Source organism: Acidobacteriota bacterium, from assembly GCA_016703965.1.
Lineage (GTDB): Bacteria > Acidobacteriota > Blastocatellia > Pyrinomonadales > Pyrinomonadaceae > OLB17.
Map to the genome: position 1 here is coordinate 459,630 of JADJBB010000004.1, position 57,671 is coordinate 517,300.

Sequence of the window (57,671 nt, forward strand, 5' to 3'; positions counted from 1 at the left end):
ATACCCGTCTTACGGCCCGCAACGTCTGCCTCCTCCAGTTTCTCGAGCTCCTCGCGTTTTCTCAGTTCCATTTCCCGCTTGACGTCAGCCGGCATCGGCGGCGGGCCGGGGAAAGCCTCGCGCGGCTTGTCCTTCATGAAGGGGATCATGAAGGCGTTAAAATAGGGCACAGCTCCGTGTCCGCCAGTCATACTGTTGCCGAGATTTTCTTTCCGCAGTGGATTTCCCATCCAGACGCCGGTCGTGTAAGTGGGCGTGTAACCGATGAACCAAACGTCCGTGTGATCGTTTACTGTTCCGGTCTTTCCGGCGATCGGATGGCCGCCGGCACTCGCAGCAGCTGCAGTTCCGCCGCCCGCTGTCACGCCGCGCATCATCTGAACCATGGTTAGTGCGACATACTCGCTCGTGACCTTTGAGCTTGCTCCATCGTATTCTTCCAGCAAGCTGCCGTCGCGGTTATAAACCTTGCGGATCAGGTGCGGGGTCATTCTGATACCTTTATTCGGGAATGAAGAATAGGCTGCCGTCATTTCAAGCAGCGAAGCCTCAGAAGCTCCAAGGGCCGAAGGCAAGCTCGGGGCCATCGGATTAGTGATACCAAAGCGGCGCACCATCTGCCCACCGGCCTGGATCCCAACCTGCTCAAGCAGATGAACCGCCGCGATATTATATGATTTCGCAAGAGCGATCTTCATCGGTACATTCCCGTGGCTCAGGCTGCCGTCGTAGTTGTGCGGCGTCCAGCCTCCTCGTTTGATCGGTGCTCCGCTAACGATCATGTCCGGAGTCATTCCGTCCTCGACCGCGGCGGTGTAAATAAATGGCTTATAAGCCGAGCCCGTCTGCCGCAGCCCCTGTGTCGCGTTGTTAAATTTGTTCGTCTGGAAATCGTAACCGCCGACCATACAGACGATCTCACCCGTGTGCGCATTGATCGAGACGATCGACGCCTGGACCTCAGGCACCTGTGAGAGCTCGACTTCGAGCGTCTGATTTTCCTTGTTTACCGACTTGATCTGGAATTCCGCCAGAAATCCTGGCTTCAATTCGTCCTTCGGCCGCTTCCCGCTTCGTCCCATATTACCGGCACGCACTACAGCCTTATATTTTCCAAATCTGACGGCAACCTCATCAGCGCCGGGATTTGCCTTCATAACGAGGCCTTTAATGTACTCGCCTTCCTTATAGTCGTCGCCGTACCAGTCCGGATGCTTGAACGATTCGAGGGTCTTGTTGATCTCTTTTTCGTCCGTCATCGGCTGATCGTTCTCATCGACCAGCAAATTCTTGTAGTCCGAACGCCACGAACGCGGGCGGTCATATTCACGCAGCCGCTGACGAATTGCCTGAGTTGCTATCTTCTGAGCGGCAACATTAATTGTCGAATAGACCTTCAGGCCGCCCTGAGCAACGCGGGTCGTGTATTTTTCTTCGAGATACTTGCGGATCTCCTCGACCGGGTAATCCCAGGCGGTTGATTTTGGCTGTGACTGATAGTAGGCAGTTCCCGCCAGGACGATCGGTTTTGCCTTTGCCGCATCGACCTCGGACTGAGAGTATTTCTCAGGAAAATACTTGGCCATCTGGTCAAGTACGATGTCGCGGCGGGTCCGGGCCTTTTCGAGATTTCGGGTCGGCGAATATTCGGGCGACTTAGGAATTGCCGCAAGCAGTGCCGCTTCCTCCAGGCTCAGATCCTTGACCGATTTTCCAAAATACGTTCTTGATCCTGCCTCGAAACCATAAGCTCCAGCTCCCAAAAAGACGTAATTCATGTACATCTCAAGGATCTGGTCCTTCGTATAAAGACGTTCGATCTGAAGGGCGACGGCCCATTCGTTGACCTTTCTGGAATAAGTCTGATCTTTATAAAGAAAGAGGTTTTTGGCGAGCTGTTGCGTAATAGTCGACGCACCTTCGGTCTTGCCGGTAGTGATATTTTTGAAAATAACACCGGCAATTCGATACGGGTCGATCCCGATGTGGTCGCGATATCGATAATCCTCAATTGCGAGCAGAGCGTCGGTAACGCGATCCGGAACGTCCTGGATCTTAAGGGGAATGCGCTTTTCGATAGCGAATTCGGCCAGGATCGTCTCGCCGTCATCAGCATAGATCGTCGTAACCTGCGGCGGCCGATAAGTGGCCAGAGCCGAAACCTCGACCGAATAACGCGAGTTATTCAAGTAATATGAAGCAAGTACGCCAGTCAACGCCCCGGCTGACAACGCTAAGATCAACGCCGTCAGCACAAACGTAAAACTCGAAAGCCAGCTCCTTTTTTTGGAACCGTTCGAGATCGCCTCAGTAGTTTTGAATTTCTTACTATCTACCGCCACTTTTCACAACCTCCCACCGAAAGCCAGAATAACGCTCAGGGCTTTCGATCCTAATTAACAAACCGTCGCAATTTTACACTAACCACAAACCCGATCGCTACAAACGTCGACAAAATGGCTGAAAGCCCCGCGCTCATCAGCGGCAGCGGAACGCCGATAACCGGCAAAATCCCGAGAGCCATGCCCACATTCATAAATATTTGAAACGCCATTCCGCAGACGATCGACATTATCACAAGCATTCCGGCGCGATCCGACGCATCTCGGGCGCCCGAGATCATTCCCGATAACAAGAGAGCATATGCGAGCAACAGTGAAATACAGCCGATGAAACCCGTATTCTCGGCAGTCACTGCGAAAATAAAGTCCGTTTGCGGCTCGGGCAAAAATTTCAGAACGCTCTGCGAGGTTTCCGTATCGCCCTGATTTCCGGCCAGTCCGCCCTTCCCGACCGTGATAGTTGATTGGATCGTATGATATCCATATCCCCGCGGGTCAACGCTGTCGGGATCGATGATCGCGTTTATACGCTCCTGCTGATATGTCTTGATCTTGCCGGATTTGACACCGATAATGTAGGCGGACGGAACAAAGATGGCAGCGGCAACAACAGCAAGCACCACATATCTGGCCTTGATCCCGGAAAGGAAAAACATAGCGGCCAGTATTGGAAAATAAGTTATCGCCTGTCCCGCATCAGGCTCGAGTAGGATCAACAGGATCGGTCCCGCAAAGATAGCTCCGCCGAGAAGCATCTCTCTCAGCTGCAGAGTTCCTCCCTTCCGGGCTCCAAAATACTTAGCGAGCATTAGGACTGTCGGTATTTTGGCGAATTCCGACGGTTGAAACTGGCCAACAAGGGGCAGCCTGACCCATGCTTTCTGGCCATTGACCTGAACACCAAGCGGGGTCAAGACAAGCAGCAGCATCACCAAAGCAATGACATAAAAAACCGGAGCCGAATCGATCAGTCGCCGATAATCGGTAAACGCGACAATTAGAAACGCGACAAACGCGATGACGATCCCGAATATCTGCTTGGTCCAGATGGATTCGGTCGGTGTCGCATTATGTATCTGCCAGACACCAAACGCAGCAATAGCTAATGCCAGCAACGTCGTCAGCCAGTCAAAATCCCTTAGATCGCGTTTTTCGATTATCGCTACCATTTGCCGGAAAAACTAATTCTTCGCCACCGTTTCCTTTGGGGTCTCTTTTGGGGCGGTGACCTGTCCGCGGGCGATCCTGTAGGATTCGTAAACACCTTTTACGGCCGGTGCCGCGTGGCTGCCGCCGAAACCGACATTCTCGATCAGGGCGATCACCGCGATCTCAGGCTTGTACGCAGGAGCGAAGCTAACGAACCATGCGTGGTCCTTTTTGTCGCCGACGTCTTTGCCCAACTCGGCAACCTGAGCCGTTCCTGTTTTGCCGGCGATCTCAAAATCAGGAATACGGATCGCACCGGCAGTACCGCCGCCATTGACTACGCCCCACATCCCCTTGATGACCATATCCCATTGGGCCGGCGTCGCTTCGATGATCCTTGGCTCCGGATGCTGGAACCCGAAAGCAGCACGCGGCGCAAAATAATCACTCTCGCCCTCCGTACCAACGGCGGCGATCGGCTGAAATGACTTTAAGAAATGCGGCGTGTACATCTTTCCGCGCATTCCGATGCTGGCGACTGTGCGTAGCATCGATATCGGCGTCACAACGACCGTATCCTGGCCGATTCCTGAATACACCGTTCTGATATCGCTCCAACCACCCTCGTTCTTTACGACCCACGGCATCCATGATTTTGGGGTCTGCGAAACCTTTTCGTTAGGCAGATCAATGCCAGAAGGCTTGTCATAACCAAACGTCTCGACCATCTGGATCACACCTTCGATCTTCATCTTAAGGGCTAGTCGGTAATAGTAGCCGTCGCATGATTTCGTTATCGCGTAGCTGAGCGGCGGCGATCCGTGGCTGCCCATGCAGCGCGTAAATTTAGAACCTATCTTTATCCCGCCGCCGCAAACCAAATTAGAATGCTCAACCGTTATGGCTCCCTGCTGCAGTCCTGCCAGTGATTCCGGAATTTTCCACGTAGACCCCGGGGGATAACGGCCCTGGATCGCCCGGTTAAAGAGCGGACGTGACTTTTCCTGCCAATACGCCGCAATAGCACGGCGGCCCTCGGGCGTCGCGCTGCCGCGAACAAAAATATTCGGATCGAACGACGGTGCCGACGCCATCGCTAGCATTTCGCCGTTGTTCGGATCCATTGCCGCGATCGTCCCGCGTTTTGTTACAGAATCGGCGAGTTGTTTCTCGGCTCTGAGCTGAACATCAAGATCAATGGTCGTGACCATGTCCTGACCGGCCTGCGGTTTTACGACGTCAAGTTCGCTTTGAACCCGCCCTTTGCTGTCGACAAGCACCTTTCGATAGCCCGGGCGTCCGCGCAAATACTCGTCGTAATACTGTTCAAGCCCGCCTTTGCCGACGATATCGCCGGGACGAAAACCTTTCTCTTGAAACTCTGGCTCCTTAAGCTGATTCGGGCTGATCTCGCCAACGTATCCAAGTACGTGTGCGAGCGTCGTTCCCAGCGGATAATATCGCTGCGGCTGTAACTCAACTCGGAGTTCGGGAAACTCAAGCGCGTGCGACTCGACCCAGGAGATGTCCTTCATGTCGACGTTCTCTTTGAGAACCATCGTTTCGAATTCATTTTGGGTTTTTATCAGATTAAGTCGCTCGACAACGAATTGATGTTCGAGGTTAAGGCCTCTCGAATATTCCTCGACCCGGTCCGCCACGTTGATCTTTTTCAGGGGCTCGTTCGAAAGCACTACGTTGTAGGTTGGACGCGAATCAACGAGTAATTTTCCATTTCGATCCAGAATTGCCCCGCGCGGAGCAGGAATAGGAATGAACCGAACGCGCTGATTCTCGGCCCGCTCGCTAAAATACTCGCCGCGAACGATCTGCAGGTAATACAAACGAGCACCAAGCAGGCCGAGCAAAACGAATGCTATGGCCTGGATGGTAACAACCCTGACACCTAGATTCTGCACCTGATCGCCGATCTTCATAAAAATTGATCTCCGCGTTATTTGTTAAGCCTGATGGGGTTACGCCGCCTGGTCTGGCGCCGTGGTTTGAACATATCGTTCTTTCGCCGCCTGACTTTATCGCCCGACATTGTTTGGAGCAAAAGATAAACTAGCGTTCCGGCGATCGTCGTGCCGATCACACGATAAGCGACCGTCACCAAAACGTCGCTCGGAGGAGCTTGGCTGAACAGCCGATGTACTCCAAAAAACAACAGATCGTTTACCAAACACGCGCCAGCTATGACGGGGATCCGAAGCAGAAGGTTGTCCAAATAGACACGTCTCGCCATCTCGAAAACCATATATGCCACAAGCGTTTTCGAGAATCCACTGGCGCCCAGCAGACCACCGCTCAAAGCATCAACCGCTACACCGGAAAGCGTGCCAAAAATGATCGCCCGGATCGAATTTCGCTGCAAGGCTGCATAAACGACGATGATCAAAGGAAAATCAATGTAGGCTAGTGGCTCAAAAACACTGCGCAGCGTCCATTGCAGGACAACCGCGATAATTAATGCAATTGTTAGCCTTACGCCTTCCATAAAAGAGTCGAAAGTCGAGAGTTGTGAGTGGAGTGCAATAGTCGGCTGGAACCTCTAAAACTCTCGACTCTTCACTCTCAACTATTTTGGTTTTACTGCATTTGGCAGTTTCTGCTCAAATACAGGTTTTTCAGCCGGTTTATACAACAGGATGCCGACTTCCTGCATCGAATCAAGCCTTGCCGCCGGGCGTATCTCGATAACGTGCGGCGTTGTCGCGGAACCGCTTACTACATTCACGATCTCACCTATCTTTAGTCCGGCTGGGAAAATATCATCCTGCCCAGTCGTAAAAACCGATTGCCCTAGTTTTACGTCGATGCTGCCTGATACGTATTTCATTTCAAGCAGGTCTTTCTTGCTGGTGCCACTAACCACACCGAGGGCGTTCGATTCGCCAATCTGGCCCACTATAGCACCGACGCCCGACGTCGAACGCGTTAACAGATCTACTTGCGACGTAAGGGGACTCACAGCCGTCACACGACCAACCAGTCCACCGTTGGTGACGACCGGCATGTATAAAGTGACGCCATCAAGGCTGCCGCGGTTAACAGTCGTCGCGTCAAACCAGACGGATGGGTCACGACCAATGATCCGGGCAGTCAGGACTTTGTATTTGCTCTGTTCACGCAGGTCGAGCATTTCACGGAACCTGGAATTTTCTGAAGCGAGTTCTTCCTTCTGCTTTAACTCGACCTCGAGTTCCTGGACTCGCTGTTTCAAAAGATCATTCTCACTTTGGGCCGAGCGAAGATTAGATATGGAGTAGAAGTAGTTTGCAATCGATGTAGTCACGGTGGTGACCGGCGACTGGACAAAGTCGGCTGCTGTGAGCGTCCATGCGCGTACGACTCTCTGCCCAGTCGATTTATCGCGGGCATCGAATGCCATCAGAATAAAATTCACCAAAAGAAGCGCGACCATCAACCACGGGGTCAACCGCCAAACTTCCTTTTGACTACGCTCTGCCATCTGAGTGGTCAGTAGTCAGTGGTCAGTGGTCAGTATCAGATATCTCTGACCACCGACCACCGACCACTGACCACAATTTAACTGCCTGTCATTAATGAATTATCCCATTTAACGCGTTTGAGGAGTTCGAAATCGGAGAGCATTTTGCCCGTTCCGAGTACGACCGACGAAAGAGGATCGTCGGCGATGACGACCGGCAAACCGGTTTCGATCATCAGACGTTTGTCGAGATTTTTGAGAAGTGCTCCACCGCCCGTGAGCACGATGCCGCGTTCAACAATGTCGGCGGAAAGCTCGGGCGGTGTGCGTTCAAGAGCAACGCGGACGGCATTGATGATCGTCGAGATCGCATCCGAAAGGGCTTCGCGGATCTCTTCGTCGGTCATCGTGATGGTCTTGGGGATACCCTCGATCAGGTTACGTCCACGGACGTCCATCGAGAGAGGTTCTTCGAGCGGGAATGCGCTGCCCAGGGCGATCTTGATCGCCTCGGCTGTGCGTTCGCCGATGAGGAGGTTGTATTTGCGTTTAATGTACTGCGTTATGGCTTCATCCATCTCGTTGCCTGCCACACGCACAGCACGCGAGTAAACGATGCCTGAGAGCGATATTACGGCAATGTCAGTCGTTCCGCCGCCGATATCAACGACCATGTTGCCGTGCGGCTCTGTGATCGGAAGTCCGGCACCGATCGCGGCAGCCATCGCTTCCTCGACGAGATAGACCTCAGAAGCTTTAGCACGGTAAGCTGAATCCTCGACCGCACGTCGCTCGACCTGTGTGATCTCCGACGGAATGCCGATAACAACACGCGGGCGAACCCACGATTTTCCGTTATGAGCCTTGCGGATAAAATGCTGAAGCATCTTTTCCGTCACTTCGAAATTAGCGATGACACCATCCTTCATTGGACGGATCGCAACGATGTTGCCCGGCGTACGGCCAAGCATTTCTTTCGCATCGCGGCCGACCGCCTCGACCTGGTTCGTAACTTTGTTGATAGCGACAATTGACGGCTCCGAAACGACGATTCCCCGGCCCTTTGCGTAGACTAGCGTGTTCGCGGTTCCAAGATCGATCGCGAGATCGCTGGAAAATAAACTAAATAAAGACTTAAATGCCATTTTGAATAAAAACCCTAACTAAAAGTATGCTCAGAGATCGTGAAAAACGGAGTGATAATCATTACCCAAATTCTCGATCTGGGACAGAAAATAGGACACCGTCGCCTACAACGTCTAACCTAATAGCATACACCTATTTATTAGCATTTTTCTAACCTAATTACAGCAATTATTTTGGTATCGAAGCAAATTAATTCACTCCTTGGGCTCGCCAAGCAGCAGCAGCGATCGCGCAGACAAAAAAAGGCGGCCCGAAGGCCGCCAAAGGGGGGTTAGTCAATCAATCAGACTCACTCCTGCCCGACGAAATCAACGTCGGTCAAAGTGTCCTGAACTTGCAAGATTCGTGAAGTGAATCTATATCTTCTTGCCGAAACTCCGACGGTATATGTTCCGCCAGCTTCGACATCAGCGAACTGATAGTAACCGAACGAACCGGTTGTAGCGGTTCTGCGGTTGCCCATCGAGTCGATGATCGTGACCGTGGCGTTTCTCAATCCGCGGCCGTCCGGCGTCAGGACACGGCCTGAGACCTCGACTCCTGCGGCCGTTGATGGCAGCAGTTCGATTCCCCAGCCGCCCTTGACCTCACCATTGACGACCTCAGGTGCGTCCGGCCTTGCGACGCCGTTGTCATCGCGGATGTAGAGGTTCCACGTGCCGTTCGCCGTCGATCCGCCGAAGTTGCCGAACAATGTCTGTGCATTCGTTCTCGCAACCACGCATCCCGGTTCGACATACGGCCCAGCTGGTGCCGGTGCCGGGAAGTTCGAGACAGGCGTCTCGCACGTCGTCGGCTTGAAGATACCCGTTGCCAGCGGACCTGAGTCAGGCAGCACTGCGTTCGGGTAGTCGGCCAGCGTCAGTGTGACCGCTCCGGTTTCCGTGATCGCGACAGGTCCGCCGACATCGCCGACCAGAGCATATTTCGCTCCGTTCGGGCCAACCAGCAGCACGTCCAGATTATCCGGCTTCGTCGAGTAGAAGTCATACAGCGTCACTCTGATACGGAACGCATTCGTCGTTGCTCCCGAAACCACGATCGGCGACGGATACAGCCCTGCGGCCGTGCCCTGAATGATCGAGATCGCCGCCGGGTTCTTGAACTGGTTCGCCGTGTCGTTGATCGTCAGTACCGCACTGTTCGAAGCTCCCGTCAGGGCACTCAGATTAGTGAGTGTCAGATTGACCGTCTCGTCCGTGTCCGCACTGATGTCGCCGCACAGCGGTATAGTAACCGTCTTGCTCGTCTCACCCGCTGCAAAGCTGACCGCCTGTGCCGTGTTCTGATAGTCAACACCCGTTGCACAGGTTGCCCCGCCAACTGCACGTCCACCCGAGGTCAGCGTGACCGTGGCGTTCGTTACGCCCGTCGTCACACCCGTTCGGTTGACCGTGACGGTTGCTGACTGCGACTCGTCTTCCTTGTAGGTAGTCGAGCTGAACGCAACAAATGTCGTCGGCACCGGTGTTGGTGTCGGCGTCGCCGTTGGTGCTGGCGTCGGTGTTGGTGTTGGTCCACCACCGGCACACGTGAAGACCAGCGAGAAGCGGTTGACCGTACCAGTGTCGGCTGCCGCATTATCGTTGACGTTCAACGTCCATGTTCCTACCGCACTCTGGCCGTCAAAAGCGGACAGCGGGTTATTCGGACTGAACGATCCAGTCGGGAAAGCTGCCGCCGAGCCAGCTGCATTACACTGGGCCTCGATCGATGGGAATCCGCCATCATCATCCAGGATGAGCTGGGCAAGGTTATTGTTATTACAGCCCGCCGCCGATGCCGGCACTCCCGGACGATCGTAGAAGGTAACGGCAGTTCCGGTAGGTGACGTCAGTTTGAAGACAAGATCGCCAACCCACGAGTGAGTTACTCCCACTCCAGTATCACCGACCGTTGCACTCTGAGTTCCATCAAATCGGAAGTTCAGATCCGTTATCGTACATGCCGTTCCTACTGCGACAGGTATGTTTACACCCGCCGGCAGATTGTCCGGAATCGTTACTGACGGTCCTGTGTAACTTACAGTGGTTCCTGCACCCGGTGTCGGAGTAGGAGTTGGAACCGGCGTTGGTGTCGCAACCGGCGTTGGCGTTGGCGTTGGAACCACGCCGCCTGACGTTCCTACGACGTCGAACGGCAGATCCTGAACAATATCAGCTGCCGCTGCCGGAGCGCCCGTATCTGCCACATCGGTCCAAAGTCCTGTCGAAACCGTCTGCTGACGTGCGTTGTCGCCTGCCGCTCCACGGGCTCCGGCGATCGTTTTCGCCGGTGCAAAGTGCGCTGCCGCACCTGTGACCGTAGTTGCCCAGTCGATCCAGTAAGTACCGGCTGGAAGGACAGCGTTTACGTTCAACGTATTACGCCAGATCTTTCGAGTCGTTCCAGGAGCGGAACCCGGTGCCGGAACTACCGAATTGAATAACCTGAAGTACGTTGTATCGACGGATGATGCAAGTCGATTGGTCGTCGTGTCACCAAAGACAACCGTCGCACCGGCATCTCCCGGCCTTCCATTCCATATTTGCAGAGTTCCTGCGGTAAATGGCGATGGAGTAGCTGCCGAGCCCGTCAGATATCCGTAAACCGCTATCGTGGAGATCGTACATGGCTGTGCGATCGTAAAGTTATCCGCCAGACGGAAGGTTCCCTGCGTTGATGTGAACCCAGCGCTGCCGTTACCTTCCGTAGTTACTCCGGTATTGTGCTGGAGTTCGCTGAAGAAGAAACCTGCCGGAGCTGCGACACCACTTTCGGAGGTGGCTCGCGGAAGCAATCCGCCATTCGAGAAGGTACATGCTCCAGGGGTCGGCGTTGGCGCCGGCGTTGGCGTCGGGGTCGGTACAACCGTTGGTGTCGGTGTTGGAGCAACAGCGCCGCAACACGATCTCGAGCTAACTGTAACGGTATCGACTCGCCATCCGGTTCCGGAGACACTGGAATCGGACGCCATACGGAAACGAAGTCGGATGGGCTGTCCGGCGGCCGCGGCTGGAAGATTAACGGTTGTCGTAACAAACGCCGCTTGTGTTCCAGTCCATGCCTGCCTTCCGGCGATCGGGCTAGCGAAAGAGGCACTTATCGGCCCTGTATAGCCGCCTGCCACAAAGCTGCCGCCCGCCGCTAGGATATCTGCAAAAGCACCACCGTTGATCGAGATCTCAAGTACACCGCCATCAAATCCACTTTCAAGCGTCCACGCATGGCGGAACGAAAGCTGCGAACCTGCAGCTGCGGTTAATGAAGGTGTATCGAGAACCTTGTCAGTAACGGATGCCGGATCATCGACAAATGCGACATTGGGAGCCGTGTGATTTGACCCCGTCGCGGTCACCCAGAGAGCGCCTGCTCCAGTCACATTGGTCGCAACCCAATCAGCCGGCAACGCCGGGACGGTCACAGAATCAAAATTCTGTGACAATGCTGACGATACAGCTCCGGTCGGTATTGTGTAGACGACATTTCCAAGACTGGATGCTCCATCCTGATGGGCGACAGTTGCAGTAATATTCGTACCGCATGAAAGGGACGGACTCGCGGTAAAAGTATAGTTCCTTGAGACAGCAGCCCCACCAGACGTGACAACGCCGTAGTTTTGTGCCGCACTCGGGGTCAAAACACCACCTGAAGCTGCGAGCGTTCCAACGTCGTTAACGGTGTTAGCTCCGCCTGTATTTAGAACCGGCAGCGAAACTGTAACAGTCTCACCCGGATCTACAGCTCCGTTAGCTGGAAGGCAGCTTTCAGAAACGATAGTCACGGTTCCTGGCGCCAGGACCGGAACTCCAGCTAGACAAAGGTTTACGTTTGTCGTCGCACCGCCCGCCACAACTACGCTGTTGTTGCTGGCTACGCTGAATCCACCCGATTTTGTTGCAGAAGCACTCGTGGTTCCGGGCGGGACGTTAATAATCGTGTATTGACCGCTTGCATTGGTCGTTGCAAGGAAGCCTCCCGCCAATGTGACAACAGCATTTGCGAGCGGTAACCCGCTGGCGCAGCTCGTGATCGTACCACTAACAGTACCGCGAGACGGTGCCGTACACGTCGGGAATTTGATGTTGCCAAGAACACGGGTGTTCCAAAGGAATGCATTGCCATTGTTGGCAGCTGAGCGATATTCCTGCGTGTACCAGAACGAACATTCGTCCGTCGGGTCAACGCTCATCGCACTATAATCGCCCCATCTGCTTCCAGCACCTGCCTGAAATCCGGTTCCGAGGAATCCATCAACCTGTGCCTGGAATGTGTTTGCCGGATCGGATGCCTGGCGCCCTGCGTACTTAAGGCTCGGGAAATCGGTAGCGACCGCCGAACCTGACGTGCTGTAGCCTAGCAGGATGTTTCCATCCTTATCCTGAGCAACGCTGCCCATCCAGGAGTTTGTTCCACCTGCCGGAGTGGCCGGGTTCGTCGCCTGGGTTCCCTGATTAGCAACGCTAAAGGCTCCATTTGCTCCTGCCCGGCGAATTTCGGCCCAGCGAATGCCTGCCTGGTAGGTCGCTGCCGACGCCGGTGTTGCTCCACCCACGTTTACAGTGAAGTTCATGACCCATGAATTCACCGGGCTGGCAACCGTACCAAGGTTGCGGTATGCAACCCGGAACATCAGGCGGTCAGCGATCGAATCGAGATTTGTTGCTGTACCCGGTTGTTCAACATCCGTTCGCCCCGTTGGCTGGCGAGCATCAAATGCGGCGAAGCCGAGATCGGGAGTAACCTGGGTAAAGGTTGATGATGCCGGCGTAGTAAAGTTAGGTTTGAACTCGAATATACGCAAGCCGTCGGCCGCATCGCCGAATTCGTCAGCGGTATATTCCATTATAAGGTTGCCCATTCCCGCTGGCGGTGTAATAGTTCCATCCAGGTCGGTTGGAAGCTGGCCACCGCAAGTGGGACAGATCGAGCCAAACTGATCGAAATAGACATACGACGCAGTCGGGTCACCCTGGAGCATCTTAACGCGGTCATAGGCAAACGCTCCGGCACCAAGGAAAGCGGTTCCAGCCTGGTTAAACTGGTTCACCGTCATGTAATAAGCATCCGGCCAGACACCTACGTGCGGATAATCAAAGAATGACCCGCTGGGATTGACGAAATCATAGACGTAATAAGAACCTGTTGGATCTGGCGTCGTAGAAACGGCAAACATCTGGTGTCCAGGAACCGGTCCAGGGCAAAACTGAGAAAGTATCCAGCGATTAGCGAGTGGATCATAGTTGACGATCGGATCGCCGTCGTCCATGTTGACGCACGGGCCGCCCACGACATTGGTAATACTGCTTAGAAGGAATGGAGCTGAGGCAGGTGTGCCGTTCTTATTAAATATACGAACAAGGGTGTTCGTCATCTGCACATAATGATTAGGGCCAACGTCGCCGACAGTGTCCGGCGGGGCGAAGGTCGTCCCAAAAGTCGTCTGGTTATCCTGGCTGCTCAAGCCCTCGAAGCTCACTCCCGGCGTCGGTAAAACGCTCGGCTGAGCAGGAGCATCCGGCAGGGCTTCATCTCGGAATGCATAGTTACTTCCCGCAACTCCGGCTCCCGGCACAATATTCTTGATCGTCTTCGCGTTGAACGGATTCTTGATCTTATCTTCCTGCTTTGCCCGTCGAGCCGCCGCTCTTGCCGCCCGTTCAGGATCAAGCTCCCAGTTTGGATCGGCCATTTCGGGCAGATCGCGGACTGCCTGCGAAATACCAAAAGCAACAGCCTGGCTGGCAACAGGTGCCTGCCCGCTCTGTACCACATCGTTAGTATCCGCTTTTTGGGAAGAAGCTTTCTCTGAATATCGCAGAAAAACACCTACTGCTAAACACAATACGAATAAAGACAGAAGGACTCGAAACCCACCGCCGGACAATTGTTTCCTCATTACCGATCTCCTTTAAATTAGTTGCCGGGTATAGTGCTTTGCAGAACAACCCATTGATGCTAAAACGCCGCTGGTCTATTTCGCCGCGACATCGAATTAATACCGATCCGACAAATCCCGATCGCTTCGCCGATATTCCGGGGGCTACTATCAGCCGCCGTACTCAGAAATACAACGAGAAATTGCAGAAAGCCTCAAAAAGAATCGTAAATTGTCGTTCGAAATAGTTGATTAAAACTAATTCAGCATCCGGGAAATGTCAAGATTGATTATAGTATTTTAAAAAGGCCTGGCAGAAAGATCTGGTTTTACGGGTATTTCGATAGGTTTGCGGTCAAGGCTTGCTATTGCTTAAGCCAAACCTGCCGCGATTTCTTTTTTGTGGTCGGGCGACCAGAAGGCTTCTGTTTCGAGGCGCTTTTCTCGGGAAGTGAACCGGCCTGGATCGGCCTTTTTACCTTCTTGATCGGAATGGTATTTTGGGGATTTATCTCGTGAGGGGGCTGCTTTGCCTTTAGTGTCGCCGGTGGAATCTCCCGAACCGGCACCGATACTCCGGACGAAGCCGCTTGACCCGAAACGGGCCCGGTTCCGGCTGCAGTCTTCGATCGGTTCTCGCTCATGGTCTTTATTTCAGGAGTTGGTGTCGGAGTAGCAACGCTCGTAGGGGCATCTACCCGGACGGAGGAGCGACCATTTCCGCACACCGCTAAAGTGACCGCTAAAATTGTTACGATCAGAAATGTCCGAGGCGTTTGTTTATTCATAGCGGACTCCCCGATGATGAGATGAAATGCCGGTAAGAACAGGTTGCTGAGCTTCCCCGGCAATGCCGCTATTGGATCATCCAGACAAAATGCTCGATCGCCTCGTGCGTTGTAAGAAGCAGTCGCTGGTCAGCTAAATGAAGTAATAGCAAACCGGTCAATGCCGCCGGCCAAAGCCACGAAGTAGAAAAGAGCCTTTTCTTCATCGGCTTTCCACTTTCATCAGCAAATTTTACTAATCGATGAACCCGCTCGGTTACATCCACACAATGAGCGTCAAAGAGGTACGAGCCGGCAAAAGTAATTCGAGTACGCCGGTGCGGTGCAATTCTTGCAAGCTTAACCAAAGCCGATGCAAGGTCAAGGGCAACGTGTGGTTTGCTGTACGCGGCGCATTCATCCGCGGCCGATTCCACATTTTCTGCCCAGGCACGATCAAGGTTCTTTCCAAACGGAACAATTACGAGATCCCTGCAGATCTGCAAGATCGTACGCTTAAGGTTGTCATGTGATCTCAAGTGCGCTTTTTCATGAGCGAGGGCCGCGTTTAGCTCGTTGGGCTCTAACGTTTCCAAAACCTGTGTGGCAACAAACATGCGAGGCCGCAAAATACCAATGACTGCCATGACCGGAAACGGATGGACTATCTTGAATACCGGAACATCGATACCGTCGATCTCGATTCGCAATGCACCATCCTGCCAGCTTGAGGCAACTTGTCTGGTTACATGCCATGTCCGGAGAACACGAAGAGCAGCAAGAATGAAGGCTATAGCGGATGCGATCGCCATTAATGCCAGTTTCCCACTAACGACCTCTCCGGAATTCTCAGGCTCATGAAGAAGGTAGGCCGGAACTACGAATGCGAGAACAAAGACAAGCGCTCCCGCTATGGGCCCGACTCGTAATCCGAAAATAATATGTGCACGGGTACTGGCAGAAACGCCTTTTATCAGGCCGGAAAATAGGCTCCAGATCGCAGAGGCAAGAACCGCCGCCCCCATGTTAACTATTAACAGGAACGCAAGCGTGAGAGAGATGCCGAGCAGGAAGTACACTCCCCTATTCCTCCTTACCGAGTTCCATCCTTTTTTCCTTTACGAGCCGCTCAAGCTCATCTAGAAGGAGCATGTCCCGTTCGCTGACAGAGTCGACTATACAGGCAAGTACAGGCTCAACTTTACCCGCACTTGTCTCAAAAAGACGGCCGATTATGTCCTCCGCCATTCCGCGTTCTAATTCTTCAACGGTATGTTTAGCTGTGTATAAGAAAGCACGTCCATCTTTACGGCGGTCAAGGAGGCCTTTTTTGTAGAGACGGTCGAGTGTCGTCATTACAGTCGTATACGCATAAGCGTCATGCATAGCATGATTGACGGACGTCACATTCGATTCACCTAGCCGGCGCACCTCGATCATCACCCGACGCTCAAGGTCACCCAGCGAATCAAGAACAACATCAGAAAGGCGCTGATTACCGCGAAGCCTGAATTTTGCAGAGAGCATGCCTGTTAGTATAAAAAAATCCTCGCCACTGTCAAGATTACCTTTCGACGATCCAAACTAATTTGCAAGAAAAATGGGGCAGCCCTAAAGCCGCCCCATTTATTAGTGTTCAATTTTAATACCCAAGAAAGTTATTCCTGAGCAACAAAATCGAGGTCTGACAGAGTATCGAATACCTGTATCACCCTTGTACCAAAGGAGTAACGGCGGGATTTAATACTCATTACAAGCGAGGAACCAACTTCAACGTCCTCAAAGCGGTAGAAACCGAATGAACCCGTGACGGCCGTCCTCTGTATGCCGTACTGATCGGTCATTATTACGGTCGCGTTTCTTACACCGCGGCCGTCAGACGTCGTAACACGGCCCGAGACCTCGACGCCTGCCGCCGTTGACGGCAGCAGTTCGATTCCCCAACCGCCTTTTACTTCGCCATTGACGACTTCCGGCGTAAGCGGCCGCGCTACACCATTGTCATCACGGACATAAAGGTTCCATACCCCGTTGGCTGTTGCACCCGCAAATGTGCCGTACAATGTCTGTCCGGCAGGACGCGTCGCAACGCAGCCTGGTTCAACATATGGCCCAACCGGAGCTGGAGCCGGGAAGTTAGAAACCGGTGTTTCACAAGTAGTTGGCTTGAATGCTCCTGTAACAAGCGGGCCTGCGTCAGGAAGTACACCAGCCGGGAAATCCGCGAGTGTCAGTGTGACCGCTCCTGACTCGGTGATAGCCGCCGGTCCGCCCACGTCGCCAACAACTACATATTTGGCACCCGTCGGGCTGACAAGAAGGACGTCAAGGTTGTCAGGATTCGCCGTGTAAAGATCATACAAAGTTACGCGTACTCTAAAGACATTCGTCGTTGCACCCGTTACATTGATCGGTGACGGATAAAGCCCGGCAGCAGTGCCCTGGATAATGGAGATCGCCGCATTATTACGGAACTGGTTAGCCGTGTCGTTTATCGTAAGCACGGCAGTTGTCGGAGCGATGATGCCCGTTCCGTTGCTAGCATTGGTCAGCGACAGATTCACCGTCTCATTAACATCTACAAGCAGGTCTCCGCACAACGGTACCGAAACGGTAGCCGATGCCGCATTAGCAGCAAAAGTAACTACCTGACTGGTCGTCTGATAGTCGGCACCGGTGACGCAGGTCGCTCCCGCGGTCGCAGTTCCACCTGCCACGGTACTGAAGGTTACCGTCGAAGTACCGGTTGTAACACCCGTTCGGTTGATCGTGATAACCGCGGACTGCGATTCATCGTCACGGTAAGTAGCCGAACTGAAAGCAACGAAAGTTGTCGGCGTCGGCGTCGGCGTCGGCGTTGGTGTCGGCGTCGCCGTAGGTGCTGGCGTCGGCGTCGGCGTCGGCGTCGCGGTCGGAGCCGGTGTCGGTGTCGGTGTCGGCGTTGGTGTCGGCGTCGGGGTTGGTGCCGGGGTTGGGGTTGGCGTCGGAGTTGGCGCCGGGGTTGGTGTCGGGGTTGGCGTTGGAACTCCCGCTACCGTGTTCGTATCCGTCGCCGAATTATTTCCCGGGGTCGGATCCGTCACGCCCGCAGGTGCCGCAACGGTTGCCGTATTTACTACCGTACCGGTGGCATTCGCAGCGATCGTCGCGACGACGCTAAAAGTAACTGAACCTCCCGAAGGCAGATTCACCGAAGCACTAATATTTCCTGTTCCATTAGCTGCAGGACATGAACCGCCTCCCGCCGCGACACATGTCCATGTAGCTCCGGAGATTCCCGCAGGAAAAGTATCAGTAACGGTGGCCCCAACAACCGGGTCTGGGCCCGCATTCGATGCAACGATCGTGTAGGTTGTTGTTGCTCCAGGGGCTACCGAGGCAACACCGTCTGTTTTCGTGATACCAAGATTGGCTGAACCGCCCGTTGCACTGAACGGGATCGCTAGTCCATCGATTCCAAGTGTTCCGTCACCGACCACACCAAGTAGCGTTGCCGCTCCGGTTGCAAGGTTGATCCTGTAAAGAGTCGGAGTACTGTCAACAAAAAGAGATGCGTAAGCAAGATCGGTACCCTGCTGGATATCAAATCCGCCGAATGCCGTCGGATTGACACCTAACGGTCCAATAGTCGTTACCTGGCCAGTGTTTGGAGAAGGTGTGCCGTTAGGGCCACCGATCCGAACAAGCGTGTTCCGGTCTGAGTCAATACCGTACAAGGTCGTTGTCGTGGCCGTCGAGGTATTATTCGTGTAAGCCACATGAACAATATTTGGGCTTGCTCCAAATCCAGGGTCGCCGGCGACATACGCAAGCGTCGTGTCGGTACCGGCAAGCGTTCCGTCGATCGGGTTGAGGCGTCTATTGTTGTCGGCATCTCCAACCTGACGAATACGGTCAACCGTTGGGTTAAAATCTAGTCCGGTAAAACTGTCTATAGTGGTAGGTACTGTGTTTGCCGCCACCGAGGTAACCGCTCCCGTCGTAGTGTTGATCGTCACGACACGGTCCGTTCCCGGGAATCCTTTACTTGCTGTTCCGTATAGCACCCCACCTAGAGGGCGATAATCGATGCTCGAAACAAACTCATTATTGGCGGTGTCGAGGCCCGTAACCGGAATATTCGACAAGATAACATCCGGAGTGTTCGCATTAAAGCTAATAAGGCTATCCGAAAAGAAATCATAAGCAAAGATCACAGGGTTAGCCTGAACCGCATCCGGTGCGTCAGGTTGCGCCGCCGATTCAGTCACAGGCCCCATCTGGGCTTCATGCTGCTGATCCAACAGATAGCGCTCTAGCTTGGCCGGTGACAGTCCTGAAAGATCTCTGTTAGCCGTCGTTACCGACTTCACTCCCCTCGTGACCCGTTGCGCGTTAATGCGCCACGTCAAGATGCCAAATACCGCAAGGCTCAGCATCACGCTGAGCAGTAGAAATGCTTTACGATTTAAAGCAATGATCGACCCGTTAATTTTTCTCATGATTATTATTCGAAACTCCCCTAAATAATGATGCCTTGCGGCAACTATAGTAACGATCTCCAGAAATGTATTGATGGATATTTTCTGAGAATCACAGTTCCGCTCGCAGGCGTTGTTAGGCCTCCACGGCGGCGGCATGAATTGATAAAGTTCTCACCTGTTGCGAGAAATCCTTTCTCTCGTCTTAAGATATTATCAAAAGCCTTTAAAGCAGGGCACAAAGGTGTCTTGATTATATTCTTAATCTTAAGCACACGTCAATAACTTTATACTCTAGTTTAAACAAAGTTTGGCGTATACAACCGTGCTCTTGCTGGGTCAGGCATAGGATCGGGATTCCGATCTGACCATCATCAACATAAAAACTGCGAGAATCGATACGCAAGAGCTAAAAATAAATGCAGTTGACGCTCCATAGTGGTTCCAGATCAAGCCGAATAAGAGCGAGGCAGGAAAAACCGTAATCCCGAAAGCAAGGTTGTAAAGTCCGTATGCGGTACCGCGCTTTTCTTTCGGAACCATGTCGGCGACAAAAGCCTTTTCAACGCCTTCGGTCAGACCGAAGTACGTTCCATATATGATAAACAAAATCCAGCATTGCCATGCCGAGCTCACAAAAGCAAACCCGATATAAACCACGGCGTAGATTATCCACCCAACAATAATTAGTGTCCTGCGGCCGAACCGATCGGACAGATCACCGCCGACCAGTGAGCTGACAACCTTGCTGAAATGAAGTGTCATCCACAAAAGCGGAAGGACAACCGGCGATATTCCCGCATCTGAGGCTCGCAGGAGGAGAAATGCATCAGTCGAATTCGACAATGTAAAAACAGCTATAACAACGAGGAAGCGTTTGAAATTTGGATCAAACCCTTTCAGCGAGAGATTTGGCGGCGGGGCCGTATCTTCAATTGACTTTGGCTGTTCCCGAACAACGAACGCAATTATGAGGAGGCCGATAACAACTGGCACCGACGCGAACAGAAAAACCTGCTGATACTCACTGATCGTCGGATTCTTAGTGTCGGCTGCAAAAATGAGCAGCAATAAAAATCCCGCTATCGGTCCAAAAACAGCTCCAAGATGATCTGCGGCTCGATTGAATCCGAAAGCAAACCCACGCTGCCCCGTCGGAACGCTCTCCGCGATCAGTGCATCTCGCGGAGCTCCGCGAATTCCCTTCCCGACGCGATCTGCCATCCTAACTACGAGGACCTGCGGCCAGGTTGTTACAAACGCCAGGAACGGCCGCATGACCGCGGCCAGGGAATAGCCGAGAAAGACGGGAAGTTTTCGCGATCCAAAACGATCGCTGAAATATCCCGAGGCAAGTTTTAATAGACTCGCAATAGATTCTGCAAACCCCTCGATAAGGCCGATGGCAAATGGTGATGCTCCTAGGCTCAGGGCAAGGAACGCTGGAAGGAGTGGATAAATTATCTCGCTTGATGTGTCATTCAGAAGGCTGACGGCGCTGAGAGCAAGAACATTTCGCGGCAGGGCTCGGTATCGCTTCCATCGGCCGTTAGATGTTTCGGTAGGCGGTTCGGCCATAAAGGAAGATCGTTATCGCGGGCGTGTTGCTTTCGGACGTTCGGAACCGCCGCTTCCGCTGAAAGCCCAAAGAGCGATGCTCCCGGCTACCGCAATGGCGAGAATAACAGCGACGATCACCATTCGAAACGCCATCTTCACTGTCTTTTTCAGCATTTTGAACGCAATAAAGGCGGCCGCCAGGAGTACCAGGAAAAATACCACGGCGGCAACCACGCCAACTCCGCCTGCGATCGGTGCGACGTCGAGAAAAATACTCATATACTTCGATCTTCGGACGCTTTTTCAATGGCGTCTATATCTTCGTCCGATAAGGTCTCGGTTTCGCTTGGTATAGCAAACTCCTCATCGGCCCAGGCACCAAAATCAAGCAGTTTGCACCGCTCCGAACAAAACGGGCGGAACTCGTTACCGGTAAATTCTGTTTCCCGCCCGCAATGCGGGCACTTCACGATTGGCATAAGAAGGTTTAGGATACCAAAAGCAGACCTCGAACATCGAACCTGCACTTTATTTCAACGAACAAATACGTTTTCATAAACGTATTTGATGCAGGAATCTTGCATCTAAAGGAACAAAGTTATGAGCGACTATAAAGAAAGATTTGAACGCTGGCAGAAAAAAGCGACCGAGAAATTTGAGGAGATCGACGCCCAGCTCGGCCTGAAGGATAAGATCGAAGGCGGCGCCCGCGTTGTCGTCGAGACCGCCCGAACCGGAGCTGACCGAATCAAGACCGAAGCCGAAAAAACAGACGTCGGAAGACGGGCTGTGAAGGTTGCTGAGGATGTGGTCGGAACCGCGACCGACACCGCCAAAACCGCTTGGAATGTAAGTGAACCACTTCGTGATGTTGCGGCTGATGCGGGAACCAAGGCCGGCGGAGCCGTTGCTGATGCAGCAGGCAGAGCGGGTGATCTTTTTGACGATGCGGTCGACTCGGTCGGATCGAACGCGAAGCGCGTCTCTAAGGTTGTTGGATTTGGGGCGGGTTTGTCTTCAACGCTCGATTCGGCTCTGCGATCTGCCAAAAAAGCGACAGAATGGGTTCAGGATGATCCTTTACGTGCGGCCACCACGGGCGTTTCGATGGCTATCGGTGCGGGGCTGGGAGTCGTGTTCACGGGAATCAGCTCACATTGGCTTTTGAACTCTGCTCTTCCTACCTACTCGGTCAAAAAGGTCGCGCAGGAATTCGACGCATATCTAAAGCGCCGCGAAGATATGATCGCCAAAGGCCAGCTTTCAGATGCAGATACAGAGCGGGTGAAGTTTGAGCGAGACATAGCTAAACGAGTCGGGGCACCACTTCTTGGGGCTTTTTCCTTTGCCTCGGGCGCGGTCATGATGAGCAACGTCCTTAATCCCGCCGCCGTCACTGGCTTCCCGCTCGGCAACATCATTGGCGGCAATCCTCTGCTCGAAGGAGTCTGGTTCTTCGGCAACGGAATGGTCTGCTTTAAGACAAGCTATGATTTCTTTATGATCGCCCTCGATGGGCAGGAAGACGTAGAAAATATGGTGCGGGAGATCAAAGGGTTACTGCCCCAGGCTGTTTCAGCCTAATTGATCTGGATCGGGAACGGGACGAAGCAAAGAAAAAAGATTACCAGCGTCAGAAACGCGACCAGCTTCCGTTTTAGGTCAAGCGGGGTCTCGTCAATTGGCCGCGGGTGCTTTATACGCATCATTATCCCGAGAATGATCGCAATAAGAAAACCGCTCGGACTGCCATACAAATAAAGCCCAAAAACTGACAAAGTTGCCATGACCGGAAACGCAATGCGGCCGGTCCAGTAATGTACCTTTTCCCCGAAGACCGCATATATCGCGTGGCCACCGTCGAGTTGCCCGGACGGAATAAGATTCAGGGCGGTGACAAGCAGGCCCACCCACGCGGCGAAATAGAAGGCATTTCCAACGCCAAATGCCGGATCCTGTCCAAACGCCGCTCCTAATAACCTCATCAGCAGCGGATCTGAAAACGCCAGTCCGCTTGGATTCGCAAGCTGTTCCGGCAGCGCCGGCTCCATTGTCGCGATGCCAAGTACCGCAATGGGCAGTAGAGCTATGAATCCCGCGATCGGCCCTGCGACACCTATATCAAAAACGGCCCGCCTCGAGGGCATCGGAGACAGGATCTTGATGAACGCCCCAAAAGTTCCAGCCGGCCCGATCATCGGCGGTGTTGGAATAAAGAATGGGAGCGTCGCGTCCACTCGATATAGCCTGCATGCTACATAGTGGCCCATTTCGTGGCTGATCAGAATAAAGAGAAGAGACAGCGAGAAGCTGAGTCCATATTGAAGATGGCCAGGAACGGTGAACAGGGCATTAACTGCATCGCTGATCAGAAATGCATACTTCGCCGGAAGTGCCAGAAGCAGCTGTAAAAACTCCTGGAGGTTTTGTGGATCGGCTTCCGGCAGTGTCTGATACGGGCCAAACGGAAAGAGCGAACCAGAGATCGTTACCGTGCAAAACGTAACACCGAGAAGCAGAATATGCTTGATCCAGGTACGAGTTGTCGGCCTCATTGATGGCCGTTCGTAGTAATACTGCTGCTCGATCTTGTCTGGTTCGGTCATGCAATTAATAAAAAGATCGCAGATGCGATAGCCAGCGCTTGTTCGCGCGGCTTCACGTACCTACGATCGGAAACCTTACCAGATAATACTAAACTTGGGCTGACTAATCGACCGCCTTGGCTGAAAGCTCCTTTCCTGGCTTAAATCTGATGGTCTTGCCTGCCGGAATCGGGACTTCTTTTCCGGTTCTTGGGTTTCGGCCGACACCGCGCTTTCGAGCTTTCACGACGAAGACGCCGAACCCACGCAATTCGATGCGCTTGCCATTGGCCAATGCATCCTTCATCGCATCAAATAGCGAATCAACCACCTGTTCTGCTTTCTGCTTTGGGACGCCCGTTCGGTCTGCGACGAGATTAACAATGTCAAGCTTGATCATTATTTCCTCCTTTTTGAAAACGGAAACACGCGAGAGAGAGACTAAAACTTAAAACGTGTAGGAATCATAGTCCTGTAAGTCTCCCGCTGTCAAGATTTTGCGTTAAATTTACATGGTTATTTTTTCAAAGCTATTCGATACCCAATAACTGACATCAAAGGCGCTCTTAAACGCGGTTTTTTTTACTTCGTAGCCTACCTCAAAAATGCTAGAATCGGGTCACGTTTTATTTCGTAAGAGGTCATAAATTATGCGTTGGAGAGACCAGAGGCAGAGCGATAACGTGGAAGATCGCAGAGGAATGGGCGGTCGCGGGGTTGCTATCGGTGGCTAACTAGTACTGTTCAGCGGACAGATCTCATCCGCGTGCGGGTACGCGAGCGCGGCAACCGGGCCATTCTATTGCCCGGGTGATCAAAAACTGTATCTGGATTTCGCTTTCTTCGACGAGCTTAGGCGTGAGTTCAAGGCACCGGGCGATTTCGCACAGGCTTACGTTATTGCACATGAATTCGGTCACCACATCCAAAATCTGACTGGGGTTATGGACAAGGTCCAACGCGCGGGCGAGAATAATCGTCTCTCTGTTGCACTCGAACTGCAGGCCGACTGTTACGCCGGTATTTGGGCGAACTTCGCCGCTAAGCAGGGCCGGGTCGAAGCGGGCGATGCCGAGGAGGCGGTAAGGGCAGCAGCTGCCGTTGGTGACGATATGATACAGAAGCGCACACAGGGATATGTCGTGCCTGATTCATTCACCCACGGATCAGCCCAGCAGCGAATGCAGTGGTTTGCAAAAGGTATGCAGTCCGGTGATATGAAACAGTGTCAGACGTTCAAATAGCACCGGATCAAGCGGCAAACGGCCGACCGTACAATTCCTGATAGACCCAGCCCAGAAATCTCACTTCGGCCGTACAAAGAGTTTCGAGCCAGCAGCTAGTTAGGTAAATACGTTTTTCCGCGTTCGTCGTCAGCTTCTGCGATTTCAGAAGCGCAGACGCATCGAGATCGGCATCCAACCTGTAAGATTCAGCGATCTCGGTCTTGGTCTTGTGCGATTCCTGAATTGCTTCAAGCAAACTCGAAAGCCATATCTGCAATTTCTCCTCGGTATCATTTTCCGCAAGAGCCTGGATAGCTCCGACCGCGAATCTCGCCTCGGCATTTTCAAACGGATAGGTCGAAATGCCGTTAACCTTATCCTCCTGCTGCTTCCATTGAAAAAGCTCGTCCGAATTCGGATGGCGAACCCTCGCAGTACGCTCGTCAAAATTCAGAAACCACTCGAGAATATCCGCGAGCGAACCTACATCCGGCTTCCCCTGCGGATCGAGGCGAAGTTTTGGCGGCTGATTTGCAGCCTCTTTAGTGTTTGCCATAGATTCTATTTCATCACCAAATCGTACCTAAAACCAGTCAGTTTTTACATTTCCAAACCGCGACCGCTATAATCGAATCACACCGTGGCAGAAAATATTCTGGACAATCCGCCTCTTACTGAACTCTCCGACGCGGAAAAGCGCGATCTGGGATTTGGTTCGGTCGTAACCGGCAGTAGCCAACGGCTATTAAATCATGACGGCACTTTCAACGTCAGGCGAACCGGGCTTTCGGCTATCTCATCACTAAATCTCTACCACACCCTGCTCGCTATGAAATGGAGCACGTTTCTCCTTATCGTTCTTCTGCTTTATTTCGTAAGCAACATCATTTTCGGAGCGTTTTATTCAATGCTCGGCCCCGAAAGCCTCGTGGATGTTTCATCCACGCCGACGGAAAATCTTTTTATTCGAGGATTTTTCTTTAGCGTGCAGACGTTTGCCACGATCGGATACGGAACGATACATCCGTCAGGCATCATTCCAAATCTGCTCGTCACCATCGAATCGTATTACAGTCTGCTCGCAAATGCCCTGATAACCGGCCTCGTCTTCGCGAGATTTGCCCGGCCAACTGCAAAGATACGATTTAGTGAAATAGCGATCATCGCTCCGTATCGCGGCATTACGGGCCTTATGGTCCGGCTTGTTAATGGACGAAATAATCACCTCATCGACGTAAAAGCGACCCTGCTCTATGCACGTTTCGTCGAAGAGAATGGCCGCTTGGTCAGAAAATTTGACGTCCTGGAACTCGAGCGGGACAACGTTGCTTTTCTCCCGCTAGCGTGGACGATCGTTCATCCGATAACGCCTGATTCCCCGCTTTACGGCATCACCATTGAAGATGTGCAAAGAACTGACGCCGAGCTGCTTGTCCTGCTCAATGCAACCGACGAAACCTTCGCAGCGATCGTTCATTCTCGGTCTTCATATAAACCGAATGAGATCCGAGTCGGCTATAAATTTGTAAACCTTTACAACGAGGTCATAGACGGCGAACCCATTTCCATAGATGTGAGAAAGCTATCGTTGACCATACCGGCAGAGCTTCCGGCCTTAGAACTCAGAGAGGAAAATTAACCGATGTTTACCGGACTGATAGAAGAACTTGGAACCATCGAGAACCTGTCGCCGCACGCCGGAGGCGTGCGGATCGTAGTCTCCGCCAATTTGGTCACCTCTGACCTTGTCAACGGCGATTCGGTCTCGGTCAACGGCGTCTGTTTAACGGCATTGGAACCGTCGCCGAGATCGTTTGCCGCGGATATGTCACCGGAAACTCTCGAACGCACGACCCTTGGACGCCTTGCGGCCGGTTCCAGGGTAAATCTCGAACGCGCCGTCACGCCTGCGACCCGTCTAGGAGGCCATATAGTTCAGGGCCACGTCGATGGAAGAGGAAAGTTCATTTCGGCTGAATCGGAAGGTGATTTCTGGACGGTGAGGATCGGTTTTGCGCCGAACCTCGCCCGCTATTTCGTCCACAAAGGCTCCGTCACCGTAGAAGGGATCTCGCTAACGATCGCAGCCCTCGAAGAAAGTCATTTCGACATCGCGATCATCCCAAAAACATGGGAGATGACCAATCTCTCGACTCTAAAACCAAACGATGACGTCAACCTCGAGGCTGACGTCATCGCAAAATATGTTGAGCGAATGTTAAGTCTACGCGAACTATGAGGCTCGGGCTTCGCGGACGATCTCAATGAATTGCTGCGCGTTCGGTGACAATGTGGGCGTTTCCTTCGCGAATAGCTTTGACATCCACGAGATCAGTGCCAACACCGAGTGCCGAGGCTCCGGCCTTGATAAAATCCGCCGCAGTCTTGAGCGAAACGCCGCCGGTCGGAATGATCTTGACCTGCGGGAAAGGGCCTTTTAGATTCTTGACGTAGCTCGCACCGCCGACCGAACCGCAAGGGAAAACCTTTACAAAATCCACACCCGCACTCCACGCCGTGATGACCTCTGTCGGTGTCAGAACACCCGGACAGATCGGAGCACTGTATCGATGGCACAAGGCGATCGTGTCGAGGTTCAGAGCCGGGCTGACAATGAACTGAGCTCCAGCCAACAAACAGGCTCGTGCCGTTTCAGGGTCGAGCACTGTTCCCGCACCGACAAGTACTTCACTGCCGTATTTATCCGCGACCTTCTCGATCACTCGCACGGCACCGGGCACGGTCATCGTGATCTCAAGCACGTTAACGCCACCAGCCTTGATCGCCTCGATCACCTGCATCGCCTCATCGGCCGACGAAGCCCGCACGACCGGCACGAGGCCGACATCTTCGATCTGCTTTACAATTTCTGCTTTAGTCATAGTGTTATTATTGCCCGAATGCAAAAGCCCACGCGTAATCAAGGGCGAATCATTCGACGTCCGCAGTTCGCCCTTGCTCACGCGCGCTTTCGCACCTTTATTATCTTGCGACTCTCGCTCCGCCGCCTTTCATTACTCTAAGAACGTCAGACAGTCCGACTGTCGTGGTATCGCCTGGCGTTGTCATCGCCAGAGCTCCGTGTGCCGCACCGCAATTGACTGCCCATTCCGGTGATTCACCGGTGAGGAAACCGTAGATCAGCCCCGAGGCAAACGAATCACCGCCGCCGACGCGGTCGAAGATGTCGAGATCAGGCCGCATTATCGCTTGGAAAAGCTGGCCTTCAGTGAAACAGACGGCTCCCCAATCATTTACCGATGCTGTTTTAGCGTTACGTAGCGTAGTCGCCGCAACCGCAAAATTCGGAAAATCTGCAACTGCACGGCGGATCATTTTCTCGAAATTAACGATGTCGAGCTTCGAATGATGCTCGTCCTGCCCCTCGACCTCGTAGCCGAGGCACGCGGTGAAATCTTCCTCGTTGCCGATCATCACATCAACGTACTGAGCGAGATCACGATTTACTTCCTGCGCTTTTGCCTGGCCGCCGATGGCTTTCCAGAGCGAGTCGCGATAGTTGAGGTCGTAAGAAATGATCGTGCCGTATTTCTTCGCGACCTGCATCGCTTCCTTGGCAACTTCGGGTGTGGATTCTGACAATGCACAGAAAATACCGCCGGTGTGCAGCCAACGGGCACCTTCCTCACCAAATATCTTTTCCCAGTCGATATCGCCCTTCTTGAGCTGCGAAACTGCCGTATTTCCTCGATCTGAACAGCCGAGAGCGGCACGAACGCCGAACCCGCGTTCGGTGAAATTCATGCCGTTTCGCACGGTGCGCCCGACGCCGTCATATTTGACCCATTTGACGTGCGATTGATCGACGCCTCCCTGATACATAAGGTCCTGGACTAATCGACCGATCGGATTGTCGGCGAGCGCCGTTACGATCGCCGCATCAAGCCCGAAACATCGCTTTAATCCGCGAGCCACGTTGTATTCACCCCCGCCTTCCCACACCTCGAACGACCGCGTCGTATGAATACGCTTATCGCCGGGATCGAGCCGCAGCATTACCTCGCCAAGGGAAACGATGTCCCATTTACATTCATCTTTTAATTTGATCTTTAACATAAGTTTTAGAATCCAGAACTAAGAAGTCAGAAGGCTAGAGTGATCGCCAGCTTCCGGATTCTGAATTCTGGCCTCTTAATTCTCACCTTGCCATCCATCCGCCATCAACAACTACAATGTGGCCCTGTAAATAATCACTGGCGGCCGAAGAAAGGAAAACTGCTGTTCCTGCAAGATCGTCAGGCGAACCCCAACGGCCGGCCGGGATGCGTTCGAGTATCTGCCGATTACGGGTTTCGTCGGCCCTCAAAGCAGTCGTATTGTCCGTCGCCATGTAGCCCGGAGCGATCGCGTTAACATTCACATTATGCTTGGCCCATTCGTTTGCTAGTGCTTTTGTCACACCGGCGACACCCGATTTCGAAGCGGTATAAGCCGGAACCGTGATACCGCCCTGAAATGAAAGCAGCGACGCAATATTAACTATCTTTCCACCACCCTGCTCGATCATGTGCCGTCCCGCGGCCTGCGAGGTTCGAAAAACGCTTGATAGATTAACTTCGATCACCGTCGACCAATCTTCCTCACTAAAATCGACCGCCGGCGTGCGGCGGATCATACCAGCGTTATTTATCAGAATATCGATCCGGCCAAAAGCGGCGATAACATCTGCAACGACGCGTTTCGGCGTCTCTTTATCAGACATATCGCCGGCTATCAAAACCGCTCGCCGTCCCATTTTTTCGATCGCGGCAACAGTTTCATCAGCTTGACCGTCAGCTAGACAGTGACAAGCAACATTGGCTCCAGCCTCAGCAAGCGCCAAAGCCATTCCTTGCCCGAGGCCGACCGAGGCTCCGGTTACGAGCGCTATCTTGCCGTCAAGTTTGAATTTATCTAAAATCATAAAATTTACAGAGATGAACGGGATAAAGGCGATGCGATGAGAAAAATCCTATTCTCATCCATTTCATCTCCTTCATCCCTGTCCGTTATTTCTGCGAAGACTCAAGCCCGGTAGGCCCGGCTGCGTATTCCGGCTGGACGTTTACAACACCAAATTGCCGGTCTTCGCCCTCGCGGTTGGCGGCCATCATCCAGAGAAAATTGATCTGGCCGCCCGGGGCCGCGACATTTGGGTGAAAGCCTCTGGGCATCAGGACAACGTCGCCTTCGTGGACGACTTGCACAAGCTCGGGCGTTTCACCATCGGTATAAACCATCTGGATCCCAAATTGCGGTGCCGGCATGTCAATGTACAGGTACGCCTCTTCTAAAAGATTTGCGTGTTCATGCGGCGGCCACGAAGTCCAGTTCCCGTCGGACGAAAATGTCACTCCGGCCATAATTCGTCCGGCTTCGACGTTCTTTCCGAACAGAATGTTCAAGTCGCGCTCCGACGGCGGCTTTCCAGCGGTAAAATGCAACGCCGGGTCCTTGCGGATCTCCTGAAACACTACAAATTGCAGCGGATACTGCTTCTCAACCGGCGAAGATATTTCTGCCATATCAAATGCCCCGTCGCTCGCGACGGTGATCTGCGAATCGCGGGGTACATACAATGCGTCGTAACGATTCATCGCAAACGTCTGCCCGCCGGCGGTAACGCTTCCTGTGCCATTCAGACAAACAAGACCTGTCTCGTGCGTTCCGTTCTCAAACTCGATCGCAGCGTCGCCCGCCTCGAGAATTATACGGCCGTAAAACAGATTTCGCGACGCAGTTGCCCCGGGAGCTACCGAATTGGTGCGTCCCTTTACTTTGTGCGTCCCTTTGACGACGCAGGTCGCCGGATCAATATTTTCGAGCTGTATTTGTGCGTGCATAAAACTACCTCCAAAAACCCACTTGTCACGACCTAGAGAGTGCTTAAATACTCCTCCACCGCGACTTCAAGCGCTCCGCCAATTGCAGAGCCAACCGGTTCGCCGGCCTCGACCGACCAACCGTCGATCCTGCCGACGATGCTGCGGCGAATAGCCGCATTCAATGGCTCCTCGATAAATTTCCAACCGTAGACAAGGCGGCCGCTGATGATGACGCGCGGAATTCCGATGCCCATGATCACATTTGCGATCCCGATACCAAGATAATCGCCGATCTTTTCGAGCGTCTTTTTCGAACGAATGTCACCGACCTCGGCCTTGCTGACGATCTCGACAAATCTTGGAACTGTCTCACCGGCAGACGGCGGGCGATCTCCGAGGTAGAGCGAAGCAGCTGCGGCGGCTGATGCGTATTTTTCCCAACATCCTCGATTACCGCATACGCAGGGCTTGCCGTTTGCGACGATCGTCATATGGCCAAATTCACCTGCGATACCGCGGCCCGCTCCCGTACCGCGATAAACCTCGCTGCCTATCACCAAACCTACGCCGATTCCCGTTCCTGATCGAACAAGTATGAAGTTGGTCATCAGGCCGTCATCAGAGTTTCGGATCTTGAGCCGTGCCTCATACATAGCGGCGGCCGTCGAATCATTTTCTACTACAACGGTGGTATTCTCGTGGACCCGAAGAGCACCAGCGACGTCGATATCTTTCCAATCAAGATTCGGTCCAAATATCAGCTTTTCCCTTCTCGGATCGACCATTCCGGGCACGCTCACGCCAATAACAGCCAGGCGCTTTTCCGGGTATTTTCGGACGAGATTATCTACCTGCTCGCGAGCGAGCCGAAGTGCGTAGCTTGCCGTTTTCGGCGTTTCAAAATCCGTCTCGTCAGTGATCTCTCCTCTGAGGGTTGTAAGGCCCACTTGTGAGCGGCGAACGCCGAGATTAACACCGATGAAGTAGACATCATCATCCGCAAACGACAGTATTCGCGAACGTCTTTTCAGGCCTTCGGCAGCGAGCGATTCCTCGCGAATGATGCCCTGGGCGATCAGCGGCTTAACATTCTCGGTAACGGTGCTTTTATCTATTGAGAGCCGTTCCGCGATATCGGTTCGCGTTATCGGCTGTGCGGCACGAATCAAGCGCAGCAGCTGATTGCCTTTTCGCGAAGTACCGGATGGTGATCTGGATGCACCAAGCAGTTCCGATTGATATAACTGACCGTTATTCATTTTACGTTATCATAATATACTATAACGAAACGGTCTGTTCTGCCCAGAACTGAAACTCGCGATGTTTTAGGATCTCTGCCTTTGCCTGTATCTCGCCGCTTGCCGTTTTACGGATATATTCAAAAAGCCGAGTGCCCACCTCTGGAATGCTTTCAGTACCAAGAATGATGTTTCCGGCTGAAATATCGAGGTCTTGCGACATTTTTTCAAAAACACGGTTATTGGAGGCGAGTTTAAGAACGGGTGTTATTGCGTTGCCGATAGTCGTTCCATTGCCGGTAGTGAAAACGACCACGGTTGCTCCGGAGGCGACCAATCCGGGGGTTGATTCCTGATCGTAGCCCGGTCCCTGCATCAAATTTAGCCCGCGGACGCGCGGCGTTTCGGCATAATCCAGGCAATCTTCAATGCGGGTCGTGCCCGCTTTAACTATTGCTCCCAGCGATTTTATCGTTATGTTAAGAAGGCCGCCAGCCTTGTTCCCTGTGCTCGGATTCTGACCGAGGACACCTCCAAATTTTGAAGCGTATTCCTTATACCAGTCAACCAACTCGTAGATCCGGCGTCCGGTCTCAGAATCCTTCGCACGATTTGCGAGAATGTGTTCCGCCCCGCAAAACTCAGGCACCTCGGTGAGCAGAACCGTTCCACCGCTGCGAACAAGCAGATCTGAAGCGTAACCAAGCGCCGGATTTGCCGAGATCCCGGAAAATCCATCTGAGCTGCCGCATTTCACGCCGAGAACCAATTCGCTCAGCGGAAACTCCTCGCGGGTGGATCGATTGACCTCCGGAAGCATTTCCGCGACCGTCTTTAGGCCAAGCTCAATAGCTGACTGCGTCCCGCCGACATCCTGAATACCTATTTTAAAAACCGGTTTCTGGATCGGCTTCTCACGGTTGGTCAGATATTTTTCAACATACGTCAGGTTGGTCTTCTCGCAGCCGAGATCTATGAGGATCACTCCGCCAACGTTCGGATGATCGGCGTAGTTTGAGAGCGTACGCATCATCAGATCCAGGTTCGACCCATCCTGACAGCCGCAGCCTTTGTTGTGCGGGATCGCAACCACGCCATCTACGTTCGGATACTTTTCGCGGCTGTAATGAATGAACTCCGCCATCATCGAGATCTGCGTCGCCTCATGGCTGGCACACATCGACGTCGGGACGATCAGGAGGAAATTTCGCGTTCCAACGCGTCCGTCAGCACGGCGGAATCCCATAAAAGTTCCGACCTCTTCGGGCGCAAAATAGTCTGGGGCGGGCGTATGTAGATCGTCAGGCAGATTTCGAACGACAGGAACGTCATCCGACATATTTTCGTGAGTTACCCACTCACCTTTTTCAATGCCAAGCGAGGTTCCGATCGGTTGGCCGTATTGACGAACAAATTCACCGGCGGGGATTTCGCTTGTGGCAAATCTATGACCCGGGGGCACCGCCTTTAAGACAGTAACAACCTCTCCGCTCGGGAGCATTAGCATCAACCCGTCGCGGGTCTCATTTTTTACCACCGCGACGTTATCGTCCGGGTTGACGATGATCGCATACTCGCTGATAGCGGTCGCTTTTTCTGCGTAGGTATCCAACATAAAGTATCAAGCAAACAGGTCGGGCAAAACGTACGATCTGACGTTCGGATGCAGACGGATCAATAGCCCCGGGTTCTCATCGCACTGTCTTTGGAGTTCGTCGCCATCAGCCGACAATTCTGTTTCTATCATCCTCTTAAAGCTTGGCTTCTTACCCGGTGCCGTTGAGGCATCGACGATCGACTGCACTATTAACCTCGCCTCGAGGATCGCTGCCGGGCCGAGCGTAAGTATGTACGAGGCATTTCTGCACTCGGTCTCATCTGCTTCCGAGATGACACTGCCGCCGACCTTGAACTTAGAAATATGGTGCTCCAGGATGGTTGGTGAGATCGGTATGATGCCGACAAAATCACTGAACTGAGCCCCGCATCCAGGCTTGATGTAGCAAAGATGCGAAGCCGCCTCAGCTTCGGGCCCAAACCCCATGAAGAAAATGTCTATTCCGCCGAGCGATTCAAGTTTTTCGAGATAACCGGAAAGCGCGGATTCAAGATCGTCTGTCTCTGTCAGCATTGCCGTGAAGCTCTTGATCTTCGCGAAAAACTTCGGGCCGAGCAACCTCTCGAAATCGCGAACAAAGCTCAAGCCATTATTCATCCGCATCGGAGCGAGTGCGTCCTGCGTAAAAACATGCAGGCGCCCGAGCAATTCGTCGATCTCCTCGGTCTCAGCCAAACGGTTGATGATACGGTACATTGCCTGGGCACCGCGGCCGCCGAGCAGGACGATCGTGATGTCCCCGTCCTTACGATCAGCGTAAGCGACAAGCTCGTCGAACATCGCTTGGCCGACCGCGTCCTCGCTGTCGAGGACATAGTAAACAAATGGTGATGTTGGAGCCTTTACATTCTGCCCCGAGTCAGGAAAACTTAGCCAAATGTTGTTTCCGGCGACGCGGCGTTCTACTATTTTTTTGGTGGATGTTTGCACTTGGATTTTTATAATATTATATTGTAATTGGTTAAACCAATTAAAATCAAGTATTATCGGACAAATTGTAAAGAAGCCTAACAAATTACCAGATTATCTTTCTATAAGATTAGGTAATAGCGAGTGTTTTACGCAGTTTACCAAAACAAGGCAGACACCCGAACCGGGCCGTTAGAAAATCCAAGTGGTAATACCTTTGCAACTTAAGTAATTGCCCAATTTTATATTTTCTCGCATTTATGAGCTACAGCAAATTAGATCTGGACGGCCGGGTAGCCGTCGTTATCGGAGGAACCTCAGGCATCGGCCGGGCGATCGCACACGGATTGGCCGAGGCCGGAGCGGATGTTGTCTGCACGTCGCGTAGGCAGGATCAGGTCGATATAGCCGCCGCTGAGATCGAGGCAAAGGGACGCAGGACGCTTCGTGCAACTTCTGACGTTTCTGACAAAGACTCGTTGGAAGCCCTTCTTGGCGCGTGCGTCTCAGCATTCGGCAAGGTCGACATCCTCGTCAACTCGGCCGGCCGCACCAAGCGCGAACCGACGCTCGACCTGGACGAAGAAACATGGAACGAAATTCTCGAAACCAACCTTACCGGAACACTCCGCTCGTGCCAGGTCTTCGGCCGTCACATGATCGAGAAAGGTTACGGACGAATAATCAACATCGCATCGCTTTCGACATTTGTGTCACTCTTTGAGGTCGCTGCTTATTCGGCGAGCAAAGCCGCAGTTGCGTCGCTCACAAAATCGCTTGCGATCGAATGGGCAAAGAAAGGGGTGAACGTAAATGCGATCGCACCCGGAGTTTTCCGCACCGCATTGAACCAAAAGCTGCTCGACGAGAGCGATCGTGGCCGTGAGTTTCTAACCCGAACACCCATGGGACGCTTCGGAAATGTCGAAGAACTTGCCGGCGCTGCGGTTTTCCTTGCGTCCGATGCTGCAAGTTTTGTGACCGGCGAAGTACTTGTCGTTGACGGCGGGTTTTTGGCGAGTGGCGTTAATCAGTAGTTATAAATGGCTTTAACCGAGCTCGAAGAAAAAACTGAGCGCATCACTGAACTGCTCGATCGTGAGAACCTCGGTGCGGTTTTGCTCAATGCCCAGCACAATTTTGCATGGCTGACCGGCGGATCGACGAACGGCATCGACCTGAGCCGTGAAAATGGTGCCGCTTCGCTCCTGGTGACGCGATCAGGTAAACGTTATTTGCTCGCAAACAACATAGAGTTGCCGCGCATGCTGGCAGAGGAAGTTTCGGCAGACGATTTTGAGCCGGTAGATTTTAGTTGGCAGGAAGAGAAAGCGGTTGGCGACACCGCGCTAAGAAAGGCGAAGGCATTGGCCGATGGGGAGATCACTACCGACATTTCGCTATTTGCCGGTGCGGCGGCGATCGAAGGCAAGATCGCCAAATGCCGGTACAAACTGACCCGCAACGAGTTGATCCGCTATCGTGAACTCGGACGCGATGCCGGAGCGATAATGCGAAAGGTCATCGAGGAGATCGCTCCGGGTGACACCGAAATTTCGATCGCCGCGAAGATCAGAAGTGCTTCTGCTCGGCATAACGTCTCTTCGGTTGTAACACTCGTGGCAGCGGATGAGCGGATCGCTCGTTTTCGCCACCCAGTGCCGACCGAAAATAGTTGGAAAAAGACACTTTTGATGGTAACGTGTGCCAAACGTTTTGGCCTGATCGTGAGTCTTAGCCGGATCGTCTGCATTGGCTCAATTCCGGATGATCTGCAGCGAAAAACGGAAGCAAATGCTTCAGTCAATGCCGCGCTATCCGCCGCGACTCGTTCCGGTGTGACAGGAGCTGAAATGTACACAACAGCGGCTACCGCGTATGCTGCCGCCGGATTTGACGGCGAGATCGACAAACATCATCAGGGCGGTGCGGCTGGATACAAGACCCGTGAATGGGTCGCACATCCGCAAAGTTCAGAGATCGTGCACCTTAACCAGGCATTTGCCTGGAATCCGTCGATCACTGGAACAAAAGTTGAAGAAACAATACTGACAACGGAACGTGGGATTGAGGTGATCACCACGTCCCCTGATTTTCCGCAGATCGAAACGAATCTGAACGGACAGCCGTTCTTTTCCCCAGGAATTTTATCAATTTAGCGAGAGGTATTTCGAATGAACGATCAATCCGAGATCATAGAGAGTCAAAAACGGCAGGACGATGGCGGCGAACCAACCGTACGGATCGGCCATTATCGCTGGATGATCTGTACGCTGCTGTTCTTCGCGGCAACAGTCAATTATGTTGACCGCCAGGTTCTCGGCATTCTGAAACCTACCCTAGCTAAGGAATTTGGCTGGACTGAGATCGATTATGGCTGGATCGTTTTCGCGTTTCAGACCGCTTATGCGATCGGCCTGCTGTTTGTGGGCCGCCTAATGGATCGCTTCGGGACGAAAAAAGGTTTTGCGGTATCCATAACGGTCTGGAGCGTTGCCGCACTCCTGCACGCCTGGGCAGTTCCGATCGGTGTTGCGACAGCGGCTTTGCTTAATTTCGTCGGCATCGTGTCGACAACCACGGCATTCGCTTCTGTGGTCGGCTTCATGGTCGTGCGTTTCATCCTCGGCCTTGGCGAAGCCGGTAATTTCCCGGCATCGATCAAAACGGTTGCCGAGTGGTTTCCTAAGAAAGAGCGAGCTCTTGCAACAGGCATTTTTAATTCAGGGACAAACGTCGGAGCCTTAGCAACACCGCTTCTCGTTCCACTGATAGTTCTTTATTGGGGCTGGTGGGAAGCGTTCATTATTACTGGCTTGATAGGGTTTTTGTGGCTCGGCTTTTGGCTGATGATATATCGCCGGCCCGAGGAGCATCCAAGGCTCTCGAAGGCAGAACTTGCATATATTCAGAGTGATCCGATCGAGCCTAATGTAACCATTCCATGGAAACGCCTTTTCCCGCATCGTCAGACGTGGGCATTCGCGATCGGCAAATTCCTTACGGATCCGATCTGGTGGGTCTATCTCTTTTGGCTGCCCGATTTTCTCCAAAAGCAGCACGGCCTCGACCTCAAGACCTTTGGTCTTCCGATCGCGGTGATCTACATCATCGCTGACGTCGGCAGTATCGGCGGCGGTTATCTTTCATCAAAGATGATCAAAATGGGCTGGAGTATCAACCGTTCAAGAAAAACTGCGATGCTTATCTGTGCACTCGCCGTCGTGCCGATCGTGATCGCCTCGACGACCTCGAGCTTGTGGCTTGCGGTTATTTTGATCGGTATTGCAGCAGCAGCTCATCAGGGCTGGTCGGCTAATATCTTCACGCTTTCCTCGGATATGTTCCCGAAGCAGGCCGTTGGTTCGGTTGTCGGTATCGGCGGTATGTTCGGAGCCATCGGCGGCATGATAATCTCGCCGCTAGTTGGATATATTCTGGACCGGACGGGCAGCTATCTACCGCTCTTCATCATCGCAGCGTCTGCATATTTGGTAGCGTTATTGATAATCCATCTTCTGGCGCCAAGGCTAGAACCGGCGAATATCAAGTACGACTAACAAAAAACGTTCCCAGTAAATTATGGCCCGAACTGAGCAAGGTCTGAGTTCGGGCCATTTGTTTATTGTGCTGCGATATCTATCTTTCAAACCGGATCCAATCAATATCCGCCGAACCGGCGTCGTTAAATTTCCCGGGCCGATTGAAGAAAAATCCTACCTTTGCCCCTATCCATCTCCCTTCACGTGCCTTGAAAGTTTCGCCGACATTCGCAAACGCCTTTCCGTCGATGCTGTAGCTAAAGACACAGACCGCACCCGCTTTTACATCCACGCGGATATAAACATCCTTCGACAACAGCGGCTGAGGTAAACTTTCGGTCTCGAGCGTTCCTTTATCAGCATACTTTGAGGTTGATTGCGAGATGTATGTCTTGCCGCCGCGATTTGTTATGCCAATCAGTGAATAATCGAGCCCCATTACCACAAGCCCAAACCGTTCACCCTCGAAACGCGGCGTTAGTGAAACCTTTGCCGTTGCGGTGAATTCGTCCGCCGGAGTTTTCTGCAGCAGGAGATTTGGCAGATCCCAGAGGTTTTTGTAACCGTCAGGCTGCTGAACGGAGTACATTCGCAAGACCCCTTTCTCAGGATAGGGAAATGCCCAGCGGGCTTCAGGATTTGCGTGCCATTGCCATTGCCGACCTATGGTCGGCCCATTAAATTCGTCTGTATCCGGCGGTGTTTGGATCGGAAAGCTACTGCCGACATTTGGTTTTCTGTACTGCAGCACCGGCTCGCCCGTTCCGTCGCCATCCGGGTCTGACCCGATCACCGGAAATCCATTTTTCCAAACCGCCGGCTGCAAGTGAACGACGCGGCCGTACGGCCCTTTGTCCTGAAAATGCAGAAACCACCACTCTCCTGACGGCGTATCGACGAGAGCTCCCTGATGCGGGCCGTTCACGGTCGATCTGCCTTGAGCAAGCACGACCTTTCGCTCATATGGCCCGTAAACATTCGTCGACCGCAAAACAAGTTGCCAGCCGGTCGCCACGCCGCCAGCCGGGGCTAGGATGTAATAATAACCGTCCCGCTTCATAAACTTCGGCCCCTCGACCGTCGGATCGGTGTCGTGGCCGTCAAAAACCATCACTCCGTCGTCAAGCAGCTTTGTACCGTCCGAACTCATTTTTTTGACGACGAGCAGGCTCTTGATCCCGGCACGGCTGCCCGCAAATGCGTGGACGAGATACGCCTTGCCATCGTCGTCCCACAGCGGGCACGGATCGATCCAGCCTTTTCCCTCGGCGATCAGCAACGGTTTTGACCACTCGCCCGCCGGATCTTTGGCCTTGGTCATGTAGATGCCGTAATCGGGATCGGGAAAGAAGATATAGAATTCGCCCGCGTGAAACCTGATAGCCGGTGCCCAGACCCCGCCGCCATGCTGCGGCTTTTTGAAGATATCCTTCGGCTCCTGCTCGCGAAAAACGTGGTTAATGAGGCTCCAATTCACGAGATCCTTTGAATGCAGGATCGGCAAGCCGGGAACACTATTAAAGCTCGACGACGTCATGTAATAGTCATCGCCAACGCGAATCGCATCGGGATCGGAATAGTCGGCATTGATGATCGGATTTTTGTAAGTATCGTCGCCGTTATCCGCAACCCAGACCTTCGAAACCTGGGCATTAGCTGCTACTGCACACAAAAATACGAGCGATATCAAAACTGATCTCGACAGAGTTTGCATATCCGAAATGTCCTTATTTTGGATCAGGGCTCGAGGCCGCTTGAAAGTGCCCGAGCTTCTTCTTCTTCGAGACGCTGGGCTTTTTGAGTCTCGACCAGATGGTCGTGCATAGCGCGGCTTGCCGCCTCTGCGTCATGTTCTCGCATCGCACGATAGATGTTATGGTGCTGTTCGGCAGATTCCTTCAGATCCCGGGCCCGCTTGACCGTTTTGGAACGGCTGTCAAAAAGGATAGTCGCAACCATGTTCATGAGTGAGGTCAGAATACGGTTATTCGACGCGGCGGCGATCGTTTGATGAAATTTCATATCGTGGACCAGATACTGCTCCGGATCGTCGATCGACGCATACATACCGGTGATCTGCTCCGCCATGAGCGTCATCTGCTCGCTGGTCGCACGCTCCGCCGCCATTCCGGCGATGCTCATTTCGAGAGCGAGCCTTGCCTCGAACATTTCATCTGACGTAAACCCGTGAAGAGCCGATAACATTCGCAAAGCGCTGCTGTCCAGTGTCGGCGACTCATGACGTTCGGCAACAAATGTTCCGGCACCTTGCCGCGACTGCAGTATTCCGACGGTTGCCAGAGATCGAATGCCGGCGCGCAGCGTCGGCCGGCTCACGCCGAGCAGCTTTGCCAGATCTCGTTCCGGCGGCAGGCGGTCGCCCGGAGAAAGTTCGCCGTTGTGGATCATGTCACGCAGGCGAACGACAACCTCTTCGGCAGTGGTGCCGTTCTTTTCCGAATTCAGATTTTGGAAAACTGCCGGTGTTTTCTTTGGCATTTTTGTAAAAACTGGCGGAGGTACAAGCTGATTCTAGCTTAGATAAACGATTTTGTCGAAATTCTTACTTCGGCAGCGGATCCTCAAATATCTTGATAAGGATCATCGAAAAGCCTTTACCCGTTACCGAACGTCGATGCGGGGTACCTCTCGGGACCATGATCAGGTCGCCTTCCTTGATAACGATCGATTGAGCTCCAGTGACGGTTTTTGCTCTCCATTCGCCGGGTGTCGCTTCTTTAGGATCGACGAGCGTTCCGCCAAGCTCAAGCGTCGCCTGGCCTTTGAGAACGTAGTAAACGTCGTCCGATTTGTCGTGCAGTTCGACCAGATCGCCGCTGCGTCTATGGTCGTGCTGTATCGCGACGCGAGTCTCCATTCCGGCCCCGCCGATGATGTCCTCGACCTTTGTCAGCGTCGGGAGTTTCGGATCAGGATCGGTCTTATCTCCGGCAAGTCTTTTCTCCAGGTCGGCGACCGACTGCTTTGATCTGACAACATACGGTTTGATCGCCGTCGATGGTTGACGCGACTGAGCCGCGGCCGCACCGGCGGAAACCAATACTACAAGAAGCGAAAAAATGATCTGCTTTTTCATAATTTACTTATTTCCTTTCGACTGTGCGATCATCCACCGGCCAAGGTCCTGAGCGGCTTTGAAATTCTCGTATTCGGCCGGTAAACGGCGACCGTCGGTATATTCGTTGTAAAGCCACGGATCGCCGATCACAAAAACCGAGCCCTTGCCATATTTCGCCATCGCGATAAGGACGTCGCCATTTACGGTAAGTACGGGTTTCGCATCCTTGGACAGCGACAATGTCGAAACCTCTTTGATATAGATCTCTTTGGTATTCGGGAAGATCGAGTTGCCGGCCGGGATCATCACGCGTCCCATCCGGTAATCGTTATTCAGCACCTCGAACTTACGGTCCTTGTTAAATTTGATCCCGAACGTTTCTGATAGTGTATTGAATTTATCAAGTTCCGCATTCTGCCCGTCGTTGCCAAAGAGCGCGAGTACGCCGCCTTTCTTCACCCATTCCGAGATCGCTTTTACATTGTTCGGGCCGACGAATTGCGGATTCGCCGTCTCTTTTTCGGTGTCCGGATCGACGATGATGTAAACGCTGGCATTTGCCAGATTCGCCTCCGTCGGGGCGGTCGAAAGCTGTCCGACCTTGCCGCCCATCGTGCGGAAAGTGTTCATAAAGATCGAAAAACCCGAATCGAGCAGCTCGTTGTACTTGTAGTGCCAGACTTCATCCGTGCCGAGCTTGCCGCGTCGGATCTCGTGATTGAAATAGTCATCGAGCAGTACCGTTTTGCCTTTTGCCGGCCAGCCTTTTTCATAAGCTTCGATCTCGAGAGCCGCACGGATCGCGGGACCCAGCCCCTTGGCGTCATTCGTTCTGAGCTTTTCGCTCATGTAGTAATCATAGCTGCCGTCACGATATGGATTGCCGCCAAGGCCTGAGACCGAGACCGTCCCTTCCCAATCCGTCTGACCTTGAGTATTAGTTTTGATGAATTCCTTCTTGATACCCGCCCAGCCGGTCGTCGCAACCTTCATGTATCTTTCGGGCAAGTAGCCCTCGCGGACGCCGCGGGCAAGTGCGTAAACGAACATCGCCGATGCCGAAGATTCGAGATAGTTCTTCTCTTTTCCGCCGAGATCGAGGATGTCCCACCAAACGCCGCTTTTCTTGTCCTGAACCTTTTCGATCGCCGCTGCTTCGCGATTGAGGATCGCGATCAGCTCGGACCGTCGCGGATGATCCTGAGGAAAATACTCAAGCACATCGATGAGCCCCATCGCATACCAGCCCATCGCGCGTCCCCAGAAATGCGGCGATTGGCCGGTGGTCTTGTTCGCCCATTTTTGCTGCTTCGATTCGTCCCAGCCGTGATAGAGCAATCCGGTTTTCGGGTCACGCGAGTGCTTCTCCATCCAGACGAACTGGTTAGCGATATCATTCCAATTGTCCTCGCCAAAGAACATTGAGTATTCGGCATAGAACGGTTGGCCCATATAGAGCCCGTCGAGCCACATCTGATACGGATAGATCTTTTTGTGCCAAAAGCCGCCTTCGTTCGTTCGCGGATGCGTCCTGAGCTGCGTACGGGCGAGTTCGACCATTTTGCGGTATTTCTCGTTGCCAGTTGCACGATAGAGCATCAGCATTGATGTCGTCGGCGTTATGTGGTCGATGTTGTATTCGTCAACCTTGTAGTCCTTATGATTGCCTTTCTCATCGATCCAGTAGTCCATTCCCTTCTGGATGTGATTGAAATACTTTGCATCACCGGTCGCGTACCACATCGCCTGGATCGCCTTGTGGACGACACCTTGCTCGTAGGTCCATTTCGCCGGGATCCCGGGTTGATTTCGGTCATCGACCCAAATGCGGTTCATCGCGGTGTCGGCGAGTTGCTCAGATACCGGCTTCTGGGCCATCGCTCCGGCTGTCAGCAATAAAATAAGTACAAGAATGATCGTGCTTTTCATAAATTCTATTTTTTGAGAGGGATCGATTGATTCCAGCTCGCGCCTTGTCCATTAATGGTACCGCTTACGGCAAAGAAAACGTGCGTCGGTTTTCCATTCTCGATCAGAACATGCGGCCGCTCGGTCTTACCAACCTTCGTCGTCGTACCGTCGGCCCACAAAATATTTCTCGAAACCGCGATACCTGGTTGCGGAACCGTCCATTTAATTCCGTCATCGGATGTCGCGTAAAAGATCTCTTTATCGGGCGAATATTTACGTTCATGATCGAGCATCAAGGCTTTGTATTTGCCGTTCTCGATCCATATGAAAGGATCTTCAGCACCGATGCCCATGTTCAAGGGCTGATCCGTAACTCGCTTATATTCCTTGTCGTATCGATCAGCGATCGCCAAACCGATCGCATGAACCGTGAGCCGCGTAACCCCTTTATAATAAAGCATTACTCGCCCATCTTTAAGCACGACCGGCGCCGCATTGCTTGTCAGATATCTGTCCCAGGAGTCGGTTTTTACATCAAGGATCGGTTTGTCGAGTCGTTTCCATGGCCCGTAGGGCGATTTCGAGGTCGCGAGCCCGATGCGCTCGTGCTGGTGGGCATCGAGTTTAGTTGGTGAATCATCGTTAATGCGAAAGTCCAGACCCGGGCGTTTCCCTTTATACGTTGTTCCCGTGTAGTACAGCAAATACGTATCCTTGTATTTTCTGATCGCCGGATTATGCGTCATCTGGCCGTCCCAGAATTCCTCGCCGCGCGGCGGTAGTGCGACATCGCTGAATTTATAGGGCCCGGCGGGTTTGTCGGAAATAGCGTGTACGATCTCAGAATTCGTTAGCCAATACGGCCCAAATCCGGGCGGTTTTGGCCAGCGGGACGCGAACATATGGTATTTTCCGTCGTCGCCCTTAATGACCGACCCGCACCACACCCAATAACCATCCATACGAAACCCGCCGTCAAGCGGCGCAGGCAAAAGTTTATCGTGAAACTCATTCGTCTGCGCCGATAGACTAGCCGCAAAAACGGCCAGCAAAAGAAGGATCTGCAAACGTCTAAGTCTCATTATTTCCTCAAATACTTGGTTAGCATGATCTTATTCTCGCGTATGCCTTCGACCGCAAGCTTCGCCATTTCCTCAGCTCCGAGCGGACTGAAATGCGTGTTATCCTCGACGCCTTTTGGGTAATTAGGGTGTTCGCCCGGCTTTAATTGCAGAAACAGCTTGGTCGAACCATCTTTTCCATATCGCGTCATAACCGCCGCACTTTTGCTCTCCATGTCGATCACGGCAGCGTTCTCGGCTTTGCCGACAGCTTTTACTGCCTCGGGGTATTCGCCATGGGTTTTTACGAGTACTTCGTTCTCGAACTTACGACGCGAAACTGGCGTCATCAGCACCGGCGTCGCACCTTTTGCCCGAACGTCGCGAATGAATCTCGCCAAATTTGCCTTGTAATCGTCCGGCGACGCGTAAACCGCCGGTTTGTCCTTTTTCTCGTCGTTATGGCCGAACTCAATGAAAACGAAATCGCCCTTTTTAAGTGCATCGACTATCTTTTGCCAGTGGCCTTCATCGACGAAGGATTTCGTGCTTCGTCCATTTAGCGCTCGATTGTCGATCTTTACCTTTGCCGGGTCGAAATGCTGCTGGAGCATTTCGCCCCAACCGGTTTCGGGCCGTCGATCAGCCGCTTTATTCGCCGCGGTCGAATCTCCTGCAAGAAAAACGGTTAACTGGGCCGACGCGGAAGCACTCAACAACAAAGCGAAAAGCAAGACTAGCACGATGGCCAAGATCAACCTCATAAACGTATCAACTCACTGATCTTGACGGGACGCTTTTGCTCGATGCTCGTCCTGGCCGCGATCCCGGTCAGGCAAGACATCGCACCGGCACGCGAATCCGGCAATTTCAGATGCTCGGGAACCTGAGCGTTCTTAAATATCACCTCGCGTAGCCGATCGTCACCGCCCGAGTGTCCGCCGGCGATATTTGGCATCTCGATCCGCTCGCGGCCGCGAGGGAAACTCTTAATGAGGTAGATCTCAGATTGCAGCTGCTCGGGCCACGGCTGGCGTTCGTAATCGCGAACCTCAAGCCTGCCTTTCGTGCCGTTAAAGGCGATCCGATAGCCTTCGATCGGCATTGAAGCATTGAGCGAATAGCTCATACTGACGCCATTCGAATACTTGACCGCCGCCGACATTGTGTCGTAAATATCGATGTCTTCCTTAAACACGCAGCCGTCACGCATATACCCGTCAACGTCCTCGCATTCGGCATACAGCTTCATCAATCGAGCGTCTTTTGTCAGATCCCAAAAGAACGGGCACTTTGCTTTGTGCGGGCACGTGCGGCAATTTGTATGGCGAAACGTCCCGGCCTTGCCGTAGACATTCAGGTCGCCGTAAGCCGTCACCTCGACCGGATCGGCACCGAGCCACCAGTTCACCAGGTCAAAATGATGCGTCGCCTTATGCACCCAAAGGCTGCCGCCGCCTGCTTTCAAACGGTGCCAGCGGCGGAAATAATCCGCGCCGTGCGACGTGTCGAGGTACCAGCTGAAATCGACCGACGTAACCTTACCGATCTCGCCGGATTGCAGTATCTCTTTTATTTTCTGGTGCTTGGGCGCGTAGCGGTAATTGAAAGCAACTGTGATCTTGCGGTTATTTTTCTTTTCGGCATCAATTACCGCCTGAGCCTGAACAGCCTCGGTTACCATAGGTTTCTCGGTGATGACATCAATGCCCATCGCGAGAGCTTTGGTAATGAATTGATGATGTGTCGAATCCATCGTCGTCACCATCAGAAGCTCAGGCTTGGTCTTGGCGACCATTTCGTCAAAACTCGTGAACGTCGGGCAGCTCGCACCGATCAGTTTTTTTCCGGCTTCGGCACGCTTACCGTTCTTGTCGCAAAGGCCAACGAATTCGATCTCGTTCGCATAGCGTTCGAAGATGTCTTTGCCCCACATTCCCGTACCGCGGTGTCCGGTTCCGACCATTGCGTAGCGTTTTCGAGCCAGTGGTGTGACGGTGGCCGCGGACAGCGAGCCCGTTAACAGGGCCGACGCGGCCGCAACGCCGGATGCCTTTACAAAATCACGACGGTTTATCGATCCTTTATCTGACATAATTTTTTACAATAACGAATCAGTTAACTTCCCACCTATCTTTACGTTTTTCAGTTTAATGCCTCTGACGTTTTTGACGATGCTCGGATTCTTCATCTCTCCGATCGTGCAATTGCTGATAGAGACATCGTATATCGGAGCATTATCGAGGCCTTGCAGATCCGCTACACGATTGCCGGATGTGCATGTCAGCCCGTCGATCTGCAGGTTTCGCATGACGGGAATGTACTCGCCCTTCGCTCCCTCCTCATAATTAAAGTCGATCTCGATCACTGCTCGCGAAACCTGGCCGACGACGTTGTTCTTATAATAAAAGTTTTCGAGTTTACCGCCGCGCGAAGCATTATTTTTGACGCGAATGGCGGTCCAGAGATCGGGGCTGTCGAGCTTGTTATCGTGAGCGAAGAGGTTTCGCACGCCGCCCGAGATCTCGCTGCCGACCGTAATTCCGCCGTGGCCGTCACGCATCGTACAATTGCGGACGATTATATTCTCGGTCGGAACATTGAGCCGGCGTCCGTCATTATTGCGCCCTGATTTGATAGCGATGCAATCGTCGCCGGTATCAAAAAAGCAATTGTCGATCAGAACGTCCTTGCATGATTCCGGGTCGCAGCCATCGTTGTTCGGGCCGTGCGACGAAATGTTCAAATTTCGAACTATGACGTTTTCGCACAGAACCGGATGAACTTCCCACATTGGTGAATCGACGATCTTCACGCCCTCGATGAGAACATTTTTACACTTATACGGCTGTATGAACTGAGGCCGCAGATAGTGTTTTTCGCCAAAGACGCGTTCGGCTAACGGCACGTTCCGCGTCATCATATCGTAAAGTTTGTCGCGGTCTGGTTTTTGGCTGATCTTTGCCGGGTCGCCGCCGTAACGCGGGTTGCCGTGCCATTTCCAAAAGAAGGATTTGCCCTGTCCGTCAAGCGTTCCTTCGCCCGTGATGCCAATATTCGTTTGCTCGTAAGCGTAGATGAACGGCGACAGATGCATCAGCTCCATGCCTTCCCAGCGGGTGTGGACGACCGGTAGATACGCTTTCGGGTCCATCGAGAATTTAATCGTCGCACCTTTTGAAACGTACAAATTTACGTTCGATTTCAGCTGGATCGCACCTGTTAAAAACTCGCCCGCCGGCACGACGACGCGGCCGCCGCCGGCTTTTGAACAGGCGTCGATCGTCTTGTTGATCGCCTCGCGGCAGTCGAATTGCCCGCCTGCTTTCGCACCGTACTTGAGGATATCGAAATCCTTCTTCTTAAAGGTCGGCGGTTTTATACGAGCGAGGATCTTTGGATATTCAGTCTTCCACGGATCTGCCTGTCCAAAGGACATTGTCGGAAAGATGGCAATTCCCGCCGCTCCGATCGCAAACGTTTTGATAAATTCTCGTCTGTTGTGCATAAAGATCTATTTCGCCTGTTTTGCCTTCCACTTCGGATACTCGATCTCGATCAGATTTCGCGGGTTTTCGATGTACCAGGCGTAACCGTTGCGGCGTTCTGCTTCGATCTGTGCGACGTCGTATTTGATCACGGAATCGCGCCCGATAAAGATCGGCTTCATTGTTTCAAATTCGTAAAACCTAGCCCAGATCGGCTTCGCGGCTTTGTCCGGAACGACCACATTATTTCCGTTGACGCGTTCCCATTTGATGCCTGTCAGCTTCGTGGATTCGAACCACTTTATCGCCGCCTCGATCGCCGCCGTGATCTCGGGCGTTTGTTTTTCGGCCATAAGGTACCGCACGATGCCAACGCTTTCGCTCGACGTCAGACACGGCGGTTCGAATTTACGTGCCCACGCCGGTTTCAGCGTTACTTCGTCGTATTGCTGCACCCAAACGGTCTTTTTCCCGCCGATCTCGACCTGAAGTTTGAGGATCAGCGGCAGCGCTTTGGCGGCGGCGGCGGCGGCTTTTGCGCGGCGGCCTTCGTCGACGAATTTGTAATCATCCTTCGCATTGCCAATATCGCGGAGCACGGTCAGCACGCCGATCATCGCGTCGTCGTTGAATGTAATGTGCGTATAGTAACCTCTTTTCAGCGGAAAGAACTGCGGAAATCCACCGTTCTCATACTGCGACGAGAGGAGATAATCCAGGCCTTTGTTGAATGATTCCTTGTACTTCGGAAAATTGGTCGGCGGCGACGTTTTCAGGAGGCTCGCGGTGATCAGTTTCCCAAGATAAGCGACCTGCGTGTAGCTCGTCCGATTGTCGATCGTGGTCTCGCTGATGTCGGCGCGTTTCGCGAGTAAAGCATTCTTTTCGGCCTGCGTCAGCATCGCGGCGTGATCGGAATTTTTTTCCCAGCCGCCGTTGTCCTTCTGATAAACGAGCAATTGATCGCCGATCCTCGCGGCCTCGTCGGTCTGATACCACAGAGCAGGCATTTTCAGAATATCGCCGCCCCACTGAACGAGCCGCCAATCGGGCTTTGTTTTTTCCAGCCACGAATCGTTCGCCGTTTTCGGATTCCATCCGTCTTTGCCTTTAAGAAAGTTCTCGGCTGAAAACGCTGTGGCTTCGGCGTCAGTCAATTGATGCGACCATTTCACCCGTGCCGCGTCGTTGGCGCCTTTTCCGGTCGATTTATATTCGGCGAAGTATGCGGTCTTTTCGCGTTCCGGCTGCCAGTGATGCCAGCCTTCGGGCTTGATGTGCTCGCCCATTTCTGTATTGAGAAAAACCGTGCGGCCATAATCACGCCACGGGCGGCCGAGAAACACGCCTTTTTCCGTGTTTTCGGCAGTGAGACGGCATTTATTGAAAACGAATCCGGCAGGTTCAGTTGCGGCAAAACGCATCGGCGCGGTCAAATATCCGTCGCCTTTACTGCGTATCTCGCAGTTTTCGAAGACCGCCGCAGCCTGGCCGAATATGAAATCGACCGTGCCCTCGATATAGCTGTCTGTGTAATACTGACGGCCGTTCTTTGCGTAAAGCGTGTCCTGCCAGCCGAGGAAACGGCACTTCTTAAAGACCGCACGATCCGCTTCGACCAAAAGCGCCACCGCCTGGCCGCCTGCGGGCGAAGGCTTGCCGAAGGAATTTTCGAACGTAATATTCTCAGCGTAAAAATCGTGCCCGCCGATATAGGTCGCATACGCCGCGGATGTCGAACCGGCATCTTTGTTGGAGATCTTGAAGGAAAGTATCGTTTTCGCTGCATCCGTGCCGATAAACGATACGTAAGGCTTGTTGGCGGGAACGCGGATCTGTTCCTGATATGTCCCGGATTTGATGGCGATCACAAACCTCTTTGCGTTGTTTTCCGGAACCTTGTTGATCGCTTCCTGAACGGTCTTAAAATTCCCGGTTCCATCTGCGGCAACGGTAAGATCGGGCTTCTGCCCAAAAGCGGCTTGTGCCGCGAGGACAACAAACAATAAGAGGTTTACAAATACTGCTTTCTTCATTTAGCGCCGCGGCCCCCTATTTCAGGTCGGGCAGATGCCTGCACGATTTCGATACCGTTTAAGGTTCGACGGTTGTTCAAAAAAACCGGATCTTTACAGGAAAAATGCGCCGCACAAGTAAAAAACAAAACTACCTGTGCGGCGCACTATCCACATTCGATCGATCGGGAGCGTCGACTTAGAAGGTAAATCTCGCACCGAGCTGAATGTCTCTCGGCAGATTTCTCTGTGCGTTGACCAGGCCGAACGTCGAGGTCGAGCCGGTCGAAGGCGTCAGATTCAAACCTGTGAAATTGACCCAATTCATTACGTTGATGCCTTCGACGCGTACCTGCAGCTTCATTCCCTCACGGATCTTGAAGTTCTTGGTCAGGCCCGCATCAAATTTCTGGAAGTACTGATTCCGGAAATTATCCAGCACGTACGGCATGTTACGCAGAACGTTCTGCGACGACGTAGCATAGTTACCGCCGAATGCCGGAACGGTCAGGGCACCTGTCGTCGGATTCGTCAGGAAGAATCCGGCAGTATCGAACGCCGGAATATCAACGCCGTAACGGCGGCCCTGATCGTCATACTGTCCGAGCTTGTTCGTCAGATTCTTCGGATCACCGTTGTAATACACATTCGGAAGAACAAGCGGTTCGCCGCTCTGCCGTTCGTATATCGCCTGCAGCTGCCATCCGCCCAGGAAGCCATCGACCCAGCCATTCCAGTTACTGCCGAATGAACGGTTCTTACCGAACGGAAGCTCATAGATGCCTGAGAAGGTAAAGCGGTGCGGGCGGCTGTTGGTCGAGATCGAATCCGACAATTCAAGATCCTGCGGATTCAGGCGACGCGTCTTCTCGTGGTCATAAGCGTAGGTGTAGGTCGCGTTGAGCGATAATCCCTTCGAATAACGCTTGACCGCTTGAATCTGCAACGAAGCGTAATCGCTCGTGCCGTTATATTCCGTCGTTACCAGATCCTGGAACTGCGGATTTGCGGTTATCAAACGATAGCGGGCGAGTGTATTTCCATTCCACGTGGCGTTGGTCGGGACCAAACCACGGAACGGATTTGCAACTGTCGTGGTCAGGAAGGTGCTAACCGTTGAGATCGCGGTCGAGATCGTATTGAAATCAGTCACTCCGGCCAAGTTATTCAAATACTGGGTCGGCACATAGTTAAGCTGACGCAGGACCGGAAGGTCGTATCCGTGTGAATAGACCAATGTTGCCTCAAAACCGATCTGACCCGGAAGTTCACGCTGAACACCCAAAATAGCTCGTGCGGAATTGCCGTTCTTGCGGCGTCCGTTAGGCAGAACCGATGCGGTCGGCCCTGTACCGCCGACGCTTCCAAGCGTGCTGCCAATCGAAGTAACGAGGCCCAGCGACGAACCGGTTGCGGGATTCAAACCGCCCGGGAAAGGATTGTTGAGCGTGCCCGTGAAGGTCAGGCCGTTGTCGCTCGACGCGAGAAACGTCGTGGACGGTGTGAAACCGGTCTGGACCAGCGAAGCCGTGATGCCCGAAAGCTGGAATGGTGCAGTGAATATTCCAAATCCGCCGCGGATGACGGTCTTAGAATTTAAGGAATACGAAGCACCGATGCGGGGCTGGATGTTGTTCACATCCATCTTCTGCTGCGGAGCATCGCCGCTATCGGCAAAGATCAATCCGCCGACCAGGTTCTGAAAAGCTGTCGCTGGAATACCGAGAGGAACGTTTGCATTGTAGTTTGCCAATGCTGCCGGCCCGAGCGGGTTAGCGACGGTTGCATTGTAACCGGTCACGATCTTGCCGAATTCTTCTCTGACTGCCGGTTCCAACTCATATCTCAAACCAAGATTCAGTGTCAGATTCTGCGTAACACGCCAGTCGTCCTGAATGAACCACCCCTGATAATTGGAGTGAACGTCATACGAAACGCCCTGATCCAGGGTACCGCTCGTAGTGATGCCCAGCAGGTAAGAAGCAAGGTCGCGGCCGACCGCACCAGCTCCGTTGATCGACGAGTTAGTCGTGATCAGGCTGCCCGACGAGGCTTGGGTCGTATATGTTCCGGTCGTCGTGAAGTTACCTGCATTATTTCCGTTCGTGATACGTCCTTCACCCAAACGGCGGAAATCGTAACCGTATCTGAACGTGTGATCGCCAACAATATGAGTAAATGCAGGCTGGATCGACAACTCCCTGAATGTACGCGTCAGGCCTTCATTATAGTCAGAACGCTGCGGGCCGAACGTGTCGTAATTCGTGAAATTAAAACGCGAGACTATCGTCGAATTCGTGATCGCCGCAATTCCGGTAAAGCCAAGTGCTGCAGCCGATTTCGGATTTGCCGGAACACGATCCTGCTTAAAGCTGTTGTAGTTACCGCGAAGGTCGAATATTAGATTCGAAGCGAGAGTCGCGGTATAACCGACGCTGCCGCCTTTGTTGATGCGGTATTCGAATCCGCGGGTGAATGCGTCCGGCGTTTCGAGGAAATTGAACTTGTCGTCGTACTGTGTGCTCCAAAACGCTTTACCGAAGATCCGCTGACTGTCGCTGATATTGTGATCGATACGCGTCAGGAATGTTTTGTACGGAAGAATGTTGGTGTTGTTTGAAAAGAAGTTCCTGGTAGTTCCAGGCAAGTTCGGCAGCGGATAAAGCTTGAGGAAATTCATCGCAGCGGCATTTATACGTGCCGTCGGAATGATATTGCCTGCAAACGGAGTGCGGCAGATCGTCGTTCCGGTCGGGCTCGCCGCACATGTCGAACTGGCGCGGAAGGCAGTTGCCGGATCGTAGATCAAAATGCCTGAAGCGAGAAGCTCAGAAAAATCCCCGGTACGCATCTTCGCCGTCGGAACGCTGAAAAGCGCCGGAGCGGGAACGCGATTGTACTGCTTCTCATACGACGCCATGAAGAACGTCTTATCCTTAACGATCGGCCCGTTGACCTGGCCGCCGTAGCGGTAATAGTGACGGCTCGGGCGTTCAACACCGGCCTTGTTGCTAAAGAAGTTATTAGCCGTTAATTTCGTACTGCGGTCGAAATATGATCCGGCACCGTGAAACTTGTTCGTGCCGTTCTTGACCGCTACGTTGACCGTTGAACCGGCAGTGAATCCATTTTGAGCGTCGAAGCTGCTGGTCTGGATCTTGAACTGCGAAACAGCATCTGACGGCGGTGTGTAAGCCACCGATCCGTCGAAACCAAGATTTGGCGAGCCGTCGAGTGTGATCTGGTTACCGCCCACGCCATTTGTACGAAACGCCGCGAGGTTGCCGTTCGAGGTCGGTCCGGTGAACAAAGGGTTTCCCGTATAAGCCACGCCCGGTGCCTGAAGGGCCAGGTTGTAGGCAGCACCCTCAGAAAGCGGAAGTTCTTCGATCTGCTTTGCCGTAACTACCGTTCCGGTCGTGACCGATCCTTTCTCGATCAGTTCGTTATCGGCAACGATGTTCACCTGCTCCGATTCGGTTCCGATCTCGAGTTGAATATCGACCGATAGACGATCGCCGACATTCAGGGCGACCGCGTCGCGAAACGATTTCTTGAACCCGCCGCCGCTCACCGTGATCGAGTATTTACCCGGATTGAGAAGAGGCGCGACATACGCTCCCTCATCATTTGTGGCCAGCGTGGTGGAGATATTCGTATCGACATTCCTTATGACGACGGTAGCGTTGGGCACAACGGCTCCATTCGGGTCGGTCACTACACCAGTGATCGTACCGCGAAATTCCTGCGCCATTGCCGCCGACACAAACATCAATAATGCGAAAACAAATGCACCGAAAATACTCGATCTGCTGTTCAAACTTCTTTTCATAGCTCTAAATCCTTAATTGTTATGGGCGTTTTATTTCTCTGCTTCTCTCGACCCGATCGTTAGATCAACGATACTCTGAGGCCCAAATTCGAATTGGTAACACCAATTAAACTGCATTCAAACTTTCAACTCGAACCCAAAAAGGCTGCCTTACAGCATAAATGTTCGATAATACTTAAGTCGGAAAGCAAAAGTATTATGACCAAGGCTCATTTTGTTGTCAAGGTTATTTTGACCAATTGAGATAAAAATGAATTATGGGTTTTACCAATTGAGCTACTGGAGCACGTGACTGGAGCGGGGCGTACCGAGCTTCAGTAGCAGAAATTCCTAAGTCTGCTTAGCAGACGCAATTGCTTTTAGCTACAGGTGAAGCAAAGCGGAACCTGTAGGAAACTCCCCCCAAAAGCTATCGAGCGTGTGAAACACGCGGGCACGTTCCGCATGCTTCGCAAGCTTTATTGGATTCGGTTTTCCTCTTTACACATTCCGGCTTTCGCCGCCATGTGTAGCTAACATAATTTAGCGTGTTTCACACGCCCGATCAGGATCAATTTTCTTTGACATGGTCCGCGATTGAGAGAATCTGCGGCGACCTTTGACCAATCTGCCAGATCACTCTACCAAACTGTGCAAAGCAGCTGAAAATGGGGTGATTTACCTCTACCAATCACAAGGCCGTTTTGCGCCCCGGAAGCGGCCGCCTGATCGACGAAAGACAGTATTTACGGGCATCGCAGCCTTCATGTCCGAAAAAGTGTGAAACGATTCACACTTTTTATTGGGCAATTTTTGGTAAAGATAGGTGAAAAGTGAAAAAACACAAAAATACCTCTTCCGAACACTAAAAAAGGCTGCCTTTTCAGACAGCCCCATTCGGTTATGTTAAAAGGAAAAGACGCCTATTTGATCGGCTGATCCGAAACAGTAAAGAAGTCACCGGTTCCGCTGTTTGTCCTGAGCATCCGCATCACATCCTCATACCCGAACGGCCTTGCACCGCGGCGGCCGAAGACGGCGATCTGGTTCCCGCTTTCATCGACCGCTCGATCGCGGTCAAGCCCCTTCGAAAGTCCGACCGCCTCGCCCTTGGTCTTAAAGGTCGCGATCAACTGCGGCTCCGGCCGCGGACTGAATCCGGCATAGGTCGGCATCGTCTCAGGATCGGTGAGCTGCAGAACTTTGAGCCCGTTCTTACCGTCAGCGACATACGCATAAAGGCTGGCGTTGGTCATCGCAACCTTGACGGCGTGAGCATCATTTATCGTGCCGCCAGCGTTAAAGGTCTGATCGAGCTTCGGCTCCTGAGGTTTCTCGATATCGATGATCGCTATACCTTCCTCGCCGTTTGCGACATAAGCATAGGTTCGCGCGAGGTAGATATCATGGGCATGAGCCAGCGGAACTGAAGCCCCCTCGACCTTAACTACCTCGCCCTTGCTTTGCAGTTCCTTGATATCCAGGACATGCATTCCCGCGTGATCGACCACGAAGGCGTACAGGAACTGAACCGCTACCGCCTTAGGCTGATCAAAGGGGATCTGCTTCACGACCTTCGGCTGAAGCGGCGTTGCGAGATCGATGATCACAAGATCCCGTTCGGTCGTAATATAGGCGTAATTTCCGGCGATCGTGACATTATTTGCGCCGGTCAGAATGCCGTTCGGATTGTAGGTGAGCGAGCGGCTCAAGAAATTATTCCGAGGTTCGCCATCGAGCAAAGTCCCGGCACCAACGAGGATCAGCCCTTCGAATTTGTCGGCCACATAAAGATACGCATACAGCGGATGAATCGGCCCTTCCTCGTTGATCGCAGGTGCTGGTTTGCCGGCCTTTTTGGCCTCGGCATTGAGCCATAAAGCTTCGTCCGGTGGAACCTGATCTAATGTACCGTCGTCCTTGAGAACCGTTCGCCAACGCGTCGGATCGACCGCAAGCGTCGATGGAGCGGCGACTGCTGTCGCATATTTCGTAGGAACGTAGAATTTCTGTCCGATCGGCGAAACCGGAGCCGTGGTTATCCTTTCAGAAAATCCCTTGTGGTCGATCTGAGCCACGTCATACACACGCAGCCCGCCCTTTCCGGCCGCAACATATGCATACTCACCGCGAACCTGAACCTGCAGAACCTCAGGACGGCCTTTGTTTTCGTATACTTCCTCGAGTTCCCTGCCATCGCGAACGAACTTCTCGTAGTTATCCTTATACGCAAGCTTGTGCAGATTACTGCCGTAAACCGCTTGCGGCTCGGTGTGTTCGGTTACGGCAACGGCCTCTAGAGCATCGGTTCCCGCTATATAAATATAGCGGCCCATGAAATTCACAAAGTTCGTGCCCTGGAGCAGAACTTGGGCGAGCCAGGCGTTATTATCTTTATCTTTAGAGACGTGGCAGTCAGAACAACCCTGAGTTTCCTTGCCTCGAACCGTATGGGGTACGTGCGTATTAAAAGCCTGCCCCGAAAAACCCTCAGCTGATAGCGTCTGCTGCTGGTGATAGATCCATTCCCGATTCTGATTCCGCGAGCTTACAAGCACGGCAGAACTCGACCGAACCGGAGCGACCATGTGACCTGTTACGGTTCCGTCCTTACCCAGCATGAAGATATCGTCGCGCAGGACCTGGAAATTATAGGAAGTAAAGTTTCGAGAATCGCCGCCTTCGTTATGGCGCATCGGCGTTTTGCGATTCGCCTCCATACTCAGATGGCAGCCAAAACAGCTCGTGACCCAGGAGGTATGACACGCGTAACACGTCATGCTGCTCTCGCGATGGGCAAGCATTTCCTCGGTCGCCTTAGTATCACCCCACGTTTTTGCGTCACGCTGCATCGTCTTGGCATAGGCGCTTTTTTCATTGTAATCCGGATTTCCCGGCGTGACAGTGTCAGCGGTTTGCGTTACTTTCCAGCATTTTCCTGGCTCGACGATAGAGTTTTGAACTATATCGCCCTGCTTAAGAACGATCGGCTCACCTTTCTCATCCTTACATTTCTTGGCAGTTGCTTGAGCAGCCGTAGCCAATACCTGCAGCACCGAGAGCCGACGGCCATCTATTCCGCGAAACTGCAGTCGCGTCAGGTCACGGCCAATCAGGGGCTTCTTGGCTCTTTCGCGCAAAGTTATCTCGCCGCGGACGGTCACAGGCATTGCCGCCGGGCCGCTGGTCAGCGTATTTGCCTTTTCTTTTGCGGATCCGTGGCAGTCTACACAGCCGATCTCGAGAGCAGCTCGCGGTTCGTTATAAAGGATTCCAGTACCATGGCTGTCCTGACGGAAGTGGCAATCGACGCAGTGCATTCCCTTTTCGAGATGAATATCCTGTAAGTGGACAGCTTTTTTAAATTTGTCAGGATCCTCCGGAGCGACCACCTTATCATCGGCGTCCAATAGGTTGCCCTTTCGGTCCTTTTTATAGACATTCTTGAACATCCAGCCATGGCCGTGGGAATCGGCGAACTGAACATTCTTGAGCTTACTGTTGAACTCCGCCGTACCCGTTTTTTGTAAAAATATTGAATCAGACCACAACCCACGGACGGAAGAACCTTCAGGATTTTTTTGTAGTTTCGCGATCTCTTCGGACTGCGTGGGGTTGATCTGCTTGTCCTGCGGATACATCATTTTGCCGTCTGATTCGTTATCCCACCATGTACGGCCAAGATAGGTCGCGACCATATTTGTCCCGGGGTGCATATGACAGGTCATGCATTGAGTAGTCGGGATCTGCGACGTAAATTGATGTTTTATTGGATGGCCGGATTCGTTCTTCGGAATACTCTTGTCAGCCGATTGTGAGAAGCCCTGATTCCCTGCCTGCGCGTAATGGCCGGCCGCAGTCACGCTTGTGTCATTTGCGTAAACCACGTGACACGCAGTACATCCGGCCGAACGATAATCACCAGCCTGATCATTCGTTCCAAGAAAGTTCAGCGTTGGATCGAGTAAGCGTGTTTTCTGCAAGCCCAGATAAACGGGATCTGTTCGATTGTTTGTACCAAGTCCGCGAGGGCTGAGTCCTTTGTCTGGTTTTCCGCCCTCTTCTTCCCTATCAGGGTTTCCAATCTCAAGACGCCGTTTACCGCCACGCTCGAAAACACGAAGGATATTTCCGGGCTGCGACAACTCCCAGCGCGGAAGCGGATATATTGATTCAAGAAAGCCTTTCTTGGCCTGCTGTTCACGAGTTGGTTTTGGACTTTGAAACAAAGCCTGCGGATAACCGTCCTCGTTATAGCTTTCCCCAAAATGGGTATCTTTTATATGAAAACCGCCGTTATTATAAAGAGCCGCCCCCCACAGCATTGCCCCATGAGCCATGCTGCCCTGGGAGACGTTACGGTTCTGATCTGCATGACATTCACCGCATGATTGCTGGATGACGCGAAAATCTCCGGGATTCACGAAACGAACAAACTCGCGGCTTTCCTTGGCGATCAAGGCATTCGTACGCTCAGGATTTTTGCTGGAGCAATCCCCGTTTTTACACCCCCATTCTTTAGGGAACTTTGGTTGAACGTGAGCTTCTTTTTGAATCGTCGAAGCAGGATTGCCGCCGTGGCAAGCCGTACACGTCAGTCCTTGCGCGTCCTTACCTTCCTTTATCGT

General features: G+C 52.8%; 41 protein-coding genes and 1 pseudogene (2 of these 42 cut by a window edge). 7 read left to right on the top strand and 35 right to left on the bottom strand.

Going from position 1 to position 57,671, the window contains the following annotated elements; translation table 11 throughout:
- The 14 genes from IPG22_04945 to IPG22_05010 form a co-directional block, all read right to left on the bottom strand.
- Nucleotides 1-2,342: the 5' portion of a PBP1A family penicillin-binding protein gene (locus IPG22_04945; GenBank protein ID MBK6587648.1), read on the bottom strand. 220 nt of this gene lie to the left of the window's left edge; only the first 2,342 of its 2,562 coding nucleotides appear in the window; the start codon lies at nucleotides 2,340-2,342; its stop codon lies beyond the left edge, outside the window.
- Between the two features lie 50 nt (nucleotides 2,343-2,392).
- Nucleotides 2,393-3,511: a rod shape-determining protein RodA gene (locus IPG22_04950; protein ID MBK6587649.1), complete on the bottom strand. Its 1,119-nt coding sequence runs from the start codon at nucleotides 3,509-3,511 to the stop codon at nucleotides 2,393-2,395.
- A gap of 12 nt (nucleotides 3,512-3,523) precedes the next feature.
- Nucleotides 3,524-5,428, bottom strand: a complete 1,905-nt coding sequence (gene mrdA, locus IPG22_04955) for a penicillin-binding protein 2 (protein MBK6587650.1) — start codon at nucleotides 5,426-5,428, stop codon at nucleotides 3,524-3,526.
- A 17-nt stretch (nucleotides 5,429-5,445) separates the two neighbouring features.
- Nucleotides 5,446-5,991, bottom strand: a complete 546-nt coding sequence (gene mreD, locus IPG22_04960) for a rod shape-determining protein MreD (protein ID MBK6587651.1) — start codon at nucleotides 5,989-5,991, stop codon at nucleotides 5,446-5,448.
- An 81-nt stretch (nucleotides 5,992-6,072) separates the two neighbouring features.
- On the bottom strand, nucleotides 6,073-6,966 hold the full coding sequence (gene mreC, locus IPG22_04965) for a rod shape-determining protein MreC (protein ID MBK6587652.1): 894 nt from the start codon (nucleotides 6,964-6,966) through the stop codon (nucleotides 6,073-6,075).
- A 77-nt stretch (nucleotides 6,967-7,043) separates the two neighbouring features.
- The gene (locus tag IPG22_04970; protein ID MBK6587653.1) at nucleotides 7,044-8,090 is read right to left on the bottom strand and encodes a rod shape-determining protein; all 1,047 of its coding nucleotides are present in this window, start codon (nucleotides 8,088-8,090) and stop codon (nucleotides 7,044-7,046) included.
- Between the two features lie 290 nt (nucleotides 8,091-8,380).
- Entirely contained in the window at nucleotides 8,381-13,969 is a 5,589-nt protein-coding gene (locus tag IPG22_04975; protein ID MBK6587654.1) for a carboxypeptidase regulatory-like domain-containing protein, read from the bottom strand.
- 344 nt (nucleotides 13,970-14,313) lie between these two features.
- The gene (locus IPG22_04980; GenBank protein MBK6587655.1) at nucleotides 14,314-14,736 is read right to left on the bottom strand and encodes a hypothetical protein; all 423 of its coding nucleotides are present in this window, start codon (nucleotides 14,734-14,736) and stop codon (nucleotides 14,314-14,316) included.
- A 68-nt stretch (nucleotides 14,737-14,804) separates the two neighbouring features.
- Nucleotides 14,805-15,794 (bottom strand): M48 family metalloprotease, encoded by a 990-nt coding sequence (locus IPG22_04985; protein MBK6587656.1) that lies wholly within the window; start codon nucleotides 15,792-15,794, stop codon nucleotides 14,805-14,807.
- A 4-nt stretch (nucleotides 15,795-15,798) separates the two neighbouring features.
- Nucleotides 15,799-16,242: a BlaI/MecI/CopY family transcriptional regulator gene (locus IPG22_04990; protein ID MBK6587657.1), complete on the bottom strand. Its 444-nt coding sequence runs from the start codon at nucleotides 16,240-16,242 to the stop codon at nucleotides 15,799-15,801.
- A 131-nt stretch (nucleotides 16,243-16,373) separates the two neighbouring features.
- Nucleotides 16,374-19,196, bottom strand: a complete 2,823-nt coding sequence (locus tag IPG22_04995; GenBank protein MBK6587658.1) for a DUF4394 domain-containing protein — start codon at nucleotides 19,194-19,196, stop codon at nucleotides 16,374-16,376.
- A 318-nt stretch (nucleotides 19,197-19,514) separates the two neighbouring features.
- Entirely contained in the window at nucleotides 19,515-20,753 is a 1,239-nt protein-coding gene (locus IPG22_05000) for an MFS transporter (protein MBK6587659.1), read from the bottom strand.
- Nucleotides 20,754-20,765: 12 nt separating this feature from the next.
- Nucleotides 20,766-21,014, bottom strand: a complete 249-nt coding sequence (locus IPG22_05005; GenBank protein ID MBK6587660.1) for a hypothetical protein — start codon at nucleotides 21,012-21,014, stop codon at nucleotides 20,766-20,768.
- Nucleotides 21,011-21,214 carry a DNA gyrase inhibitor YacG gene (locus IPG22_05010; protein ID MBK6587661.1) on the bottom strand — a complete coding sequence of 68 codons (204 nt, stop codon included), beginning with the start codon at nucleotides 21,212-21,214 and terminating at the stop codon, nucleotides 21,011-21,013. Before IPG22_05010 ends, IPG22_05005 begins: the two co-directional genes overlap by 4 nt.
- Before the next feature lie 121 nt (nucleotides 21,215-21,335).
- On the opposite strand from IPG22_05010, the gene IPG22_05015 reads away from it, so the two are divergent.
- On the top strand, nucleotides 21,336-22,319 hold the full coding sequence (locus IPG22_05015; protein MBK6587662.1) for a hypothetical protein: 984 nt from the start codon (nucleotides 21,336-21,338) through the stop codon (nucleotides 22,317-22,319).
- Here the strand turns inward: IPG22_05015 and IPG22_05020 are convergent.
- Both IPG22_05020 and IPG22_05025 read right to left on the bottom strand, forming a co-directional pair.
- Nucleotides 22,316-23,341: a site-2 protease family protein gene (locus IPG22_05020; protein ID MBK6587663.1), complete on the bottom strand. Its 1,026-nt coding sequence runs from the start codon at nucleotides 23,339-23,341 to the stop codon at nucleotides 22,316-22,318. The genes IPG22_05015 and IPG22_05020 overlap by 4 nt on opposite strands.
- A gap of 103 nt (nucleotides 23,342-23,444) precedes the next feature.
- Nucleotides 23,445-23,720, bottom strand: a complete 276-nt coding sequence (locus tag IPG22_05025) for an integration host factor subunit beta (protein ID MBK6587664.1) — start codon at nucleotides 23,718-23,720, stop codon at nucleotides 23,445-23,447.
- A gap of 250 nt (nucleotides 23,721-23,970) precedes the next feature.
- On the opposite strand from IPG22_05025, the pseudogene IPG22_05030 reads away from it, so the two are divergent.
- Nucleotides 23,971-24,564, top strand: a pseudogene (locus IPG22_05030) (neutral zinc metallopeptidase).
- Between the two features lie 7 nt (nucleotides 24,565-24,571).
- On the opposite strand, the gene IPG22_05035 reads toward IPG22_05030, so the two are convergent.
- On the bottom strand, nucleotides 24,572-25,102 hold the full coding sequence (locus IPG22_05035) for a hypothetical protein (GenBank protein ID MBK6587665.1): 531 nt from the start codon (nucleotides 25,100-25,102) through the stop codon (nucleotides 24,572-24,574).
- Nucleotides 25,103-25,186: 84 nt separating this feature from the next.
- On the opposite strand from IPG22_05035, the gene IPG22_05040 reads away from it, so the two are divergent.
- Together IPG22_05040 and IPG22_05045 are read left to right on the top strand one after the other, a co-directional pair.
- On the top strand, nucleotides 25,187-26,185 hold the full coding sequence (locus tag IPG22_05040) for a hypothetical protein (protein MBK6587666.1): 999 nt from the start codon (nucleotides 25,187-25,189) through the stop codon (nucleotides 26,183-26,185).
- Nucleotides 26,186-26,188: 3 nt separating this feature from the next.
- Nucleotides 26,189-26,785, top strand: a complete 597-nt coding sequence (locus IPG22_05045) for a riboflavin synthase (GenBank protein MBK6587667.1) — start codon at nucleotides 26,189-26,191, stop codon at nucleotides 26,783-26,785.
- A gap of 22 nt (nucleotides 26,786-26,807) precedes the next feature.
- Here the strand turns inward: IPG22_05045 and eda are convergent, their stop codons facing one another.
- The 7 genes from eda to IPG22_05080 form a co-directional block, all read right to left on the bottom strand.
- Complete coding sequence (gene eda / locus IPG22_05050; protein MBK6587668.1) at nucleotides 26,808-27,428, bottom strand: bifunctional 4-hydroxy-2-oxoglutarate aldolase/2-dehydro-3-deoxy-phosphogluconate aldolase; 621 nt, start codon at nucleotides 27,426-27,428, stop codon at nucleotides 26,808-26,810.
- Between the two features lie 100 nt (nucleotides 27,429-27,528).
- The gene (locus IPG22_05055; GenBank protein ID MBK6587669.1) at nucleotides 27,529-28,623 is read right to left on the bottom strand and encodes a sugar kinase; all 1,095 of its coding nucleotides are present in this window, start codon (nucleotides 28,621-28,623) and stop codon (nucleotides 27,529-27,531) included.
- Between the two features lie 82 nt (nucleotides 28,624-28,705).
- Nucleotides 28,706-29,467, bottom strand: a complete 762-nt coding sequence (gene kduD / locus IPG22_05060; GenBank protein ID MBK6587670.1) for a 2-dehydro-3-deoxy-D-gluconate 5-dehydrogenase KduD — start codon at nucleotides 29,465-29,467, stop codon at nucleotides 28,706-28,708.
- A gap of 88 nt (nucleotides 29,468-29,555) precedes the next feature.
- Nucleotides 29,556-30,389 (bottom strand): 5-deoxy-glucuronate isomerase, encoded by an 834-nt coding sequence (locus tag IPG22_05065; GenBank protein ID MBK6587671.1) that lies wholly within the window; start codon nucleotides 30,387-30,389, stop codon nucleotides 29,556-29,558.
- A 32-nt stretch (nucleotides 30,390-30,421) separates the two neighbouring features.
- Nucleotides 30,422-31,630 (bottom strand): ROK family transcriptional regulator, encoded by a 1,209-nt coding sequence (locus tag IPG22_05070; protein ID MBK6587672.1) that lies wholly within the window; start codon nucleotides 31,628-31,630, stop codon nucleotides 30,422-30,424.
- Between the two features lie 19 nt (nucleotides 31,631-31,649).
- The gene (locus IPG22_05075; protein MBK6587673.1) at nucleotides 31,650-33,224 is read right to left on the bottom strand and encodes an altronate dehydratase; all 1,575 of its coding nucleotides are present in this window, start codon (nucleotides 33,222-33,224) and stop codon (nucleotides 31,650-31,652) included.
- A gap of 6 nt (nucleotides 33,225-33,230) precedes the next feature.
- Nucleotides 33,231-34,136 carry a hypothetical protein gene (locus IPG22_05080; protein MBK6587674.1) on the bottom strand — a complete coding sequence of 302 codons (906 nt, stop codon included), beginning with the start codon at nucleotides 34,134-34,136 and terminating at the stop codon, nucleotides 33,231-33,233.
- Between the two features lie 260 nt (nucleotides 34,137-34,396).
- Between IPG22_05080 and IPG22_05085 the strand changes: the two genes are divergently transcribed.
- Genes IPG22_05085 through IPG22_05095 form a run of 3 tightly spaced genes read left to right on the top strand, consistent with a single transcriptional unit; the run spans nucleotide 34,397 to nucleotide 37,696 of the window.
- A complete protein-coding gene (locus IPG22_05085) occupies nucleotides 34,397-35,173 on the top strand; it encodes a glucose 1-dehydrogenase (GenBank protein MBK6587675.1) in 777 nt (258 codons plus the stop codon).
- Nucleotides 35,174-35,179: 6 nt separating this feature from the next.
- Nucleotides 35,180-36,295 carry a M24 family metallopeptidase gene (locus IPG22_05090; protein ID MBK6587676.1) on the top strand — a complete coding sequence of 372 codons (1,116 nt, stop codon included), beginning with the start codon at nucleotides 35,180-35,182 and terminating at the stop codon, nucleotides 36,293-36,295.
- A 15-nt stretch (nucleotides 36,296-36,310) separates the two neighbouring features.
- Nucleotides 36,311-37,696 carry an MFS transporter gene (locus IPG22_05095; GenBank protein MBK6587677.1) on the top strand — a complete coding sequence of 462 codons (1,386 nt, stop codon included), beginning with the start codon at nucleotides 36,311-36,313 and terminating at the stop codon, nucleotides 37,694-37,696.
- Between the two features lie 79 nt (nucleotides 37,697-37,775).
- Here IPG22_05095 and IPG22_05100 read toward each other — a convergent pair whose 3' ends face one another.
- The 11 genes from IPG22_05100 to IPG22_05150 form a co-directional block, all read right to left on the bottom strand.
- Nucleotides 37,776-39,392 carry a glycoside hydrolase 43 family protein gene (locus IPG22_05100; GenBank protein ID MBK6587678.1) on the bottom strand — a complete coding sequence of 539 codons (1,617 nt, stop codon included), beginning with the start codon at nucleotides 39,390-39,392 and terminating at the stop codon, nucleotides 37,776-37,778.
- Between the two features lie 23 nt (nucleotides 39,393-39,415).
- The gene (locus IPG22_05105) at nucleotides 39,416-40,177 is read right to left on the bottom strand and encodes a FadR family transcriptional regulator (protein ID MBK6587679.1); all 762 of its coding nucleotides are present in this window, start codon (nucleotides 40,175-40,177) and stop codon (nucleotides 39,416-39,418) included.
- A gap of 64 nt (nucleotides 40,178-40,241) precedes the next feature.
- A complete protein-coding gene (locus tag IPG22_05110) occupies nucleotides 40,242-40,775 on the bottom strand; it encodes a hypothetical protein (protein ID MBK6587680.1) in 534 nt (177 codons plus the stop codon).
- Between the two features lie 3 nt (nucleotides 40,776-40,778).
- Entirely contained in the window at nucleotides 40,779-42,686 is a 1,908-nt protein-coding gene (locus tag IPG22_05115) for a glycoside hydrolase family 88 protein (protein MBK6587681.1), read from the bottom strand.
- A gap of 5 nt (nucleotides 42,687-42,691) precedes the next feature.
- Nucleotides 42,692-43,750 carry a glycoside hydrolase family protein gene (locus tag IPG22_05120; protein MBK6587682.1) on the bottom strand — a complete coding sequence of 353 codons (1,059 nt, stop codon included), beginning with the start codon at nucleotides 43,748-43,750 and terminating at the stop codon, nucleotides 42,692-42,694.
- Nucleotides 43,750-44,487, bottom strand: a complete 738-nt coding sequence (locus tag IPG22_05125) for a rhamnogalacturonan acetylesterase (protein MBK6587683.1) — start codon at nucleotides 44,485-44,487, stop codon at nucleotides 43,750-43,752. The genes IPG22_05120 and IPG22_05125 overlap by 1 nt, the downstream gene beginning before the upstream one ends.
- Nucleotides 44,488-44,489: 2 nt before the next feature.
- On the bottom strand, nucleotides 44,490-45,824 hold the full coding sequence (locus tag IPG22_05130) for a Gfo/Idh/MocA family oxidoreductase (protein ID MBK6587684.1): 1,335 nt from the start codon (nucleotides 45,822-45,824) through the stop codon (nucleotides 44,490-44,492).
- Between the two features lie 6 nt (nucleotides 45,825-45,830).
- Nucleotides 45,831-47,237, bottom strand: a complete 1,407-nt coding sequence (locus IPG22_05135; protein MBK6587685.1) for a glycoside hydrolase family 28 protein — start codon at nucleotides 47,235-47,237, stop codon at nucleotides 45,831-45,833.
- Nucleotides 47,238-47,243: 6 nt separating this feature from the next.
- Nucleotides 47,244-49,253: a pectate lyase gene (gene pelA, locus IPG22_05140; protein ID MBK6587686.1), complete on the bottom strand. Its 2,010-nt coding sequence runs from the start codon at nucleotides 49,251-49,253 to the stop codon at nucleotides 47,244-47,246.
- 178 nt (nucleotides 49,254-49,431) lie between these two features.
- The gene (locus IPG22_05145) at nucleotides 49,432-53,064 is read right to left on the bottom strand and encodes a TonB-dependent receptor (GenBank protein ID MBK6587687.1); all 3,633 of its coding nucleotides are present in this window, start codon (nucleotides 53,062-53,064) and stop codon (nucleotides 49,432-49,434) included.
- Between the two features lie 902 nt (nucleotides 53,065-53,966).
- Nucleotides 53,967-57,671, bottom strand: partial view of a hypothetical protein gene (locus IPG22_05150; protein MBK6587688.1) — the 3' portion only. Its footprint extends 279 nt past the window's final position; 3,705 of the gene's 3,984 nt are visible here — the last part of the coding sequence; its start codon lies beyond the right edge, outside the window; the stop codon is at nucleotides 53,967-53,969.

Coding starts and splice junctions, on each gene's coding strand:
- IPG22_04950 (MBK6587649.1), bottom strand. CDS start 3,511: ATGGTAGCGATAATCGAAAAACGCGATCTAAGGGATTTTGACTGGCTG.
- mrdA (MBK6587650.1), bottom strand. CDS start 5,428: ATGAAGATCGGCGATCAGGTGCAGAATCTAGGTGTCAGGGTTGTTACC.
- mreD (MBK6587651.1), bottom strand. CDS start 5,991: ATGGAAGGCGTAAGGCTAACAATTGCATTAATTATCGCGGTTGTCCTG.
- mreC (MBK6587652.1), bottom strand. CDS start 6,966: ATGGCAGAGCGTAGTCAAAAGGAAGTTTGGCGGTTGACCCCGTGGTTG.
- IPG22_04970 (MBK6587653.1), bottom strand. CDS start 8,090: ATGGCATTTAAGTCTTTATTTAGTTTATTTTCCAGCGATCTCGCGATC.
- IPG22_04975 (MBK6587654.1), bottom strand. CDS start 13,969: ATGAGGAAACAATTGTCCGGCGGTGGGTTTCGAGTCCTTCTGTCTTTA.
- IPG22_04980 (MBK6587655.1), bottom strand. CDS start 14,736: ATGAATAAACAAACGCCTCGGACATTTCTGATCGTAACAATTTTAGCG.
- IPG22_04990 (MBK6587657.1), bottom strand. CDS start 16,242: ATGCTCTCTGCAAAATTCAGGCTTCGCGGTAATCAGCGCCTTTCTGAT.
- IPG22_04995 (MBK6587658.1), bottom strand. CDS start 19,196: ATGAGAAAAATTAACGGGTCGATCATTGCTTTAAATCGTAAAGCATTT.
- IPG22_05000 (MBK6587659.1), bottom strand. CDS start 20,753: ATGGCCGAACCGCCTACCGAAACATCTAACGGCCGATGGAAGCGATAC.
- IPG22_05005 (MBK6587660.1), bottom strand. CDS start 21,014: ATGAGTATTTTTCTCGACGTCGCACCGATCGCAGGCGGAGTTGGCGTG.
- IPG22_05010 (MBK6587661.1), bottom strand. CDS start 21,214: ATGCCAATCGTGAAGTGCCCGCATTGCGGGCGGGAAACAGAATTTACC.
- IPG22_05015 (MBK6587662.1), top strand. CDS start 21,336: ATGAGCGACTATAAAGAAAGATTTGAACGCTGGCAGAAAAAAGCGACC.
- IPG22_05020 (MBK6587663.1), bottom strand. CDS start 23,341: ATGACCGAACCAGACAAGATCGAGCAGCAGTATTACTACGAACGGCCA.
- IPG22_05025 (MBK6587664.1), bottom strand. CDS start 23,720: ATGATCAAGCTTGACATTGTTAATCTCGTCGCAGACCGAACGGGCGTC.
- IPG22_05035 (MBK6587665.1), bottom strand. CDS start 25,102: ATGGCAAACACTAAAGAGGCTGCAAATCAGCCGCCAAAACTTCGCCTC.
- IPG22_05045 (MBK6587667.1), top strand. CDS start 26,189: ATGTTTACCGGACTGATAGAAGAACTTGGAACCATCGAGAACCTGTCG.
- eda (MBK6587668.1), bottom strand. CDS start 27,428: ATGACTAAAGCAGAAATTGTAAAGCAGATCGAAGATGTCGGCCTCGTG.
- IPG22_05055 (MBK6587669.1), bottom strand. CDS start 28,623: ATGTTAAAGATCAAATTAAAAGATGAATGTAAATGGGACATCGTTTCC.
- IPG22_05065 (MBK6587671.1), bottom strand. CDS start 30,389: ATGCACGCACAAATACAGCTCGAAAATATTGATCCGGCGACCTGCGTC.
- IPG22_05070 (MBK6587672.1), bottom strand. CDS start 31,630: ATGAATAACGGTCAGTTATATCAATCGGAACTGCTTGGTGCATCCAGA.
- IPG22_05075 (MBK6587673.1), bottom strand. CDS start 33,224: ATGTTGGATACCTACGCAGAAAAAGCGACCGCTATCAGCGAGTATGCG.
- IPG22_05085 (MBK6587675.1), top strand. CDS start 34,397: ATGAGCTACAGCAAATTAGATCTGGACGGCCGGGTAGCCGTCGTTATC.
- IPG22_05090 (MBK6587676.1), top strand. CDS start 35,180: ATGGCTTTAACCGAGCTCGAAGAAAAAACTGAGCGCATCACTGAACTG.
- IPG22_05095 (MBK6587677.1), top strand. CDS start 36,311: ATGAACGATCAATCCGAGATCATAGAGAGTCAAAAACGGCAGGACGAT.
- IPG22_05100 (MBK6587678.1), bottom strand. CDS start 39,392: ATGCAAACTCTGTCGAGATCAGTTTTGATATCGCTCGTATTTTTGTGT.
- IPG22_05105 (MBK6587679.1), bottom strand. CDS start 40,177: ATGCCAAAGAAAACACCGGCAGTTTTCCAAAATCTGAATTCGGAAAAG.
- IPG22_05110 (MBK6587680.1), bottom strand. CDS start 40,775: ATGAAAAAGCAGATCATTTTTTCGCTTCTTGTAGTATTGGTTTCCGCC.
- IPG22_05115 (MBK6587681.1), bottom strand. CDS start 42,686: ATGAAAAGCACGATCATTCTTGTACTTATTTTATTGCTGACAGCCGGA.
- IPG22_05120 (MBK6587682.1), bottom strand. CDS start 43,750: ATGAGACTTAGACGTTTGCAGATCCTTCTTTTGCTGGCCGTTTTTGCG.
- IPG22_05130 (MBK6587684.1), bottom strand. CDS start 45,824: ATGTCAGATAAAGGATCGATAAACCGTCGTGATTTTGTAAAGGCATCC.
- IPG22_05135 (MBK6587685.1), bottom strand. CDS start 47,237: ATGCACAACAGACGAGAATTTATCAAAACGTTTGCGATCGGAGCGGCG.
- pelA (MBK6587686.1), bottom strand. CDS start 49,253: ATGAAGAAAGCAGTATTTGTAAACCTCTTATTGTTTGTTGTCCTCGCG.
- IPG22_05145 (MBK6587687.1), bottom strand. CDS start 53,064: ATGAAAAGAAGTTTGAACAGCAGATCGAGTATTTTCGGTGCATTTGTT.